This is a genomic window from Segatella cerevisiae, assembly GCF_024054555.1.
GTDB classification, from domain to species: domain Bacteria; phylum Bacteroidota; class Bacteroidia; order Bacteroidales; family Bacteroidaceae; genus Prevotella; species Prevotella cerevisiae.
Genome location: NZ_JAMXLY010000006.1, coordinates 1 through 57,671, shown reverse-complemented (window position 1 = coordinate 57,671; position 57,671 = coordinate 1). Strand labels below are relative to the sequence as shown.

Genomic DNA, 57,671 nt, shown 5'->3' with positions numbered 1-57,671 from the left:
ACCTTGCATTTCTTCCAGCACGATTTTCGATACCTTGTCTTTTTCATCAGGATACACCGAGAAATTGAGTTCATCGTGGACCTGCAGGATCATCTTGGACCTGATGCCTTCCTTCCGGAATCGTTGCCAGATACGGACCATTGCTACTTTGATGATATCTGCTTCACTGCCCTGGATAGGGGCATTGATGGCATTGCGTTCGGCAAAGCCCCGTACAGTTCCGTTGTGGCTTTTGATGTCCGGCAGGTATCTGCGCCGGTGGAAGAGGGTCTCGACATAGCCGTTTTCTCGGGCTATTTCCTTGGCTTTCTCCATATAGACCTTCACTTTCGGGAACGTCTTGAAGTAATCTTTGATGAGATCACGTGCCTCGCCATTGGGAATGTCCATCCGTTGGGCAAGTCCAAATGCGGTGATGCCGTAGATGATCCCGAAGTTGGCTTGTTTTGCCTTTTTTCTTTCCTGCGGCGTGACATCTTTCATCTCCTTGTGCCAGATCTTGGCTGCTGTTGCCGCATGGATATCCAAGCCTTCTTTGAAGGCATTGATCATATTCTCATCTCCTGAAAGATGGGCCATGATCCGTAATTCGATCTGACTGTAATCTGAGGAGAAGAACAGACAGCCGGGTTCGGGAATGAAGCATTTTCGGATCTCTTTCCCATCATCATTCCTGACGGGGATATTCTGCAAGTTTGGATCGCTGGAACTGAGTCGTCCCGTAGCAGTTATGGTTTGATTGAAGGACGTATGGATGTGTCCGGTCCGGGGATTGATCAGTTTGGGAAGGGTGTCAATGTAGGTGTTGAGCAGTTTCTTCAGTCCTCTGTATTTGAGGATTTCCTCGACAATCGGATTCTTCGACCTCAACTGTTCAAGGACATCTTCGCTCGTAACAAACTGGCCCGTTTTGGTTTTCTTCGGTTTGTCAATGATGCTCATCTTGTTGAATAGGATTTCTCCTACTTGCTTTGGGGAAGAAATGTTGAAAACTTCACCTGCCAATTCGTAGATGTGCTTTTCTATCTCTTTCATCCGATTGGTGAAGTTGTCCGACGTTTCCTTGAGGGCCTTTGTATCCAGACGCACACCGGTCATTTCCATATCTGCAAGTACCGGGACCAGTGGCATCTCAATATTCCAAAACAGATTCTCCAGTTCCAACTCTTTCAATTTTGGTTCCAGGACATTCTTCAGTTTCAAAGTGACGTCTGCATCTTCGGCTGCGTATTCATAAACATCTTCCGGAGCCAAGTCCCTCATGTTTTTCTGATTTTTGCCTTTGGGGCCTATCAACTCCTCAATGTGTACCGTTTGGTAGTTCAGGTATACTTCGGCCATATAATCCATGTTGTGCCGGAGTTCGGGTTGAATGAGATAATGGGCGATCATCGTGTCGAACATTTTGCCTTTGATCTCAACGCCGTAATTTTTGAGGACCTCATAATCGTATTTGATATTCTGTCCGACTTTCAAAATCTGAGGGTCTTCGTAAAGCGGTTTGAAGATATTGACAATTTCCTGTGCCTTTTTCTGATCTGCAGGAACCGGTATGTAATAAGCTTCATTTTCTTTGATGGAAAAACTCAAACCTACCAATTCTGCATCTATCGGGTGAGTAGAAGTGGTCTCCGTGTCTAGACTGAGAATATCTTTTGTCCTGAAAAAGTCACAAAGTTTATTCATTTCAACTTGATTATCAATAAGTTGATAATCATGTGGTATGCTTTTTAAACTCTTATAATTCGTTTCTACAGGTTGTTCTGCATCATTGCTTGCATCTTCTGCAAAGAGATCGAGTTGCCTGTTTGTGCTTTTTGAGTTATTTTCAACTTTTTTTAGACTCTTGCTTTTTAATGAATTAAATTCAAGTTCAGTGAAGATTTCCTGAAGTTTTGTTTCGTCAGGAGATTCCACTTTCATATCTTCGAGTTTGATGTTGACGGGGACATCCGTTCTGATCGTTGCCAAGTATTTTGACATCTTGATGTCGTCGACGGCACTTTCAACCTTCTCTTTTATTTTCCCTTTGAGTTGATCTGTGTGAGCGAGCAGTCCTTCGACACTGCCAAACTGATTGATAAGTTTGACGGCAGTCTTTTCACCGACACCCGGACATCCCGGGAAGTTGTCAGCTGAGTCACCCATAAGTGCAAGCAGATCGATGACCTGTTTGGTGGAGGTGATCCCATATTTGGTTTCTATCTCTTTTTCGCCCATCTTGTCATATCCACCACCATGTCGGGGTCTGAACATAAATACGTTGGAAGTGACGATCTGGCCGTAGTCCTTGTCAGGCGTGAGCATATAGGTCTCGATATTCATCTTGGCCGTGTGAGTGGCGACAGTGCCGATGACGTCATCAGCTTCAAACCCCTCTTCTTGCAAGATAGGAATGTGATAGGCTTCCAGGATTTCCTTAATGATAGGGACTGAGCGCTTGATATCTTCAGGGGTAGCCTCGCGTTGTGCCTTATAGGCCGGGAAGGCATCATTCCTGAAGGTCTTTCCATGATCGAATGCAACGGCGATATATTCAGGTTTCTCTTTGTTGAGTACTTCATTCAGAGTGTTGCAAAATCCCAGTATGGCAGATGTATTTAGTCCTTTAGAATTGATTCTTGGATTTTTGAGGAAGGCATAATAGGATCGGTATATGAGTGCGTACGCGTCTAAAAGAAACAGTTTCTCCATATTATTTTTTATTTAATGGCGTAAATTTACGAAAAAATTACTGTAAATGCGATAAAATCACTATTTTTGTAGCACATTTAGTTTTTCATGGATTATCTATCTATCATCAGACAACCAATTCAGAAAGAGTTAGATGACTTTGTTGAGTTGTTCAATAAGGCCCTTTCACATAGTTACGGTCTGCTTTCTCAAGTTTTAGACCATATCCGTCAACGTGAGGGAAAGCGGATGAGACCGATATTGATTCTCTTGATAGCAAGAAATTTTGGTAGAATTAATGATGTCACGTTGAATGCGGCTGTCGGTCTCGAACTGCTGCATACAGCCTCTTTGGTCCATGATGACGTGGTGGATGAGAGTTCTGAAAGGAGAGGGCAGGCTTCGGTTAATGCCGTATACGACAACAAGGTTGCTGTGCTTGTTGGGGATTATATTCTTTCAACAGCCCTGCTGCATGTTTCCTATACCCATTCAGAAGTCATCGTCCGTTATCTTTCTGAGTTGGGACAAACACTCTCAAACGGGGAGATTCTCCAACTCACCAATATCCAAAATGAGGAGATTTCGGAAGAGGTTTATTATCAGGTCATCAAGCAGAAGACAGCTGCTCTTTTTGCTGCTTGTGCAGCAGTGGGAGCTGAATCGGTCCATGCTACGAGTGAGCAGGTCAATGCTACTCGTGAGTTCGGGCAGAACTTGGGGATTATTTTCCAAATCCGTGATGATATTTTTGACTATTTTGATTCCAAGGAAATCGGAAAACCTACAGGAAATGATTTGGCTGAAGGCAAATTAACTTTACCTGTGATTTATGCTTTGAATACTACTCATGATGTGCAGATGATGGCATTGGCTAGCAAGGTCAAGGCGCGTACCATCCAACCTGAGGAAATCGCAAAGTTGGTCTCTTTTACCAAGTCTAATGGTGGCATTGAGTATGCTGAAAATCGTATGTGGAAGTTTCATGCTTCTTGTATCCAATTCTTGGATAAGTATGTTACGGATGAGAGTACCAAGCATTCTTTGAAGGCGTATTTGGATTTTATTATCAAGAGAGACAATTAAGTTACTCTGAAAGGATAACTTCAGTGGGATAGGGTGTTTTACGTCAATCAACGGGTTATACTTTTAACGTATTTCTTTCTATTTCCGATTCTTGAAGACTTTTTAAATAAAAAATCCGGAGTACATTACTCCGGATTCTCCGTTTTATTCTTTGGTCCAGTCTCTCGGCATGATTCGGTAGTTTCAAAACCTTTGAAACTGTTATAAAAGATTCCTCTTGCGGTTATCTAGAAATATTTGATTTCTTTGCCCAGAATTTCCCCAAGAAGAAGGTTTGCCAAGCTACTGGTTCCCAGTCGGAGCCACTCATTCGTCAGCCATTTCTTCCCTAAAACCTCTTTGACTATCGTGTAATAGATAAGTGCATCTTTTACTGTTTTCATGCCCCCTGCAGGTTTCAAACCGATTTGTATGCCGGTCGTATCATAGTATTCTTTAATGGCTTGGCACATGATGTAAACGCTCTCAGGTGTTGCACCGACTTTCTCTTTTCCGGTAGAGGTCTTGATATAATTTGCACCGGCATACATGGCTAATATGGCTGCTTTCTTGATGTTACTGTAACTGCCGAGATCACCTGTCTCGAGGATGACTTTCATGGGGATATCCTTGCATACCTCTTTCAGTTCGCAGATATCATCACACATGCCTTCATAGTCACCGCTGAGGAATTTTCCTACCGGCATGACAATGTCTACATTGGTTGCACCATCGGCAATAGCCAGTGAGGTCTCTGCTATCTTCACTTCCATCCTGGCTTGTGAGGAGGGAAAATTGCCGCAGACATTCGTGATCTCAACTCCGTCTATTTCAAGACTTTTAGCCACGAGTTCGGTAAATATGGGATAGACACAGATAGCTGCGACGTGAGGGAGTTCGGGATAATCAGCATAGAACTTGTTGATTTTCTCAGTCATGGCAAGGATTCCCTCTTCTGTATCCGTTGTATGCAGTGAGGTTAGTTCGACACTTCCAAAGAGGAATTTCTTAACCTCCGGTGTGTCATTTTCCTCGAGCTTTTCTGTGATTATCCTTTTTACTTCCCTGTCTACTTCCTCTTTATTGAGGTTGGTATTATATTTCTCGAGAGCCTGATCATACTTACTCTTTTCAGGTTCTTTTTTCTTGTTCTTTTCCTCTTCATTCAGTTTCCGAGGGTCAATCGTTGGTTCAATTTTACTTCTATATGACATGATATTCTTGTTTATGTTACGATTTTAGAATGAGACTTTCTCGATTTATTGTCTTGGTTTTTCTTTAAGTTTCGGGTTATTGAGGTGTCTTGTCCGATCTCTTTCAGTCTTTTTCTCAAAACTTTTCTTGAGTTCGTCTGTCAAGTCAATGCCGGTTTGGTTGGCCAGACAAAGCAGAACCCACAGTACATCAGCCATCTCCTCGCCCAGATTTGCTTTTTCTCCTGGTTTGAAACTTTGATCGCCGTATTTACGGGCAATTACCCTTGCCAGTTCTCCGACTTCCTCCGTCAAACAAACCATGTTCGTGAGTTCGCTGAAATATCTTACTCCATATTGTTTGATCCACTGGTCTACAGCGTCTTGTGCCTCTTTTATAGTCATTGTTTATTTCCTTCTATTTACCTTTTTTATTTATCTTTTGTTCAGTTTTTTCTATTCTTTCTGATGGGTGTCCATCATGATGGTCACTGGACCGTCGTTGATCAATTCCACTTCCATATCGGCCCCAAATTCTCCCGTACCGACAGGTTTTCCCAATGCAATAGAGAGTTGTTCGCAAAAGGTTTCATATAGAGGTATGGATATCTCATGTTTGGCTGCCCTAAGCCAACTTGGGCGGTTCCCTTTCTTATAACTTGCGAAGAGGGTGAATTGACTGATGACAAGGATTCTTCCGTCAACTTCTTTTATAGAACGGTTCATCACCCCGTTTTCATCATCGAATATTCTCAAACCGATGATTTTCCTAACGAGCCAGTCGACATCTTTCGAACTGTCGTTACTTTCGATACCAACTAAAATCATATAACCTCTTCCTATGCTCGATTTCGTCTTTCCCTCAATCGAGACAGAGGCCTTTGTGACTCTTTGTATGATGATTCTCATGTTACAAATGTACGAATATTATTTAGATCTTCCGATGCTCTTTTCTAAATTATTTAAGGAAACTAACGGTTCTTTTGGATGCGTCTTGCTTCGAATCATCCTCCTATTCCTCGTTGTTTCCCTTCGCCTCCTTTAGTTCAGTACGATGGAAATAATTGTAAAGAACTTTTGCCTTACTTTCTCCTAACACTTTCGTAAGTGCTTGAATATCTGCTGATTTAATCATCCTGACGCTCTTGAATTCTTTATATAGTGCGATCTTACTCTTCTCACCAATGCCCTTGATATCATCAAGTTCACTGTGGAGTGCGTGTTTTGAGCGTTTATCCCTATGGAAGGTGATGGCAAACCGGTGTACTTCATCTTGGATTTGTGTCAATATTTTAAAAAGTTCACCTTTTATATCCAGTCCGACAGTTTGTGGCGGATTGCCGAAAAGGAGTTCGTTGGTTCTATGCCGGTCGTCTTTTGCCAAACCGGCGATAGGAATTTCCAAATGTAATTCGCCCTCTACAACTTCCCTGACTACATCCATTTGACCTTTTCCACCATCTGTGATGATCAGATTGGGGAGTGGCTGCTTCTCTCGAATCATTCTGGAATAACGTCTTCTGACGACTTCCTGCATGGATGCATAGTCATCCGGCCCTACCACTGTCTTGATATTATATTTCCGATAGTCTTTTCGGGATGGTCTCATCCCTTTATAGACGATGCAGCCTGCAACGGCATCTGTTCCTGAAATATTCGAGTTGTCGAAACATTCTATTGTATAAGGCAGTTTTGGTAATTTAAGTTTGTCTTGCAACTCTTTCATCAATCTTGTATGCTTTTGTTCCGGGTTAAGTTTTTCAGCTTGTTTTAACCTGTCGAAGCAGTATTCTTTTCCATTCATTTCGGAAAGTTCCAGCAGGTGTTTTTTATCACCCCTTTGAGGGATGAAAAAGACGGCATCTTTGATATTCCAATCCATTTGAAAAGGTACAATGATCTCTTTGGCATGACTATTGAACCGGTCTCTGATTTCAGGAATTGCCTCGTTCAAAAGTTCTTCATCACTTTCATCTAGTTTGCGCTTATACTCATAAGTAAAACTCTGATTGATTGCCCCGTTTTTGACATGGATGTAATTGACATAGGCGTTTTTATTGTTTTCGTCATCTGTAATGGAAAAGACATCTACGTCTGTTATGGTATGACTGACGACTTCACTCTTTGATACAAAGTCCTGGAGTAGTAGGTAACGCTCTTTCAACCTTTCAGCTTCCTCGAATTTCAATTTCTTGGAATTGAGCAACATCAGGCGGTAGAGTAGAGAACTAACGTCTCGTGTATTCCCTTTCAGAATTTCTTCTGCCTGCTTCATGTTCTCCTTGTATTCTTTGTTGCTGATTTTGTTGATGCACGGGGCATAGCAATTGTGTATGTGGTATTCCAGACAGGGTTTGTATCTATGCTCTCTGACTCCCTCTTCTGTGATGGTCAAGTGGCAGGTTCTGGGTTTATACAATTTATGGATAAGTGTCAAGACATTATACATACTCGATACGTGCGGATAGGGGCCGTAATACGTTCCATAACTTTTTTTGATTCGTCGGGTTTTGAAAATTCGGGGGAAATACTCATTGGTTACGAGAATACTGGGATAGGTCTTCCCGTCTTTCAACAATACATTGTATTTTGGATTGTATTTCTTGATCAGGGAATTTTCCAAAAGGAGAGCATCTTCTTCCGTGTTGACGACAGTATATGAGATATCCTGAATTTTGCTGACCAATACCTTTGTCTTATATCGGTCAACTTCCTTGTGAAAATAAGACGAAACTCTTTGTTTCAAATGTTTAGCCTTCCCAACATAAATGATTTTATGCTGGTCGTCATAAAACTGATAGCTACCTGGTTTCTCAGGCATATTCAGTACAATATTCTTTAGGTATGCTAAACGTTTCTCGTTTTCTTCTCTTGTCACTCTGTATCTCCTTTATTTACAGTTAGTTTAGCGGTTGTTGTTTCACGTGAAACTTCACCCTGCCTATCTCTTCTTCTCTTGAAGCTGCCCTTCTCTGCTCATTGGGTTTATGTTTGGGTACTGTTTCCTAAATAGTCCTTACCAATGTCCTTTAGTGCCATCAACTTTCATTAGTCCACCATAGTAGTATATAGATGCCTTGATATTCTCGATTGAGTTCTGTCATCTCTTTCTCCTTATCTGTTTCCAGTCTATCATCTGATAAGATTAAAAAGTGAGGGGCGTCAGGAAACAGATTTACTTCAATATGTAAATTGACCCTTTTGAGTTTAAAGTTTGAGTAGGGAAGTGATTTCTACTTCATTATCGAATTTCTCCCTCCCATTCAATCCCTCGCTCATGAGTTCAATGATGAAATTACAATATATTTTCTTCGGATGGAATTTCTTGACGAGTTTATAAGCTGCTTGCATTGTCCCGCCTGTTGCGAGTAAATCATCGTGTAATAGAACGACGTCATCCGGTGTAATAGCGTCTTTATGTATTTCTATAGTGTCTATACCATATTCTTTAGCATAACTCTGCTGTACGGTCGGACAAGGTAATTTCCCCGGTTTTCTACAAAGCACAACGCCTGCACCGATTCTGATAGCAAGAGCTGAAGCCATGATAAACCCCCGACTTTCTATACCAGCAATTTTTGTTATCCCTTTGTCGCAGTAGAGCTCGTACATTTCATCGTTGATTTCCTTAAGACATTTCGGGTCTTTGAGTAGGGTGGTAATATCTCTGAAATTAACACCCTTTATTGGCCAATCTGGTACTGTGCGCAGGTGGTCAATCAACATTTTACTATTCATGTTTTTATATTTAATGTTATAAACTGATTTCTTTTTTAAAGTCAATTCACTGACTTATTAACTTTATCTTGCCTATCTTCTATCCCTTTTCTTTATAAAAACTTTAACTGTCTTAACTCAATACTTCAACTCATTTACCATCGATTATTCTTTTGTTCATTCAGTTCTTTGCAACTCCTTATCACCTCATGTTTTTAGTCTTTCTTTAATACTTAAGTCTCACAATGACAGGATGTTATCAATTCGTTTGTTTCACGTGAAACCCTATCTGATGTGCGAAATCCATGTCTATGTTTATAGGTTATAATAGGAGGCTGGTCGTTCTGGAATAGGATGAATGCTCTATTCTCATAGGTGTCTTTTATCCTTAGATATCTTATCTCCCCATGAGGATGAGAAGTACGTTGATGTCGCTAGGTGAAACTCCGGGGATTCTACTCGCTTGCGCCAAAGTCTCGGGATCGATCTTTGTCAATTTTTGTCTTCCCTCAGTTGATATTTCCTTTAAGTCGTTATATTTGAAATGCCCGCGGATCTTGATGTCTTCCAAGCGATGCATCTTGTCTGCTATTATTTTCTCACGCTCAATATATCCCTTGTATTTCATCTTGATTTCGGCTGCTTCTGCGATTTCCTCTTTACGGTTAACAGGCGATTCGAGAACTTCCTTTAAGCCCGGAACTACTTCTGAGAGGTTCTTCAATGTCAGTTGAGGTCGAACAATCAAGTCGATTAATTTGCAACCGGCACGAAGTGGAGTGGAACCTGCTGATTCCAGGAAGGAATTCATTTCCTTTGGTTTTATGGGTGTCTCTTCGCAGAAGTTGATGAGTTTAGCTATAGCCTCTTTCTTTTGTATCCACCAGTCATACCGGTCCCGTTTGACAATGCCGAGTTGATAACCCATTTTGGTCAATCTTGCATCAGCGTCATCCTGACGAAGCAGAATGCGGTATTCTGCCCGAGATGTGAACATTCGGTAAGGTTCATCGACACCTTTGGTTGTCAGATCATCGATGAGAACGCCGATATAACTCTCGTCTCTTTTCATCACAAAAGGCTTACCGTTACTACAATGGATTGCCGCATTAATGCCTGCGACGATTCCCTGTCCTCCGGCTTCCTCGTAACCAGTTGTACCGTTGACCTGGCCGGCAAGGAACAACCCCTTGATGACTTTCGATTCCAAAGAATGAGAGAGTTGGGTAGGGTCGAAGTAATCGTATTCAATGGCATATCCGGGACGATACATTTTAGCATCCCTGAGAGCGGGGATATGATGAACAGCCTCTAATTGGATTTCCATCGGCATACTTGAGGAGAAACCATTGAGATACATTTCATTTGTGTCCGTACCTTCCGGTTCCAAAAACAGAGGATGCTGCTCCTTGTCGGGAAAGGTGACCAGTTTAGTTTCTATTGAAGGACAATATCGGGGACCTTTACTCTTGATCTGGCCGTCGAAAAGGGGGGAGTCTTTCAGACCACTCTTGAGAATGTCATGGACAGTCTTGTTGGTATAAGTGGTCCAACAAGGCAATTGCTTGAGAACGCGATGTGGTCCCAAATATGAAAATTGGTGGAATCCTGTATCGCCTTCCTGTTCTGTCATCTCATCAAAATGAACGCTGCGCTTATCGATACGTGGGGGAGTACCAGTCTTCATCCGGTCGGAATGAATGCCCCATCTGGAAATGCTTTCTGAAAAATGATGCACGGCAGGTTCTGCGATTCTGCCGCCTTCTACCATGTGCCGTCCGATATGCATGAGACCGTTCAGGAAAGTCCCTGCAGTGACGACGATACTTTTGGCATGAAATTCCACACCCCATATCGTCCTGATGCCTACCGCTTCTCCTTTCTCGACGATCAGCGTATCAGCCTGGTCCTGCCAGATGTCGAGATTCGGGGTCTCATCAAGTACGTGCCGCCATTCCCAAATGAACTTGCCCCTGTCACATTGGGCGCGGGGACTCCACACTGCAGGTCCCTTTCCTATATTAAGCATTCTGAACTGGATAGCGGTGCGGTCTGTGACTTTACCCATTTGTCCGCCTAATGCATCAATTTCACGTACGATCTGCCCTTTTGCGATTCCGCCGACAGCAGGATTACAACTCATTTGGGCGATTTTGTTCATGTCCATTGTTATCAAGCACGTCTTGGCTCCCATGTTGGCCGAAGCAGTGGCAGCTTCACATCCGGCATGTCCTCCTCCGATAACAATAACATCATAATTGAAATTCATCTCGTATCTCCTTTTTCCGCAAAAGTAAGAAATTAAATCGAAATTTTATAGGAATTGCTTTGCCTAATCATCAAAAAATGGTAAATTTGCACCAAGAGTGGCTTGGCATATACCTTATTATAGGTATGAGAAATTCTTTAGAACAAATTTTGATTCAGGTACGCTTGGAGTGGAAGGATAAGGAAAAAAGCCATAAGTTTTTTATGGGAATACTTAGACAATGAAATATTTCAAACAGTTAAATAATTAAATTACAATCATTTATGTGGTTAATCAATTCACCTATTGGTAGAAAGGTGGTCATGTCTGTAACCGGCATCTGCCTTATTCTATTTCTGACATTCCACGTATGTATGAACACTGTAGCCTTTTTCTCTGGAACTGGTTACAACGAGGTTTGTGCATTCTTGGGATCTAATTGGTATGCCATTATTGGTACTATCATCTTGGCAGCATTGGCTTGCTTCCACATTGTCTATGCTTTTATCCTAACTATTCAGAACCGCCGTGCTCGTGGAAGTGAACGTTATGCCGTCACTTCACGCCGCCCTGAAGTCAGTTGGGCTTCCCAGAACATGCTGGTGCTCGGAATCATTATCTTTTGTGGTCTTTTCCTCCATTTGTTCAATTTTTGGGCTCACATGATGCTTGCCGACATTATCGGCACTCCTTCTTCTATCGCTAGTCCTACGGATGGCTTTGGATGGATCAAGTACACCTTCGCCCATCCTCTGTTCGTCGTTATTTACCTTATCTGGTTTGTGGCTATCTGGTTCCACCTCTCTCATGGCTTTTGGAGTTCTTTGCAAACCTTAGGTTGGAGTGGTAAGATCTGGTTGAAACGCTGGGAAGTCATCGGCATTATTTATGTGACAATATTGATGCTTATTTTTGCATTTCTTGTCTTGGCCTTTGCTTTTGGATTTGCACCCAGTCTTCGTTAATTCCTGATTCATATTATTATTTTTAAGAATATCAGATTATGTCAGATATAAAGATTGATTCTAAGATTCCTGAAGGCCCTTTGGCTGAAAAATGGACCAATTACAAAGCTCATCAGAAACTGGTTAATCCGGCTAACAAGCGTAAGTTGGATATTATCGTTGTGGGTACCGGACTGGCAGGCGCATCTGCTGCCGCCTCTTTAGGTGAACAGGGCTTTCATGTCATCAATTTCTGCATACAGGATTCTCCTCGTCGTGCGCACTCTATTGCAGCACAAGGAGGTATCAATGCTGCAAAGAATTACCAGAATGATGCAGACTCTGTCTATCGTTTGTTCTACGATACGATCAAAGGCGGAGATTATCGTTCTCGTGAAGCTAATGTTTACAGATTGGCTGAAGTCAGTGCAGATATCATTGACCAATGTGTCGCAGAAGGTGTTCCTTTCGCACGTGAATATGGTGGACTGTTGGCTAACCGCTCTTTCGGTGGCGTTCAGGTCAGCCGTACTTTCTATGCCAAGGGTCAGACAGGCCAGCAGTTGCTGTTGGGCGCTTATTCTGCCTTGATGAAGGAAGTTCATAATGGAACAGTAGAACTCCACACACGTACGGAAATGGAAGACGTGGTGATCATAGACGGCCGTGCAAGGGGTATCATCGCCAAAAATTTGGTTACAGGTAAACTCGAGCGTTATGCTGCTCATGCTGTCTGTATTGCTACAGGCGGATACGGCAATACCTATTTCTTGTCTACCAATGCAATGGGCTGCAACTGTACCGCAGCTATGCAATGCTACCGCAAGGGAGCTTGGTTCGCCAACCCTTGTTTCGTCCAGATCCATCCGACCTGTATTCCTGTACATGGAAACAAACAGTCAAAGTTGACTTTAATGTCCGAGTCTCTACGTAATGATGGTCGTATCTGGGTTCCTAAAAAACTTGAAGATGCCAAGAAACTCCAGAGTGGTGAGATCCAAGGTAAGGATATTCCTGAAGAGGACCGTGACTACTATTTGGAGCGTCGGTATCCTGCCTTCGGCAATTTGGTTCCACGAGATGTCGCTTCACGTGCTGCTAAAGAGCGTACAGATAAAGGCTATGGCGTCAATGCTACAGGACTGGCCGTTTTCTTGGATTTCAAGGAGGCTATCGGTCGGTTAGGCAAGGATGTCGTCACTCAACGTTATGGCAACTTGTTCGATATGTACAAGCGTATTGTCAATGTAGATCCATATAAAAATCCGATGATGATCTATCCTGCCATTCACTATACGATGGGTGGTCTGTGGGTAGATTATGAATTGCAGACCTCTATCAAAGGCTTGTTTGCTCTAGGAGAGTGCAACTTCTCTGATCATGGTGCAAACCGTTTAGGTGCTTCTGCCTTGATGCAGGGATTGAGCGATGGTTATTTCGTCATTCCTTACACAATGCAGAACTATCTGAGTGACCAGATCTCAGTTCCTCGTTTTAAGACAGATGCACCGGAATTCGATGAAGCTGAAAAGAATGTTCAGGAAGAGATCGATCGAATCTATAATATCAAAGGTGATGAAAGTGTTGACTTCATCCACAGGAAACTCTACAATATCATGTGGAATTATGTCGGAATGGCTCGTAATGAGGCAGGACTGAAAAAGGCCCTTGCCATGTTGAAAGACGTTCGTAAAGAATTCTATGCACATGTTCGTGTTCCTGGATCTAAAGAAGGTCTGAATGTTGAACTTGACAAGGCTATCCACCTTCGTGACTTCATTACAATGGGTGAATTGATTGCTTATGATGCTTTGAACCGAAACGAAAGTTGTGGTGGCCACTTCCGCGAAGAGTCCCAGACTGAAGAAGGTGAGGCTAAGCGTGATGATGAACACTATATGTATGTAGCTTGCTGGAAATACGAGGGTTCGGATGATGTCGCTCCTACGCTTCTTAAGGAACCGCTCGATTACAAGTATATCAAGGTTCAGGTTCGTAACTATAAGAAGTAATCCTTCATACAGGATTGTTGATGTATCAATTAAATCAGATTTAAAATGGATAAGAATATAAATTTCACACTGAAGGTCTGGCGTCAGAACGGACCTCAGGCAGAAGGTCATTTTGATACCTTCCAGATGAAGGATATCCCTACTGATACCTCTTTCCTCGAGATGCTGGATATCTTAAACGAACAGCTCATAGAGGCCAATAAGGAACCGTTCGTATTCGACCACGATTGTAGGGAAGGTATTTGCGGTATGTGTTCATTGTATATTAACGGGCATCCACATGGACCAGCACAAGGGGGCACGACATGCCAACTCTATATGCGCAGTTTCAATGATGGAGATACTATCACTGTGGAGCCTTGGCGCTCTGCTGCTTTTCCTGTCATCAAAGATTGTATGGTAAACCGGTCAGCATTTGATGAGATCATGGCAGCAGGCGGTTATATTACGGTTCGTACAGGTGCCGCTCAGGATGCCAATGCCATTCCTATACCTAAAGACAAGGCCGATGAGGCAATGGACTGTGCATCTTGTATCGGTTGTGGCGCTTGTGTTGCCGCCTGCAAGAATGGTTCAGCAATGCTCTTCGTCAGTTCGAAGATCAGCCAGTTTGCCTTACTCCCTCAGGGACGTGTTGAAGCAGCTCGCCGTGCGAAGTCTATGGTTGCCAAAATGGAGGAATTAGGCTTTGGTAACTGCACCAATACACGTGCCTGTGAAGCTGAATGTCCGAAGAATGAAACTGTAGCTAACATTGCCCGTCTGAACCGGGAATTCATCAAAGCTAAATTGAATGATTAAATTCCTTTGAGGATTTGTATATCTTACCCCCGCGAAGACTGAATAGCTCTTCGTGGGGGTATTTACTATATAGTAATATGAAAAAGTGGGGATTCTTATTGGTTATGGCTTTCAGTCTGATAGGATGTTGCCATGCCCAGAAAAAGACAGATCAGCAACTTACACCTCGGGTCGCTAAAGAGCCGTCTGTCAAAAAGTCCGTTTCGACTATCCGACTGTCGTCATCTGCCGGTCACTCTGCTCTCAGTAAAACTGCACAGGCATTGGCACGTCGCGGATACGTAAACGTGAAAGACGAGGATCCGACAATATTTGTATCCTTGATGTACTCACGGCCCGATAATTTTTGTGGAGTCGTACTCTATGGCGATTTGAGAGAAGCTTATCTTCATCCTGTAGCTGCCAAAGCGATCAGACGTGCACAAAGGTATTTGAAGTCCATCAGACCAGATTTGAGTTTGATCATTTTCGACGCTGCCCGTCCGATGTCCATTCAACAGAAAATGTGGGATAAAGTGAAAAACACCTCTAAATATTACTATGTAAGTAATCCTGCACATGGGGGAGGAATGCATAATTATGGCTTGGCTGTAGATGTGTCCTTATGTAATTTGAAGGGAGATACGATCAGTATGGGGACAAAGGTTGATTATATGGGCTCAGCGGCTCATATAGACAAGGAAGCATCTCTGGTCAGTCATCACAGGATTACCCGTCAGGAAGAAGCCAACAGACTGCTTCTGCGAAAAGTCATGCGATATGCAGGATGGCGGGCATTACCGACAGAATGGTGGCATTTCAATTGGTGCTCCAGGGCAACGGCAAGAAAATATTATAAAGCTATTCCTTAGAACCTTACTCGGCACTTTCCTTCTATTTGACAGTTTGTATTTTGCACACAGGAATCTAAAATGCGCATAAACAACGATTTGTGAGTATAAAACTCACTAATATTTCCCAAAAAAATCCCTGTGCTTTGTTCATTTCCTTTTATTTTCTTAACTTTGTAAGTTTAAAGCAATATTTATATTAATTATATGTCAGCAATAGAAATCAGAAGGGTCGAAACAAAAAGAGATCTTAAGCATTTTATAGATTTTCATTATGACCTGTATAAAGGGAATCCATATGATGTTCCAAATCTATTCAGTGACGAATTCAATACGCTGGATAAAAAACACAATGCCACTTTCGAATTTTGTGATGCCGAATATTTTTTGGCTTATAGAGACGGGAAAATCGTAGGACGCATTGCAGCAATAATCAATCATAAAGCTAATAAAAAATGGAATCGTAGATCTGTTCGTTTCGGATGGCTGGATTTTATAGATGACAAAGAGGTTTTACGTTTATTATTGAAAGCCGTTGAGGATTATGGGAAAACCAAGGGTATGACGGAAATCGTAGGTCCTTTAGGCTTTACCGATATGGACCCTGAAGGGATGCTTACCTGGGGATTTGACAAACTCGGGACGATGCCCACACTCTATAACTATCCTTATTATCCCAAATACATGGAACAGATGGAAGGCTTTGCCAAGGATAATGATTATGTGGAATATTATTTGAAGGTCCCCGAAAAAATCCCCGACAAGTATACGAAAATTGCTAGAGTCGTAGAGGAACGCTATCACCTCCGCATCAAGAAACTGACCAAGGATGATGTCATGAAAAGGGGATATGGACGAAAGATCTTTGAACTGATCAATGAAACTTACTCTGACCTTTACGGTTATTCCGAATTGAGCGATGCTCAGATTAATCAATTGATTAAAGAATACCTGCCTTTCATAGACCTTAATTTAGTCACTTTAATTGAAGATACGAGCGCAAATAATAAACTTGCCGGGATTGGCATCACGATGCCGTCTCTTTCCAAAGCCATGCAGAAATGCCATCGTGGGCGTTTACTTCCTTTTGGATGGTGGTATGTGCTCCGCGCTATTAAATGGCATAAGACAGAAGGTGTAGACCTTCTTCTCTTAGGATTTCTGCCCGAGTACCGCAAGAAAGGCGCTAACTCATTGCTCTTTGCAGATCTGATCCCCAGGTATCAGGCTTATGGCTTCAAATGGGGTGAAAGTCAGGTGGAAATGGAACATAATGAAGGCGTCCAGAGTCAATGGGAACCTTTGAATCCGATTAATCACAAGCGCCGCCGGTGCTTTAAGAAAATCATTGTTCCGAATCAGACTCAGGAAAAGCAAACGGTATCTGAATAGGATTGATTTTATGGAGCGGATCCTAATATTTCCACCCGTCAGGCGTTAATGTATAGGAGGGTAAAGAAATCCCAGAATGACATTGTTTGAGGGGAAATAAGAATTAGAATATTGTAGTTGTTTGATTGCATTTTTGTTGGTTTACATTTTTTGTATTGAAAAGTAAGAAATATAAGAGATAGAAAGAGGTTACATGTCAGAAGATAATTATCATGATATAGATCATCAACCGGAGAATACGCCGGCATATACAGATGCTAATATCCGCCATTTGAATGATATGGAACATGTCCGTACACGCCCCGGTATGTATATCGGTCGCTTGGGGGATGGTTCTTTGCCTGAAGATGGGATTTACGTTCTGCTTAAAGAGGTCATGGACAATTCCATAGACGAGTTTAAGATGAATGCGGGCGACTGTATCGAAGTGAATATTCAGGATAATTTGAGAGTATCTGTCCGCGATTACGGCCGTGGAATTCCTCAAGGAAAATTGGAAGAAGCTGTGGCTAAATTGAATACCGGTGGTAAGTATGATACCCGTGCATTCAAAAAAAGCGTGGGTTTGAACGGAGTCGGCATTAAGGCGGTCAATGCCTTGAGTTCCAAATTTATCGTCCGGAGTTTCCGTGAAGGAAAAGTCCGTGAACTGGTCTTTGAAAGAGGCGTCAAGAAAAGTGACAAGACAGAGCCTACTGCTGAAGAAACGGGGACTTATATCTTTTTTGAACCGGACAATACGATGTTCAAGAATTATTCTTTTCACGATGAAATCGTGGAAATCATGCTCCGCAATTATACTTATCTGAATTCAGGCCTTAGCATCATGTATAATGAACGTCGCATCCACAGCCGTAATGGACTGGAGGATCTGTTGACGGACAATATGACAGTAGATGGACTGTATCCGATTATCCATATCAAAGGGGAAGACATCGAAATAGCCTTTACGCATACGAATCAGTATGGCGAGGAATATTACAGTTTTGTAAACGGTCAGCATACGACTCAGGGCGGTACCCATCAGAGTGCTTTCAAGGAGCACATCGCAAAGACAATCAAGGAATTTTTCAATAAGAACTATGACTATACGGATATCCGTAACGGCATTGTAGCTGCAATAGCCATTAATGTCGAGGAACCCGTATTTGAAAGTCAGACGAAGATCAAGTTGGGCAGTACTCAGATGTCTCCGGGCGGAGAATCCATCAATAAGTATGTAGGTGATTTCATCAAGCAACATGTGGACAATTACCTGCATATCCATCAGGATGTGGCCGAAATCCTGGAGAACAAGATCAAAGAGAGCGAGCATGAGCGCAAGTCAATGGCGGGAATTACCAAACTTGCGCGTGAGCGTGCCAAGAAAGCGAGTCTCCACAACCGGAAATTGAGAGATTGCCGTGTTCACTATAGTGATCAAAAGAATCCCAGAAAAGAGGAGAGTTGCATCTTCATCACAGAGGGGGATTCTGCCAGCGGGAGCATTACGAAAAGCCGTGATGTGAATACACAGGCTGTATTTTCCCTTCGTGGAAAACCATTGAACTGCTTCGGACTGACAAAGAAGGTCGTCTATGAGAATGAGGAATTCAACTTGCTTCAGGCAGCTTTGAATATAGAAGACGGTCTGGACAATCTCAGGTACAATAAAGTGATTGTGGCTACCGATGCAGATGTCGACGGGATGCACATCCGCTTGCTGATGATTACCTTCTTTCTTCAGTTCTATCCGGAATTGATCAAGAAGGGCCATGTCTATGTCCTTCAGACACCACTTTTCCGGGTACGTAACCGGAAGATGAAGATAAAGAACAAGGCAGTCATTAAGGATTATGAAGCGAAATACGGCAAGAAGAGTGATTTCCTTACGGACTATTGCTACACTGATGAAGAGCGTCGTAAAGCTATCGCAGAACTTGGACCTGAACCCGAGATAACGCGGTTTAAAGGTTTGGGAGAGATCTCTCCTGATGAATTCGCCCATTTTATCGGTCCGGACATGAGATTGGAGCAAGTGACACTGCATAAGAATGACCAGGTGCAGAAACTCCTGGCTTATTATATGGGGAAAAATACGATGGAAAGGCAGAACTTTATCATTGACAATCTGGTGATAGAGGAAGACCTTCCTGAAGACGAAGCTGTGGAACTCAGTGAGCAGTTGGCTAAAGCCGGCATGTAACCAGTATTGGACTTATCTTGGATCTGAAAGAATAACCTGTTTCTTGGATAGGTGTTAAGAGTAATAAATATAATATACAATCATGTTTGATAAAAAGAAAGTAGTTGTTTTGGCTACATTCCTCAGTTGTGCGATAACTTTGTCTGCGCAATTCCGGATTCATTTGGAACAAGGTTCTCCGTTATCGAAACTGAGTGCGGCAGAGTTGGCCATAGATAATCTCTATGTCGATTCTGTGGATGAAAATAAACTGGTGGAAGATGCTATCGTCGGCATGCTGGATAAGTTAGACCCTCATTCTGCTTATTCTACTCCATCAGAGACAAAAGAATTGAATGAACCTTTGAATGGTGATTTCGATGGCATCGGGGTGCAGTTTAATATGATGAATGATACGTTGGTTGTCATTCAGCCTGTAGTCAACGGACCTTCAGAAAAGGTAGGGATTGTTGCCGGTGATCGTATTATTGCTGTGAATGATACGGCTATTGCCGGTGTAAAGATGGCCCGTGACAAGATCATGAAGCGTCTGCGCGGTCCTAAAGGGACTAAAGTCAATTTGACGGTAGTACGTCGCGGAGCCCCTCAAAAACTCCATTTTACCGTTACTCGGGATCGGATTCCTTTGAAGACCGTCGATGCTTCTTATATGATACGCCCCGGAATAGGATATATCCGTTTGGAGAGTTTCGGTATCAACAGTCCTGAAGAGATCTCACAGTCCATTGATTCCTTACAGAAGAAAGGGATGAAGAACTTGATCTTTGACCTTCAGGAAAATGGTGGCGGCTATCTGCAGTCAGCAGTAGAGATTGCACAGCAGTTCCTGCCTGATCACGACCTGATCGTGTATACCCAGGGACGCCGTTCTCCGAGACAGGAGTTCAGGTCAAATGGCAAAGGAAAAATGCTGAAAGGGAAAATCGTTGTGCTTGTCGATGAACTCTCCGCATCAGCTGCAGAGATCGTTACGGGAGCCTTACAGGATCAAGATCGTGCTATTGTCGTAGGTCGCAGGTCTTTTGGAAAAGGCTTGGTGCAAAGACCTATACCTTTCCCTGACGGCAGTATGATCCGACTCACGGTTGCTCATTACTATACGCCTAGTGGCCGTTGCATTCAGAAACCGTATAAGAACGGGGACATGAAAGACTACGAGATGGACCTTGACCAACGTTACAAGCACGGCGAATTTACCAACCGTGACAGTATACACTTCGATCCGTCCCAGAAGTACTATACGCTTCGCAAGCATCGTCTTGTCTATGGCGGTGGCGGTATTATGCCAGATTATTTTGTACCGTTGGATACGCTTCAATATACCACGTTCCATCGGAAACTCCTTGCTGGAAACTCGATCTATACCCAGACGCTTTCCTATATCGATAATCACCGTAAAGAACTGAAGAGGAAATTCCCGATTTTTGAGGACTTCCGCAAGAACTTCGTCATTCCTCAGGATTTAATCGATAGTATTGTAGCAGACGGCGCCAAACAGAAAATAAAGCCTAAGAACGCCGATGAACTGCAAAAGACTGTTCCGACATTGTCCGCTCAAGTAAAGGCGCTCATCGCGCGTGATCTGTGGGATATGAACGAGTATTTCGAGATCACTAACGAAAGCAACCATACCGTCCAAAAAGCATTGCAACTTTTGTCAGGAAAGGATTAAAATAGCGTGATCTCAACGGATTCTTCTCAGAAATAGGTCGGCTGACGAGCGGAGATTTTCTGCTCTTAATATTGCCTTTTGAGAAGACTGGCGTGAAAAGACGGAAGACTACGTGTCATTCGTGACATCTTTGAAGAGTCATGGTCTTATCAGTTTTCGGTATACGTGCCGAGACCATTGAGTAAAAATGATTCTAGTTTTTCATACGATAAGGAATCCCGTTTCATTTCAACTGAATTGAAGCGGGATTCCTTTTTATTTCCTTATTAAAGTCTTCTTTATTGAGCCCTTTGTTTCATCCCTTTTGCAGGACTCTGTAATACGAGTGATACGGTCTAAAGCATTTCCAAGGCGGCATTCTCATTTGCTTCCATAATCTCCCGCTCTCCAGGTCCCTTGTCATTGATTCCGCAGAGGTGTAAGATACCATGGATAATGACGCGGTGCAACTCGTTATCATAGCTCTTATGGAATTTTTCGGCATTAGACTTGACCGTGTCTAAGGAGATGAGGATATCTCCATTGAGGACATCATCTTCGTCATCGTCGAAGGTGATGATGTCCGTGTAGTAGTCATGACCCAGATATTGTTTGTTCGCCTCCAACATCTTCTCGTCGTTCACGAACATATAGCCGATTTCACCGATTTTGCGTCCATGAGCTGCAGCTACTCTCTTTATCCAGGCCGTTGTATCTCTCTTTCTTAATTTTGGCATTTTCACACCATCTGCTTGATAGCTTATCATATTGTTTTTCTTTTAATATTCTTCCGGAAAAAATAGTTTTTCATCATTTATCATCCTTCTTCTTTGGCAGGAATTCATGGGCATCATGTCCGAAATACCACAGTTCGCGGACCAGTGTAGAACTCACGCTTCCGAGTTCGGGATCAGAGAAGAGCAAGAGCGTCTCTATTCCGCCAAGTTGTTTGTTGATATCAGCTTGTTCCCGCTCGTACTCGAAATCACGTATGTTGCGAACACCACGGACTATATAACTGGCTTGTTCGCGCTTTGCCAAGTCAATGGTAAGGTCTCCATAGGAGACGACCTTGACTTTAGGCTCATTTTCATAAAGACCTTGTATGTTCCTGACCCTTTCATCTATTTCTTCCTGAGTATGTTTGCGGTTACTGACGGCCACCGCTATCACAACCCGGTCAAAGAGCGGCAATATGCGGCTCACAATGTTTTGATGCCCTGTTGTAAAAGGATCAAAGGTCCCGGTATATAATCCTGTTTTCTTCGTTTTTCTCATGTGAAAAATTCCTCTAAAACACTTTGTCTGGTGTTATACAGACCTCTTCTGACATTAAAAAAAGCTTTGTTCAAAAGGATTGCCATCCTTTCTGTAGTCCCTGCCCAAATGTTCATAGGCAAGTAGCGTTGCCACTCTTCCTCGGGGAGTACGCTTGATGAAACCATCCATGATAAGATAAGGCTCATAGACGTCTTCTATCGTCCCTGAGTCTTCTCCTATTGCCGTGGCGATGGTTGATACGCCCACCGGACCTCCACGAAACTTGTCTATGATGGTCGTGAGAATCTTATTGTCGATTTCATCGAGTCCGTATTTGTCAATATTCAATGCCTTGAGGGCTATTCGTGCGATTTCACCGGTAATGGTACCATTACCTTTTACTTGTGCAAAGTCACGGATACGCCGCAGCAAACTGTTAGCTATACGAGGCGTGCCCCGTGACCGGCGGCTGATTTCTTCTGCTGCATCATCCTCTATCTTTACTTTCAGAAGATTTGCAGAACGCAAGATAATCTTTTTCAGTGTCGTCGGTTGATAATATTCCAAGTGGAGGTTGATGCCGAAACGTGCGCGTAATGGCGCAGACAACAATCCGCTTCTTGTCGTGGCCCCTATCAGGGTGAAAGGATTCAGATCTATCTGTATGCTTCGCGCCGAAGGACCTTTGTCGATCATGATATCGATGCGGTAATCCTCCATGGCAGAATATAAATATTCTTCGACTACAGGCGAAAGGCGATGGATCTCATCAATGAAAAGGACGTCTTTAGGCTCCAGAGATGTCAGAATACCTGCCAAGTCACCGGGCTTGTCCAATACAGGCCCACTGGTTACCTTGAAGCCTACACCGAGTTCATTGGCTATGATATTGCTTAGTGTCGTCTTTCCCAATCCCGGGGGGCCATGAAGTAAGGTATGATCCAAAGGCTCTCCACGAAATTTCGCAGCTTCGACAAAGATTCTGAGGTTTTCCACGACCTTCTCTTCTCCGCTGAAATCGTCGAATTTCAGGGGTCGTAGGGCTTTTTCAAACTCTTTTTCTGCGGAAGATTCATTTTCTGAGTGGATGTTGAAATCTTCGTCCATGTTTTTGATTGATTTTCTATGTATGCAAAGATACGAAAAAGAATCGATACTCTATCTGCAGGTGCATTTTTTTGATATTATCCAAGGTTTGGTAGGGGTGGATGTATCGGAGATCTTACTAAAGAAGCACCCTTCAAGAGTGTACTTGATGAGAACCGTATTCCATAGGAGAAGAACCTTTAGTAATGGAGAATACCCTATAACGCGTGTCGAGTTCCAACAGCATTTGACAGTACATTGTCAGTTCTGTTTTTTATACTTTTATTGATGCATTAGAGGGTCGGATAGGTTCGTTTTAGACAGCAGATCATAAGGAGGTAAACGATTTCACAAATAATCTTTTAAAAAAGAGTTTAATTACTTTCATAAGAACAAAGATTCAGTTATCTTTGCAACCAAAACGAAACATTATGAAAGAAGCAGATAAGGGAAAAGAGGAAGAAAAGGCTAAAGATTTTGACGATTGGTTGTTTGAATATATTGAAAGTCATTTTTAGTATTATTCGGCATCTGGCCTTTAAAAGGGGAATTGTGATGAAGCACAGTTCCCCTTCTTTATGTTTTGGAGCGTGTAATCGTCGTCTGTGTCTTGATCGAGAAGAGTGTAATCAACCGTATTTGTTGAATAATGTTTAAATTTTAGCAAAGGACATTGAAATTTATCTTATCTTTGAAACTGATCAAATTATTAAAAGGTTGAAGTGATGAAAAGAATATTTTTTATTTTGGTTGCATTATTCGTTTGTATATACGGATTCGCACAGACCCCCAATGATATATTTACGGAATTCTGTCAGGCTAAGAAGGCAAGTTTTGTCAATGTCCCGGGGTATATGATTAAATTGACACATCTAAATACGGCAAAATATAGGGCCGATTCCTTGAAAGTCCTGAATTTGGGAAATTGCTCGAGAAGAGTGATCAAGCGCTTTTCCAAAATGACGGCTCACCTGAATGCCAGTGGTTATACACCCATAGCTGCCAAGAATGATAAGAAGTATTATAAATCACAAGTCTGGTTACGACAGAAAGACGGGGCTATTTCGAGCATTCTGCTTCTTAGGGTCGGGAAACACATTGGAGATTTAATCCAGATAGACGGGAATTTAGATCCTAATTCAGTCAGTAGTGTCATAGATGAAGATTATGACAGTTTGTGACCGTAGGAGATAGATCCTACAGTTATTCCTTCATTATTCAGTTGTCGGCGTATCTTTTCCATTCCTGTCTTTGAAGGGGATAGGCATGTCTATTTCCTTTACCCTCTTTTCAAAGTTTTCGCGGTCGCCTAATGCCCAATTTCTGTATTTGACTCTATAATGATATTCGTACTAATGATAGGATAAAAAGGTCTGCAATGAAGGGATCATTCAACCTTCATGGCGGTGATAATGGCAATGTCTATTCTATGAAGGGTGTCTCTTTGAAAGACGGTGACACTTATGTCATTACGGTAGACTTGACCGGTGGATGTGCCAACGGTGTAGTGACGGTCACTAAAAAGTAATATTTTAGAGTTCTGATCGTTACTTCTATAGTAAAATTTTAACTGAAATAAATGAAGGCAATAAAAAATTTGATCGTATTCTTTTTGTTTTGTGGGAGTTCTGCGTCCGCGCAGACTCCTGTCTATTTGGATCCGTCAACTCCCATAGAGCAAAGGGTAGAGGATGCTTTATCCCGGATGACCCTCCGTGAAAAGATCAGGATCATTCACGCTCAGAGTAAGTTTTCTTCTGCAGGTGTTCCAAGGTTAGGCATTCCTGATTTCTGGACAGATGATGGCCCTATGGGGGTGCGTCCGGATGTTCTTTGGGATGAGTGGGAGCAGGCTGGGCAGAGCAATGACTCTTGCGTCGCTTTTCCGGCTTTGACTTGTTTGGCTGCGACGTGGAACTCTGATCTCTCACGCCAATATGGCAAAAGCCTCGGAGAGGAAGCGCTGTATCGGGGTAAGGACATGATTCTGGGCCCCGGTGTCAATATTTACCGTACACCGTTGGGCGGTAGGAATTTCGAGTTTATGGGAGAAGACCCTTATTTGGCATCTTCCATGGATGTCCCTTATATCCAAGGAATGCAGTCCAATGGCGTTTCTGCCTGCGTCAAGCATTTTGCCCTGAATAATGATGAAGAAAATCGTTTCAACGTCAATGTGGTTGTCAGTGACAGAGCTTTGCATGAGATCTATCTACCTGCTTTTGAGGCTGCCGTCAAGAAGGGACATGCTTGGGCGATTATGGGTTCTTATAATCTGTATAAGGATGAGCACAACTGCCATAACGAATATCTGCTGAACAGAATCCTGAAACAAGACTGGCAGTTTGATGGTGTCGTGGTTAGTGACTGGGGTGGTGTCCATAATACTGAACAGGCTGTGAAAAATGGATTGGATATGGAATTCGGGACCTGGACGAATGGTTTGACGACAGGCACGAAGAATGCCTACGATAATTACTATTTGGCCGATCCTTATCTCAAAGGTATCTCTGACGGAACTTACACGATGAAAGAACTCAATGACAAAGTGCGTCGGGTGCTACGTCTGTTTTTCCGTACAACGATGGCTCCAGATCGCGGACATGGATTTTTGTGTTCGGAAGCGCATTATGCAACTGCCCGCAATGTCGGAGATGAAGGTATCGTGTTGCTCCAGAATAAAGGAGATGTGCTGCCTTTGAAAGTTCATAAGATCCGTAAAGTTCTGGTTGTCGGAGAGAATGCTATTAAGATGATGACTGTAGGTGGAGGCTCATCTTCTCTGAAGGTACAGAAGGAGATTTCACCGCTGTCTGGTCTGGAGAAAGCACTTCGTGAGTATAACCCTGATCTTTCGGTAGAATTTGAACGTGGATATGTGGGTGATACCACAGGTTCTTATAATGGCGTGACTACAGGTCAGAGTTTGGTGGATCACCGTAGTTCCGGCGAGTTGATCGCTGCTGCTGTGGCAAAGGCGAGGACTGCAGATGCCGTCATCTTGTTCGGCGGATTGAATAAGAGTGACCATCAGGACTGTGAGGGGCATGACCGACTGACCTATGACTTACCGTATGATCAGAATAAGTTGATCGAGGCTTTGTCGCGGGCAAACAAGAATTTTGTTTTTGTGAACATCTCAGGGAATGCGGTGGCGATGCCTTGGAAAACTCAAGTTCCAGCTATAGTCCAGGCGTGGTACTTGGGTTCTGAAGCCGGTGATGCCATCGCGGATGTTCTTACGGGAAAGGTGAACCCTTCAGGAAAACTGCCGTTTACGTGGCCTGCTTCTCTGCAAGATGTAGGCGCACATCGGTTGAATGCCTATCCCGGTGTTTGGCGCCCGGGACATCAGATTATCGATGAGACCTATAAGGAAGGAATTTACGTCGGTTATCGGTGGGTCGATCATGCAGGTACACATCCCCTGTTTGCTTTCGGGCATGGATTGAGTTATACTACTTTCAAACTCTCGGATCTGCGAGCTTCTGCCGGTTCAATGACAGCTGACGGAACCATAACCTTTACTGTCCGTGTGAAGAATACCGGCTCTCGCAGTGGTGCAGAGACCGTTCAACTCTATGTCCATGAAGATCAGTGCAGCGTAGACCGTCCTTATAAGGAACTGAAAGGTTTCCAAAAGGTCTTTCTGAAGGCCGGTGAAAGTAAGGATGTTAAGATCACGATTGACCGTTCTGCATTGAGTTTCTGGGATGAGTCATCGAATGGCTGGAAGGCCGAGAAAGGCAATTTCGAAGTTTTGGTAGGAGATGCTTCAGATCATCTGCCTTTGAAATTGTCATTCAAATTGATTTAGGCAAAAGCGAATACTATTAGAAATGGGAGAGGGGTAGTCGAGTGGCTACCCCTTTTTGTTGGCGGCTATCATTCCATCTGGGTATTTTTGTACTTGAAAAGATTCTTTTACAATCCCCCATCATTAAAAGTAGGTAGAAATACAGTGCAGAAACTATCTTTGCAACTCAGTTGCATCTCTATTTACTTATCTTTGCGTCAGAAATTAAAATTGCAATGATATGAATGAAGAAAAGAGAGGCAATCAACAACCTGTTTGCAAGGCTTGTGGGGGAGAGGAAGAAGAAAATGAGGGCAACCAGTGGAAAGTTTGGACTCCGCTGATCTTTTCTGCTGTCCTATTAATCCTGGGTATGTTTTTGAAGCATACACCTTGGATGCAGATTCAACTCGTACAAGTGATATGGTATGCCGTCGCTTTTTTACCTGTAGGATTTCCTGTCATCAAAGAAGCGGTCGTCAATGCCATGAAAGGGGATTTCTCCAGCGAATTTATGCTCATGAGTATTGCTGCCGTCGGCGCGTTTATCATCGGCGAATATCCTGAAGCCGTTGCTGTAATGTTGCTTTATTCTATCGGTGACTCGTTGCAGGATCGAGCAGTGGACAAGGCGAAAGACAACATTAAGAGTTTAGTGGCTTTTCGTCCTGATCATGCACGGGTCATAAGGGAAGACGAAAGCGTAGAGATTGCCCCTGAACAAGTCGAGGTAGGAGATATTATAGAAGTAAGACCCGGTGAACGGGTGCCCCTGGATGGACTTTTACTGGGTGATGAGGCTGCCTTCAATACAGCTGCCTTGACAGGAGAATCAGTTCCTCGTCAGATTTCTGTGGGAAAGGAAGTCCTCGCAGGTATGATATCATCTTATACTGTGGTAAGGCTCAAAGTGGTCCGGCCGGCGGAAGAGTCAGCCATCAGCAGGGTCCTGAAATTAGTAGAGGATGCGACAGAGCGGAAAGCCCCTACAGAACTCTTCATTCATAAATTTGCCCATGTCTATACTCCGGCAGTGATGCTCCTGGCTCTTCTGACCATTCTTCTACCCTGGATAGTCAGTTGGATATCCCCCTCTTTTCAATATGTCTTCAGTGACTGGTTCCGTCGAGCCCTGATCTTCCTGGTCATCAGTTGTCCTTGTGCATTGGTCATCAGTATTCCTCTGGGTTATTTCGCAGGTATTGGCGCTGCATCAAAGCGAGGCATTCTTTTCAAAGGGAGCAATTATATCGATGCTGTTACCAAGGTGGATACAGTAGTCTTTGACAAGACTGGTACAATCACGACCGGACAATTTGAAGTTCAGAGGAGTGAAGGGCTTCAACCTGAAGATCTGGATCAGATAGCCGCGATGGAGAAAATCAGCAGTCACCCGATAGCGCAAGCCATCTTAAGGTATCATCCGGTCAAGACAACATTGGATGCTGAGAATTTGGCAGGATTTGGCTTGGAATATCAGAATTGGCTTGTGGGGAACACAAAACTTCTGGATCAATACCATATTGCCTATCCTGAGAATTTGAAATCAGTTCCTGAGACAATTGTCGTCGTTGCCAAAGACAAGGCCTACAAAGGTTATCTCCTTCTGGCAGATACACTGAAAGAAGATGCTGCTGAGGCCGTGTCAAGGCTGCGCTCAGCCGGTATAAATAACATCGAAATATTCTCAGGAGACAAGCAAGCACTGGTCACTAAAGTTGCAAAGCAGTTGAAGATGACCAATGGCTATGGAGACTTGCTCCCTGAAGGTAAGGTGGAACATATCAGCACGCTGCAAGATGAAGGGAAAAAGGTGGCTTTCGTCGGGGATGGCATAAATGACGCACCGGTAATCGCCCTGAGTGATGTCGGCTTTGCTATGGGGGCTCTAGGCAGCGATATGGCGATAGAGACCGCGGATATAGTCATTCAGGATGATCAACCGTCTAAGGTCGCTGAGGCTATTCATATTGGCAATCGGACGCATCGCATCGTCTATGAGAACATCGTCCTTGCCATAGGCATAAAAGTACTTGTGATGATACTCGGTCTGTTCGGCGTGGCCAATCTTTGGGAAGCAGTCTTCGCTGATTCAGGTGTCGCTTTGTTAGCTGTCTTGAATTCTACCCGTATCTTCTTTAGCGGAAGGAGCAAGTCTTCTGCGCAGGTCGTCAATATGGCCGTGGAGGGGGCGCATCAGGAGAATGCTAAAAACAGTGACCGGGATATTCACGAAGAGAATGTAAATGCCCGATAGAACGGGCAGTATCTTTCAATAAAATAAGGCTGTAACATTCGAGAAAGACAGAGGATTGATAGTTTCTCGAAAGAGAAAGCCGACTTTCGAGAAACAAGACGCTGACTTTCGAGAAACTATGAAGCCGGTTTTTCGAAGGTTACAAGTTTCTTTTTTACTTGCTTTTTCACTGGTCATAACTGAGGTCGTGATTCGATCTGAAATCAGTAGATATTCGTTCTCTTCAGGAGTGAGATAAGCGGACTCTTTCCTCTGAGTCATGCGGAACAACTAGATACAGTAGGTTAAGTCGTACTGATTTTATAGACAAGTGTCCGCACTTATTCACTTTTCTGTTTTAGGGTAAAGGTATGCGGATTTCTTTTGGACTAAGACAAACTGATGCAAAGGTTGTTTCCGTATCTGGAACAACCTCTCTTTTTATGGATATAGTATCCTGATTGAATTTTCTGAATGCTGACCTCCACAACAGTAAAGTCATACCAATTTGAATTTTCCTTTCAGATTTTATACTTCTTCTCTTTTACTTTCATTCTGTTGCTCGAGCGAGATTTCTTTCAGTTGAGCCCTGCACTTTTCGAGCAGTGCCAGTAAGTCCTCCATCTTGTCCGTCCTCAACATCGCTATTCGAGTTTGGCGGAAATCAGGAATACCTTTGAATATCGGACTTGCTGCCAAGTGGCGACGGGTATGTAAGATACCCCTATACTCATCAATGCGGCTCACGTTGATCCGAAGTTGTTCCTCAAGAATATCTATTTTATCATCCAGAGTCAAAGTTTGATGTGAACCTCCGTCTAGATAGTCCCGGATTTCTTTGAAGATCCAGGGATGTCCGAAGGTGGCACGACCGATCATCACCCCGTCTACTCCATAATTGTCAAAGGCTTCTTTCGCTTTCTCAGGACTGTTGATGTCCCCGTTTCCGATAATGGGGATATGAATACGGGGATTGTCCTTGACAGCTTTGATCAAACTCCAGTCGGCATTTCCCGTATACATCTGGCCACGTGTGCGGCCGTGTATCGTCAGTGCCTGAATGCCACAGTCCTGCAATTCTTCAGCCAGTTCAGTGATGATGAGATGATCCTGGTCCCAGCCTAGGCGTGTCTTGGCAGTAACGGGTGTGTGGACAGCTTTGACCACTTCTCTAGTGATTTCCAGCATGAGCGGTATGTTCTTCAGTAATCCCGCTCCTGCGCCTTTGCCTGCAACTTTCTTGACAGGACAACCGAAATTGAGGTCAATGACATCAGGATGGACTTGCTCCACTATTTGTGCGGCTTCAACCATAGAAGCGACGTCTTTTCCGTAGATCTGGATACCTACAGGGCGTTCGTCGTCATCGATCTGCATCTTCTTCAAGGTCGGTTTGATAGAACGCACAAGAGCATCGGCAGAAATAAATTCCGTATAGACCATAGCTGCGCCATAGCGCTTGCAGAGTTTCCTGAAGCCAATATCTGTCACGTCTTCCATGGGTGCGAGGAAGAGTGGTCGAGAACCTAATTCTATATTTCCTATTTTCATAATTAATTGCAAAATTAATCATTTTCATGTGGAAGCAACAAGAATATTCTCACATAAATGAATTCGGATTTGTTTTTTTATAGGGTTTTGGCTAACTTTGTCGGTAAAATATTGTTAAGACAAAATGGAGAATACAGAAAAAGAGAAGATGGAATTGCCTGATAACGCCTTCAGGGAATTAAAGGCCGGGGAGGAATATAAACCTGTTATGAGACCGGATAAGGTTTATCCCGAAGTTAATACATGGTCAGTTATATGGGGTATCCTGATGGCTGTCTTGTTTTCTGCTGCCGCTGCCTATCTGGGATTGAAAGTCGGCCAGGTTTTTGAAGCAGCAATCCCTATTGCGATTATTGCTGTCGGTGTATCCACAGCAGCAAAGCGGAAGAATTCTTTGGGTGAAAACGTGATTATCCAGAGTATCGGCGCATGTTCCGGTGCTGTAGTGGCAGGTGCGATCTTCACACTGCCGGCTATCTATATCTTACAGGCGAAATACCCGACGATGACGACATCTTTTCTTAAAGTATTCATGGCTTCTGCTTTAGGAGGAATACTTGGTATCTTGTTTTTGATACCGTTCCGGAAATATTTTGTCAGTGACATGCACGGAAAATATCCCTTTCCTGAAGCTACGGCAACATCTCAGGTTCTGATCAGCGGTGCAAAAGGTGGCGGTCAAGCCAAACTCTTATTGCAGGCTGGCATTATCGGAGGACTTTACGACTTTATTGTATCTACTTTCGGGTGGTGGAATGAAAATTTCACCAGTCGTGTCATCGGGTTGGGACAGACCATAGCAGATAAAGCCAAATTAGTCTTTAAGGTGAATACCGGTGCAGCAGTCCTCGGATTAGGTTATATCGTAGGTTTACGCTATGCCCTGTTTATCTGTCTGGGTTCTGTGGCAGTCTGGTGGTTGATCGTACCGGGTATGGGATTGATATTCCATCATACAGTTTTGAATATGTGGGACCCTTCAATCACTACGATGGTAGGTGCGATGAGCCCTGAGGAGATTTTCAAGAATTATGGCCGGAGCATTGGCATTGGAGGCATTGCCATGGCCGGTATCCTGGGGATCATCAAGAGTTGGGAAATCATCAAGGGTGCAATATCTCTTGCAGGAAAGGAACTGAAAGGGAAAAGCAATGATGGTCTAAAACTCAAACGCACGCAACGGGATATTGCCTTTAAGATCATTTTGATCGGTACTATTCTAACCCTTCTGGTGATTTTCGGATTTTTCTTGTTCGGAGTGATGCATGGCAATTTCCTATTTGCCGTGGTAGGTATCCTACTTGTAGCTATTATAGCTTTCTTGTTCACGACCGTTGCTGCCAATGCAATTGCGATAGTGGGCAGTAATCCTGTGTCCGGCATGACTTTGATGACTTTGATCCTGGCTTCAGTAGTTATGGTAGCAGTAGGCTTGAAAGGTCCTGCAGGGATGTTGGCAGCCCTTCTGATGGGAGGAGTCGTATGCACCGCCTTGTCAATGGCAGGGAGTTTTATCACCGACCTTAAGATCGGTTATTGGATGGGCACGACACCTAAGAAACAAGAGACATGGAAATTCTTAGGCACTTTGGTCAGTGCAGCCACTGTCGGTGGAGTGATGATGCTCTTGAATCAAACTTACGGATTTACGAGTGGTAAATTGGCGGCACCTCAGGCCAATGCGATGGCAGCCGTGATAGATCCGTTGATGAATGGCGTGGGAGCTCCATGGCTTCTCTATGCGATAGGGGCAGTCATAGCCATCGTGTTGGACCGTTGTCATATCTCCGCATTAGCCTTTGCTTTAGGAATGTTCATACCCTTGGAATTGAATATCCCTTTACTGGTAGGGGGCGGTTTGAACTGGTATATCACATCCCGTTCAAAGGATTCTGCAGTCAATAAAGCTCGGGGAGAAAGAGGTACCCTTCTTGCCAGCGGTTTTATTGCCGGCGGTGCATTGATGGGAGTAGTCAGTGCCCTGCTTACTTTCTTCGGGATGAAATGGTCTGTAGCAGATACTTGGTGGTTGAACCCACTGTCAGAGTTAGCTTCATTGGTCGCTTATATCCTGCTGATCATCTATTTTGTCAAAGCTACAAAGAAAAGCGCAAAATAACAGAATACAGTTTCATGTTTTCTTGTAAAAAACTGGAGTATCGGGGAAACTTCAGCTGAATATTTAAGGAAGTATTTTGTATTTCCTTAAAAGTTATTGGAGCTTAAAAACTATTTAGACGATTTCTTTAAACATATTAAAGAAATTTGAAAAAAATAAGTACTTTTGTAATTCTATTATAGGAAAACATAGACTGATGGAACATGAATGGATAAAACCGATTTTTTAATATTAAGTCGTATCAGACAAGGTGACGAAAAAGCATTTGAACAACTTTATCACAAGTATTATGAATTGCTATGTCGTTTTGCTGCCCAACTGCTTCACAATTCAGAAATTGCAGAAGAGGTAGTTGATGATGTGCTCTTTCATATTTGGGATACTCGTGATACATTAGAGATCCTATCTCTCCGTTCATACCTGATTCGTGCAGTTCGCAATAATAGCTTAAAGGCTATTAGTTCTTCTGCCTATCAGTCTGCCATGAAATCTGTAAGCTTAAGCTCGGAGTTTCTTCAATTTAATGATTATCTTTTTGATGAGGATCATCCTATAGGCTGGATTATCGAGAAAGAAATGGAAAAACAGTTGATGGATGCGATCAATGACTTACCGGATGAGTGTAAGAAGGTTTTTCAAATGAGCCGTTTTGAAGGTAAAAAATATGCGGAGATTGCCGATTGTTTGGGAATTTCGGTTAATACGGTCAAATACCATATCAAAAATGCGATTAAACAACTGGCAAAGGGCATTACTCCATATATTATTTTAATATTATTTCTTCTTAATCATACTAAGAGGTAAGTTTTTTGATAATTATTTTCAATAAATAAAAAAAAGTAACACTTTCACTACCCTAGTCCTTGTTAAATGTATCTCTAATATAGAACCCATGATTATATGAAGAACATAGATCAGAATATAGAAGATATTGCAAATGCTTTTGTAAAGGGAAGTATTACAAAAGAAGAACTTTCGCAACTGGAGTCGTGGGCTCATCAGAGCGAAGCCAATAGATGCTATGTTCGTGATCTTTTTGAAATATTTTTTTCACAAACGGTACTTAATGATCGAACAAATTATAATATAGAGTTAGCAATAAAACGCTTTTATAAACATATATCAAAATCTCAATCCGATAGAAAAATACGTCCTGTTGTTCTTGTTTCTGCATCTTGGAAAAGAATAATTTATATTGCAGCTATTATATTATTAATTTTCCTTCCAATTTTTACCTATTATTTAGCCCATAATAAAGTTAATAGGCAATTTGCAGAAGTTGTCATGGAAGCCCCTGATGGATCCCAACTGAATCTTACCCTTCCCGATGGGACTAAAGTGCGGCTTAATTCCGGTTCCCGGCTGAGTTATTCACAAGGTTATGGTATTGTAGATCGAAAATTGACTCTTACCGGTGAAGGTTATTTCAAGGTATGTCATAGTGTTAAACTTCCTTTTATTATCAAGACAAGGGGACTTATTCTTAAGGATTTAGGTACAGAATTCAATGTCCGGAACTATAGAGATGACGAACAAGCTTGTGTGAGTTTGTTTCATGGAAGTGTGGAAATTTATAATGAAATTCATCCATCGAAACCTATTCGCATGGCTCCCGGAGAATGTCTGACCTTAAATAAGCTTACCGGAAAAGTCTTGAAGATGAAAAATGATGTCGATGAGGGTTCTGCTCAGGCTATGAATGACCTGAATTTCATCAATATGCGTATCGATGATATTGCAAGGCAACTCAGTCGTAGTTATGGCATTAATATTGGAGTGGCTGATAGCGTTAGAGATCATCGTTTCTACGGATTCTTCAATCGGAAAGAGGATACCTTAAATAAGATTTTGGAAGTGATGTCTAGTACCGACTTAATCAAATATAAGCGTATGAAAGATAAATATGTTATATATTGACCCATAACCATTAAAAAGACAAGTGCCTATGAAGAAAATCAGTTAAATCACGTTGAAAGAGAAATAAAAAGGAGGATACTCCAATATCCTCCTAAGAATCAAAATCCAAATTAGCTTCATATTCTTCTAATAAGAATTCTAATGTTGCAAAGATATGAAATTAATTCATATCAATTATCAGAACCAACTTTAGAACTACTCATAATTAACATTTTATATAGATTTTCGATACAAAATATCGAATCTAATATCTAATTAAACACAAATTAATATTTTATGAAAAAATTACCACGAAAGCATATATTGGCTTTATGTCTGGCATGTTGTTTCAGCATAGGAACTTTCGCCCAGCAAGTGTCTTTTAGTGTCAAGAACGTAACTGTCAAAACGGCTGTTATTAAATTCAAGAGAGCCACTGGTTATTCTTTTGTATTTGGATCTAATAAGGTGGATACCAATAAGAAAATCAGTGTCAATGCTAATAATCGACCATTAAAAGAAGTTGTCAATCAGATTTTGGCAGGCCAGAATCTAGACTATGAGATTAATGGTAATTTTATTATTGTGAAAGAAAGGCAGCAGATAGAACAGAGGATGGAAAGTCCTCAGAGATCTTATTTTAATAGCTCTCAAATTATTAAAGCTACAGGTAGAATAGTTGATGTGAATGGTGAACCTATTATTGGAGCATCTGTTATTCAAAAAGGAACAAGTAATGGTGTGGCCACAGATATTGATGGACACTATACTTTGAGAGTCCCTTCCGGAAGTACTTTGGAAATATCTTATGTCGGATTTCAAAAGAGTATGATCATAGCAGGTGTGGGTAAGAATACAATCATGCATGAGGATTCAAAAGATTTGAATGAGGTAGTAGTTGTAGGATATGGTACTATGCGTAAATCCGATCTTACGGGATCAATCTCTCAAACGAAGGGGGATGATATCTTGAAAGGACAGAATTTCAATGCGCTTGAAGGGTTGAAAGGTAAAGCGGCTGGTGTTAATATCTATAATAATACAGGACAACCTGGAGGAGAAATGCGTGTTATTATTCGTGGTATTTCTACAATTAATGCATCCACAAATCCTCTATATGTGGTTGATGGCGTAGTAATGTCAGATTTTCAATATCTTAACCCTAACGATATTGAGTCCATAGAAGTACTGAAGGATGCCTCAGCAGAGGCAATTTACGGTGCCCGTGGCGCAAACGGCGTCATATTGGTGACGACCAAACGGGGTATAGAGGGACAGGGGGCTCGTATTTCTTATGAGGGCTCAATTTCGATTAGTTCGATGGCAAGAAAAATGAAGGTCATGAATTCCTCGGAATGGATGTCTGCTTTCAAGCAAGGTTTGGAGAATGCAAATGCTTGGCAAGGGAAGAATTTTGATACAGATTTGTCGAAAATATTTACAGATTCTCGTTTGTTCAAATCAGATGGAACCCCAATATATAATACGGACTGGCAGGATGAGGCTTCCCGTACATCAGTTTCTCAGAATCATCAGTTGAATATCCAGCGTGGAGGAAAAGATTATTCTATGGGTGCATTCCTGAATTATACTGATCAGGAAGGTATTCTTCTCAACTCTTATTACAAACGTTTGAACGCAAAGTTTGCTTATGATGATAAACCGACCAAATGGCTGTCAACTTCCATTAATTTGTTGGTAAACCATACCTGGGGTAATCGTACTTCAGATAACCCTTACGGCCAGGGGGCTCTGCGTACCATGATAGAGCAATTGCCTTTCCTTCCTGTAATGATTGATGGACATTATGCACAAACGAGTGATGTGACGACGACGGCAATTCTTAATGACAAGAATAACCCGAACAGTGGCTATCAAAGTTTCAGTCCTGAAGGTGTTGGAAATCCTGTAGAATTGCTGAAGAGAATTCAATCAGATACTTATCATACTCAGGTTTTCGGAAATGCTGCGTTTATCTTTCACTTAATGAAAAATCTGGATTTGAAGACCCAATATGGTGTTGACTATCATATTGATCGTTATAAGGGCTATACCCCATTTACTCCACGTCCATTGATTAATCAAAACTCTGAAGGTTCTGCAAGTGCAAATAGTTCTAATGCTTTTTACTGGCAGGAGGAGACGTATTTGACTTATATTAATACTTTTGGGAAAAACCACATTAATGTAATGGGCGGGATGTCCTGGTCAGAGCGAAAGTATGATTATTTTAGTGCTTCAGACAGTAAATATATAGATGATTATGATGGCTTTTATAATTTAGGTTCTGGTACTAACCGTCCTAGTGTTGGCAGTGACTACGATAAGTGGGCTATGAATTCTTACTTTTTCCGTCTTGCCTATAATTATGATGACACTTATCTGGCTACTGTAACCGGCCGTTATGATGGCTCTTCTAAATTCGGTAAAGATAATAAATATGCGTTCTTCCCTTCATTAGGTTTGGGATGGGTGGTTTCTAATGAACCTTTCCTGAAAAATGTAAAACCAATAAGTCGTTTAAAACTCCATTCTTCAATAGGATTGACTGGTAATTCTGAGATTGGTACTTATGCTTCTCTTGCACGGATAAGTCAGTCTAATACTATTATTGGTGATAATCTGCAAGTAGTGTCCTATCTGGATAACCTTCCTAATGATAAATTAAAATGGGAGAAGACATTACAATGGGATCTTGGTTTTGAACTTGGATTGCTAAAAGACAGATTGAATTTTGATATTTCTTATTACTATAAATATACTTCTGACCTGTTACTTAATCGACCAGTCCCAGAGTCTACTGGATTCTCTTCTATCATGGATAATATTGGAGCAGTATCCAACCATGGTTTTGATATTTTGATTACGGCGTATCCAATAGACAGCAAAGACTTCCAATGGCAATCAACGCTTAATCTGGGATTTAATAAAAACAAGGTGGAAAAACTTGATGAGGGTGCGTCCGTGGATCCTCTTTCGGGCAAACGTCAGATCACAACGGACGGTTTTGTAGGTTATGATATGCTTATCCGCGAAGGCGAACCATTGTCTTCCTTCTATGGTTATAAAAGAGCAGGGATCTATGATGGAGTTCCTTCTCACTGGGATGCTAAGACTATGAATATCCCGTCTATAATAGGAGAAAAGGTGACCTATAAGGATCCCCAGGTGATAGGAAATGGACTCCCTGACTGGATGGGGTCATTTGTAAATACCTTTAACTATAAGGGCTTTGACTTTACTGCTGATTTTCAGTTCTCCCTTGGAGCTGATATTATGCAGGAATTTTATCATTCTACGGTGTCCCGTTTCCTGACTAATGGCCTTACCCGTTTGTATAAAGATGCCTGGAACCCTGCAACGAATCCTAATGGGAAAGAACAGGCTATACGTCTGGCCAATTTTGGACAAGGTGCAAATAATCAGGCCGATGATGACTGGGTATGCAGTGGTGATTACCTGCGCTGCAATCTGATACAAATCGGATATACTTTTAATAATAGTGCAATAAGCAGGATGGGGATTCATGCTTTGCGCGTTTATGCAAATTTAAATAATTTGTTTATTATTACTTCTAAGGACTATTTGGGCTATGATCCTGATAACTCTACTCGTCTAGGAGATAATAACTGGGGCACAAACCGCCAGTTTTTCTCTTATCCGCGTGCGCGGACATTTACTTTGGGTGTTGGTGTAACGTTTTAGAGATTTGCATAACTAATTAACCTGTTAATTCATAAGAATATGAAAAAGTCTAAATATATATTAGCTCTCGGTTTGCTTTCGTTAATTGCCGTGGTTTCTTCATGCAATGGTTTTTTGGATGAAAATCCTAAAGATGAGAAGGTAGCTGATAAATTCTGGAAGACAGAAGCGGATGCTGAATCCGGAGTTAATGCTTTATATTATGGTGGTGTGCCCTATTTGAATAATACAGACGTTGATGGCGGCTGGACTCCTAAAGCAACGATGTGGGGAGGTGTCATCTCGGGGCTCTATGTAGATAAGCGTAAAGATAGATCTTTGACAACTGCTTCAGAAGGTTGTACGTTTACTCTTGAAGCGTTTGCGAATGGAACGGAAAGTCCCTCCTTTAAACTTTGGCATGAGTTTTATAAGGGTATATCACGTGCTAATTTTGTGTTGGCTAATATTCCCCGTATGACGAGTGTCCTCAGCCAGTCTACGATTGCTAATGATGTGGCTCAGGCTAAGTTCTTCCGTGCTTATAATTATTATTATCTGGTCAAAGAATTTGGAGATGTCCCTTATATAGATAAGCCATTTACGTCAATAAGTGGAATGTCTACCCCTCGTGTACCTGCCAAGGAAGTTTATGACAGTATAGTGAAGGATCTTACGAGTATAGTCAGTGGAGATGAACTTCCTAATGTCTCTTTTTATAAAAATGGATGCAGGGTGACTAAAGCCATGGCACAAACTCTTTTAGCTCAGGTATATTTGCAAAGAGCCGGCTATCCCTTAAATGGTGGCACCACCGATTATGCAAAAGCTGCTGCTATGGCGCAGCAGGTAATTGATGGTGGATCGGCCCATTTAGAGCAAGCTGGTGGAAGCAGTGATGATCTGAAATCGGCATTCAACGTGATTAAGACAACAAAGTCTTCTGATGAGATTATTTATGCAAAGGAATACAATTATACGGATTTAGGCGTAGGTAATTCTTATGCTTGTCGTTCAATTGGTACAGATGCGTTTCAGTGGAAAGACGCTAATGGTTCGTCTGTGTTCCATCCTGCAGGAGATGTGCTTTATAATGCCTATCTTCCTTGTGACATGATTATCAATAGTTATGCTTCAAATGATATTCGCGGTCATGAAAAACAATTCTTTTTCAGGTATTATACTGATAATACAAGTCTTACCCATACGTTAAATAATGTGGGCAACTGGTTATGGTTTGATGAGTCTGCACTTAAAAATGGGCATGACGGTGATCTGAATGTTCCGATGATGCGCTACTCTGAGGTCCTGTTGATTGCAGCAGAAGGCTATGCGCGTACAGGCAATGAAGTTGAAGCTCGTCTTTATCTCAATCAGGTTCGCAAGCGGGCTGGTTTATCAGATGATAATGCTTCCGGAGATGATCTTATCCAGGATATTCTTACAGAGCGCTTACACGAGATGCCCCTTGAATTTAGAATTTGGGATGATATTCGCCGTACTCATCTCTATCCTGAGTCAAGTTCTATCTCCGGTAAGTTGAATTGGGTGCCGATTACTACTGCCATTATTCAGAACAAGCCGGAGGGCTTTACAAAGCCGGGAGCTATTCCTGAATTTGCCTTGTTAATGCCTGTTCCGATGACGGAAATGCAGAGAAATCCTTCTTTGACTCAGAATCCAGGCTGGAAATGATCATAGATCACTTGTCCTGTAAAATGATGGAATGCGTGGAGCATTGGCTGAACTCATTTTTATGGGTCAATATCTTGGCTATTCATTGGCAGGACAAGGATGTTCCATCCTGATAGAAAAATAAAAAGTTTATGAAAATTATAAATTTATTATCTATGAAGAAAAAGATGAGATTAATTCTTTTAACTTATTGTCTTTTAGTCTTTACGACAGGCTATGCCAGACAACAGTCTGCGGTTGTACCGTCATCGGATGATGTCCAGTATGTAGATCCTTACATCGGCTCGGGAGGCCACGGCCATGTATTCGTTGGTGCGAGCGTACCCTACGGAATGGTCCAATTGGGGCCAAGCAATATATATAAAGGATGGGACTGGTGCTCCGGCTACCATTATTCCGACAACATCCTGATCGGCTTTTCCCATACCCACCTGAGCGGGACAGGCTGCAGTGACCTGGGCGACATCCTGCTTATGCCGATGAATGAGATCCATACCCGGCGGGGAGAACAGGATGATATCAGTAACGGCTATGCCTCCACCTATTCCCATAAGAATGAGGTGGTCAGTCCCTATTACTATTCAGTGCTTCTGGACAAGTACCAGATCCGTGCAGAGCTGACCGCGACGGCGCGCGTAGGTTTTCACCGTTATACCTATCCCGCTGGGAAGCCCTCCTATGTACTGATAGACCTTCATGAAGGTACCAGCGACGTTGCCTACAGCTGCTATGCCCGTAAGGTAGACGACTATACCATAGAAGGCTACCGCTATGACCATGGCTGGAGCCCCGACCGTAAGGTCTATTTTGTCCTGAAGAGCAATACGAAGATACAGAAATCCACGCTCTTCGATGACAATACCCCGACAGACCGCCTCCAGCTGAAGGCGAAGTCTGTGAAGTGCATCCTCGATTTCGGCCGGTCAAGCCAGGTCCTCCTGAAAGTCGCCCTGTCATCGGTCAGCATTGACAATGCCAGGGAGAACATGCAGGCCGAGCTGTCCGGTTGGAACTTCGGGCAGACAGAGGATGCCGCCAGAGCAGAGTGGAATGCCCGGTTGGGCAGGGTGAAGGCTCAGGCCCTCAATGCCCGTGGCCGCCGTATCTTCTATACGTCCCTTTATCATACCATGATCGATCCCTCCTTATATTGTGATGTCAACGGCCAGTACCGTGGTATGGATGACATGATCTATACGGATCCGTCGAAGTCGAACTATACAACTTTGTCCCTGTGGGACACCTACCGCGCGTGGAATCCCCTGATGACGGTGGTGCAACCGGAAATGGTCCCCCATCTGGTCAACTCGATGCTTTCCATTTACCGCCAGCAGGACAAGCTTCCGATCTGGCCGTTATGGAACGGAGAGACCAACTGCATGCCGGGCTACAGCTCTGTACCCGTAATCGCAGATGCCTATCTGAAAGGCTTTACAGGCTTCAATGCAGAGGATGCCTTTGAGGCGATGAAGGCAACGGCAACCAATCAGGATCAGGACGGAGTACCCTATGTGATGAAAGACGGCTTTATTCCGGCCGACAAGGTAGGGGAGTCCGTATCGAAGGCGATGGAATATGCCGTGGATGACTGGGGTATTGCAGCGATGGCCCTCAGGATGGGAAAGACAGCCGATGCAGGTGTCTTTGCAAAACGGGCCGGTTATTATAAGAACTACTTCAATTCTTCAATAGATTTTATGTGTCCCAGACTCTCAGACGGTTCCTGGAAGACTCCATATCATCCGGCAACGGCTGGAGTCCGGGACTTTACGGAAGGTAACGGCTGGCAGTACACGTTCTTTGCTCCTCAGGATCCCTACGGATTGATTAAATTGTTCGGAGGTGACAAGCCATTTACCAAAAAACTGAACCAGTTGTTCTCTAATCATGACAGTATGGGCCCGAAAGCCCAGAGCGATATCACCGGTCTGATCGGCCAGTATGCCCATGGGAATGAGCCGAGCCATCATATTGCTTACCTTTATGCATACGCCGGTGAGCAGTGGAAGACGGCCGAGAAGGTGCGTTATGTGATGGATAATTTCTATACGGACCAGCCGGACGGAGTCATCGGTAATGAAGACTGCGGGCAGATGTCAGCATGGTATGTCCTTTCAGCCATGGGACTCTATCAGGTGAATCCCTGTGACGGGGTGTTTGTATTCGGCAGTCCCGTGCTGAACAGGGCAGAGGTGAAGGTCCGCGGCGGCAGGATATTTACGATGGAGGCCGTGGGAAACAGTGCTGAGAACAAATACATCGAAAAGGCCTACCTGAACGGCAAGCCATACAGTAAGACCTACATCACCTATGATGATATCATCAAGGGCAGTACCCTGAAGTTTGTCATGGGAAAGAAGCCGAACAAGAATTTCGGCAAGAGCCGTAGTTCCCGTCCGATAGTACTGAACAAGATTGGAAATAATTAACTATTTTAATCTATTATATATTCACAAAGTATAGATATTATTTTTCTTGCTGTTTGTTGATGTTACAGTCACAATGTGCAGTAACTTACAGCGAGAATTTATAAATCAAGAAGACGACCTTCACGGAAATAGCAGTTTATGACACTGTCAGGTCATCTCTCTGTTATAGTAACCTTAAACTAAAATTAGAAGAATCATCAGATGAGTGATAACGCTATTATTTGAAGTTCGTTATTGTTCCTAAACAAACCTAAATAAAAAGACGATGAAAAGAAAATATCATTTTGTGTGCTTATTACGAGCATTTATGGTTGCTGTCTGCATGTTATTTGCAACAACAATCTTTGCACAAGGTATTACAGTTAAAGGTACAGTTACGGATGCTTCGGGCGAACCCGTAATCGGTGCAACTGTAAAGCAACAGGGATCAACTAATGGGGTAGTTACCAATGTTGATGGTAATTATTCTATCGATGTTCCGTCTGCTGCAAAGCTGGAGATCTCTTATGTCGGTTTTAAGACACAGGTTGTTCCAGTTCGTGGAAGAGCAAGTGTACCTGTAAAGATGCAGGAAGAGTCTACTGCTATTGATGAAGTTGTCGTAACGGCCTTAGGTATTAAGCGTCAGGCTCGTTCCCTTGGTTATTCTACGACAAAGGTAGATGGTGATGAATTTACTATGGCTCGTGACCCGAATATCGGTAATGCACTTTCCGGTAAGGTCGCTGGTGTCAGTGTAGCAGGTAATGCTACTGGAAGTATGGGATCTTCTCGTGTTGTCATTCGTGGCAATTCCTCTATTTCCGGTAATAATCAACCTCTTTATGTTATCGATGGTGTACCCTTTGATAATTCCAATCAGGGATCGGCCGGTCAATGGGGCGGCTCTGATATGGGAGATGGTTTAAGTAATATTAATGCTGATGATATCGAAAGTATACAGGTTCTGAAAGGCGCAGCCGCTTCTGCACTTTATGGTTTCCGTGGTGGTAACGGTGCCATCTTGATTACTACAAAGAGTGGTCATAAGGGACAGCCTGTCAGCGTAGATGTGAATGAGAACCTTACTTTCAATAACATCTACGATTATCGGGATTGGCAGAAAGAGTTTGGACTTGGATTGGAAGGACAGAAACCAACTTCTATAAATGCTGCAAAAGCTGGAGAAAGTAACAGTTGGGGTGGTTATCTGGATGGTAGTGATGCTACAAACTTCTTGGGGAATACCTATAAATATTCTTATATTAACAACTGGAAGAATTTCTATAATACAGGTGTAACTACCAATACCTCTGTAGCTGTTTCTGGTTCTGACAAGGACATCACTTATCGTCTTGGCGTTTACTATAATAAGGAAAAGAGTATCCTTCCAGGTGCAGGTACTCATCAGTTAGGTTTTAATACAAATACCACTTATAAGATCTTTAAGAATCTTTCGGCTATTGTAACAGCTAACTATACAGAGGATAAGTCCAATGGACGTTCAAACCTTTCTGATGGTAATGGTAATACAAATGCATCATTACTATATAGAGGTAATTCTTTTGATGTCCGTTGGTTGAAAGGTACTTCTGCCGGCTGGGGTACAAATGCTGACGGTAGTGAAATGATTGGTGGTACTAACGTTTATTTCAATAACCCTTATTGGCTTCAGTATCGCAAAACTAATGACATGGACCGTAATCGTCTTACCGGATCATTAACAATGAAATGGGATATCACTTCCTGGTTGTATTTACAGGGAGCAGTTCAACGAGATGGTTACAATATTGAGTTCAGGCAGGTTCAGCCTAAAGGGGCAGCAGCTGATCCATCAGGTTGGTTGACTGAATATGAAAAGAATTTCCATGAAACCAACTACAACTTCCTTTTGAATTTCAATAAGGAGTTCGGAGATTGGAGTGTCGGTGCTTCTTTTGGTGGAAATAAGATGTATAATGAAACGAAGTATTTTTATACTTCCAATGGAGGACGTCCTTTCACTATTGACGGACTCTGGTCTGTAAATAATATTACAGCTTCCGGACAGAAACCCTATAAATCTTTTGTCCGCTATCGTGTCAATTCCCTATATGGAACATTCGATCTTGGTTGGAAAAATCAAGTATTCTTGAATGTTACCGGACGTAATGACTGGTTCTCTACTTTGTCACCTGACAATAACAGTTACTTCTATCCATCAGCTACTTTATCCTGGGTATTTACAGACAGTTTCCGCAAGGCATTGCCAAATTGGTTTGATTTCGGTAAACTTCGTTTAGGTTATGCTTTTGCATCTAACGGTACGAGTGCTTATCAGACGTTGATGTATTACAAGTTGAATTCTTTCACAGTTAATGGTGTACAGACAGCTACTCAGAATAACGATAATGCTTATCCTAATGCTGATTTGAAACCTGTTCATATCTCTGAGTTTGAAGTAGGTATGAATCTCTCTTTCTTCCAGAGCAGATTGAATTTCGATATGGATTATTACTATAAGAAGACAACTGATGATATCCTGCCAGTATCTACTTCTTCAGCTTCCGGTTATGGTTCAGCCTATATGAATATCGGAGAGATCAGAAATAGTGGTTTTGAATTCATGGTTGATGGTTATCCTATCCGTAATAATAATTTCTCATGGAATTCTACTTTCAATATTGCAAACAATAGCAGCAAGGTACTGAATGTTGGCTCTGACACTAAACGCATCTCCGTATCAGGCGGTACTTCACGTAATGGTAATGTGACCGTTTATCAGGTAGTTGGTATGCCGTATGCAGAAATCATCGGTAATACTTATAAAAGGAATTCAAATGGTGAGTTACTACTGAAGAATGGACTTCCTCAGGCAGGCGACCAGAAAGTTCTCGGTAATGCTGTCTATAAGTGGACTGGCGGTTGGCGTAATACCCTTTCTTACAAGGGATTTAACCTTAGTATGTTACTTGACTTTAAGTTTGGTGCTAAACTCTTCTCTGGTACCAACTATGAACTTTACTACTATGGTATGCACAAGAATACGCTTACAGGAAGAACTGCAAGCAACCCTGCTGGATCCATTACTGCTGCCGGTATAGATGAAGCTACAGGTAAGGCCAATACAGTAACGGTAACTTCGCAGGATTACTATCGTGCGGTTTGTGATGCTAACATCGCTGAAGAATTTGTTTACAGTGCTGATTTTATCAAATTACGCGAACTTTCTTTCGGTTATACATTCCCGAAGAGCATGTTGTCTCATCTTGGTTTTGTCAAGGGACTTTCCCTTTCTCTCGTAGGCCGTAATCTTTGGACGATCCTTAAGCATACTCCTAATATTGATCCAGAATCTGCTATCAATAATTCCAATGCACAAGGTCTGGAATTGAACGGTTATCCAACAACACGCAGTGTAGGTTTTAACCTTAATATTAAGTTCTGACGATTAAAAAAACAAATAAAATGAAAACATATAAATATTTAGCTTTAGCTTCAGTTCTCGCGTTGGGTTTGGCTGGTTGCAGTGACTTTGGCGACACAAACGTAAATCCAGAGAGTATTAATGAAGATAATGTCCCTTATGCAATGGTATTCTCCAATGCACAACATCAAGCCTTAGGTTCTGACTGGGATATGTGGCGCACAGGCTGTATCTATTGTGAGCAATTTACGCAACAGTTGGTTTCTCTCGACTGGTGGCCATATTATACCCGTTATGAGTGGAGTAATGATTATTCCAAATCTTACTGGGATACCTTTGACGGTGATCGTGGCGCCATGCGTGATGTGACTACCTGTTATGATAAGTGGGCTGATAATGCTGATATGAAAATTGACTATAATATAGCCCGGGTAATGCGTGTCTATGCATTCAGCAAGATGACAGACCTTTATGGTGATATTCCTTATAGTCAGGCAGGGCGCCCTGCTAAATACCCGTATCCGGTATATGATTCCCAGGAAAGTATCTATAAGAGCATGTTGGCAGAACTGGATTCCGCTCAGGCCAATTTGGGCAGCGGAACGGCAAAGATGGGCAATCAGGATCTTTATTATAATGGAGATGCTGCTTCGTGGAAGAAGTTTGCCAATTCTTTAATGTTGCGTCTGGCTATGCGCCTGGTAAAGGTAGATCAAGCTACTGCAAAGGAATATGCAGTCAAGGCTCTTGCCAATGGCTTGATGACATCTAATAGTGACAACTGCAAATTAGCTCATAGTGGTGGTACGACATCTAATGACTCTTCAGAACCTTTTGCTAAGATTCATGCCCATGAAGATAGAGAGTTCTATCTGACTGATGCCTTTGTTAATATGTTAAAGGGGACCAATGATCCTCGTATCTCTTTGATTGGTACCATCGCTCCTTCTAAAGACGGTAAGCAGTATACTGATATCCAGAGTAATACTGGTGGCGTATGGACATCACATGATTATGGTGATATGACTTTCGCTTCTCAGAAAGGTTTACCTTCAGGTGGTTATAACATTGTAGAAAACAGTCAGTATTTTGTGGGAAAGGTAGACAAAGCTTTTAATGACTCTGCTTATCTGGCCAACTATGGCAGATACTACTCTTCTCCAAACCGCTGTACTTATGCAGATCCGACGGGTACTACATTTATTGTAACTTACGCCCAGACAGAATTCTTGTTGGCTGAGGCTGTCTATAGAGGATATATTTCCGGTAGTGCCAAGGCTTATTATGATGCTGGTGTCAAAGCAGCTTTTGAGCAGTATAGCCAATTTCCTAATGCTTCATCTGCTATTTCCGTTGCCTTTCCTAATGGGGCAGATGCAGCAGCAGCTGCTTATCTGGCTGCTAATCCTTTTGATGATAGTAAAGCGTTGGAGCAGATCAACACTCAGTACTATATAAACAGTTTCGGTGATCCTTATGAGGTGTTCTCCAACTGGCGCCGTTCTGGCTATCCTGTTCTGGCTCCTGCTCCTATGGCAAAATTGGATGGTGAATGTGCAACAGCTAGTGACGGTTATAGTATTCCTCGCCGCTTCCGTTATCCGACATCAGAATCACAGGTTAACGCAACCAACTATAATGCAGCTGTAGGTCGTATGACTAATGGTGATACTTTCTATTCTCGTGTATGGTGGGATGCAGAATAAGTAGAATCATCTAACATAAAAATAAGAGAATCAGGCATTTTTCTGGACTCTCTTATTTTTTTGTAGGAAGTATCTGTTATCTCAATATTATTTTATCTTTACATCGTAAAACTTAGATTGATCCTATTTAATTGCTTAATGAAAAAATTAAATCTATTTCTGTTAATTGTCTGTCTGTTATCAACTGCATCTTTGCCGATTCCTGCTCAGCAAAAGCAGAAACTCGTGGTGGCTTATGTCAGTTCTTGGCCTGATCTTCGTTTACCGGATCCAACGCTCATGACTAATATTAATTATGCTTTTGGTCATGTAAATAAAACCTTTGATGGTTGCGATATTCAGAATGAACCCTTCTTAAGACAAGTTGTAGCTTTAAAGGAGAAGAATCCTAAATTGAAGATCCAACTTTCAGTGGGCGGTTGGACGAGTGGTAATTTTTCTGAAATGGCTGCTAACCCTAAGTATCGTATGTCTTTTGCCAAGGATTGTGGTCGTATTGTAAAAGAATATGGCTTGGATGGTATCGATATCGACTGGGAATATCCGACAAGTAGCGAGTCCGGTATTTCCAGTTCTCCGGAAGATACCAAGAACTTTACACTTTTGATGCGTGATCTCAGAAAGGTTCTGGGTTCTAAGAAGTTGCTCACAGCGGCTACCATTGCTTATGCCAAGTATATAGACTTTCGCTCTTGCATCAAGTATATGGACTTCATCAATATCATGGCTTATGATGTAGCTGATTCCCCACAGCATCATACCACATTGTTCCGTTCTCCTCTTTCTGGAAAGATTACGGTCAGTGAAGCTGTGCAGGCTCATATTGCTGCAGGTGTTCCTAAGAATAAACTTTGTCTGGGTATGCCCCTCTATGGAAGAGGTGACCATAGCAATACCATCCTTGATAAGTTTATGAGGACAGGCTATACCGGTGGTCTTTATGAAGAGCGTTGGGATAGTATTGGCGAGGTTCCTTACCTTGTCGACTGGTCCGGTCAATTGGTATGGGGAGCAGAAAATCCACGCTCTATCGCAGCTAAGTGTCAGTATATATTGGATCAGGATCTGTTGGGGGGCATGTATTGGGAAACAACTGAAGATAATGCTCAGTTGGATCTGATGAGTACGGTCTATCTCTCTCTGATGAAGAATATGAAAGGTTCTGTACCTTTGAAGCATGTCTTGCTGATGACTGATGGTAATGAAAACAATGATGTCCGGTACATCACCTCACTTGGAAAGGAATTTGGATTTGATGTTACTGAATATCACGCCGGGGATACTTATGTCAACGGTAACTTTGATCATTATCATCTGTTGTGTAACCTCAGTCTGGAACCGGAATCTCTGAGTGATGATGCTAAGGCTGATCTCCAGAATTATGTAGATGATGCCCGTGGCAGTTATATGGCTGTCAATGCGGATACCACAAAGACATGGAAATGGTATAATGATTTCTATCGTCATAATGAGAAAAAACATGCCCGCTCTGTTATCTACAAGAAGAATGCAGGACTGGGCTATATGCCTCGTCTGAGTTCTTATGATCAGACAAAGGAGAAGGCCATCAAGTGGCTCCTTCATGAATAAGCATTATAAAAACATATCATGAGAGTGTGTCAAAAGTGAAGTGACACACCCTTCTCTTACTGATAATGACTATTTTGATTATTATCAGACGAAGGATACTTGGAGTGAGATCAGCATGCCAAGCATTTATGGACAGGATAAAAGTTAAAGAAATAATCTTATCAGGGGATATATTAAGAAGTGTACGATGGTTTATATCGTATATCCTTTTTAATATTATCTTTGGGATATATCTTCATAAAAGCCTAAGATATGAGAAAGTTAAAGTTTTATTTTTTGTTAGGTAATGTTTTTCTGGCTTTGTTGAATGCGTTACCCGTTAGCGCTGCGAAGAAAGAATCCCAGCCTGCTTATGAATGGAGGGGATTAATGATAGATGTCTCAAGACATTTCATGCCTTATGAGTCTCTGAAAAAGCAGATCAATTATTTGTCTAAATATGGTATTAATGTCTTGCATTTACATCTTACGGATAACGGAGGTTGGCGACTTCAGATCCATGCTTACCCACGATTGACGGAATTGGCCGCATGGCGGCCTGAGTCAAACTGGGATAAATGGCATGAAAACGGGAAACGAGACTATACCCGTGAAGATGCGCCTCATGTCTATGGAGGATATTATACCCAAGAACAGATGAAAGATCTGGTGAAATACGCAGCAGGTAAGGGTATTACGATTGTTCCGGAGATAGAAATGCCTGGTCATTCTGACGAGGTCCTTGCTGCCTATCCGGAGCTGAAATGTGTTGATGACAGTACTGGAAGTTTGATTAACTCTCCAGATCTTTGTCCGGGTAATGAACATACTTATATATTCCTTACCAATGTTCTCAAAGAAGTGATGGATATTTTTCCATCCAAATATATCCATGTGGGCGGAGATGAAGCAGAGATGAAAGCTTGGAGTCATTGCGCTCTTTGTAAGAAGAAAATGAACGATCTCCATCTTATAAAGGTATCTGGTCTACAAACATATCTCATTGACCGTATCGATTCTTTTCTTAATGCGAATGGACGAAGTCTTATTGGGTGGGATGAACTTTGTGACCTTGACCCAATTCCTTCGTGCATTAAGGGAAATCCTAAGACTATAGAAGTATGGCGGAATTCAGATTATGCCAAGTTGGCTATTCGTCAGGGATTCAATGTGATTCAAGCTCCCACATCCAATTGCTACATCAACCATTCACCTGATGCGCCGGAATTAAGGAAAAGTGGACCTGTGGATTATCTGTCATTAAAGAAAATGTATTCTTTTAATCCAAAAGCTAATCTTACAAAGGAGGAACAAAAACATGTGAAAGGCCTGGAAGCGTGTCTTTGGTCAGAGTATGTAGAAACTCCGGAGAGAGCAGAATTTATGATCTACCCTCGTATATTGGCAATAGGGGAGATTGGTTTGAAAGGTGATATGCGCCCTTCTTATGCCAAATTTCATGATTATGCCCTTGCAGAGACATCGTGGTTGCGTACTTCTGGTGTTAATGCCTTTGATCTGAGCAAGGAGCAAGGAGAACGTAAGGAGAGTTTGACTTCTATAAAGCATAAGGCACTTAATGCTAAGGTTACTTATAATGCGCCATGGAATGACCATTATCCTTCCTCAGGTGCTACTACACTTACAGACGGAAAACTGGGAGGCTGGAGTCATGTCGCAAGTAATTGGCAAGGATTTATCGGTGATAAAGGTTATTGTATGGATGTAACCGTTGACTTAGGTAAGATGAAAACCTTTACTTCTGTTCAAATGGAGTTTATACAGAATGCAGCCCCGGACATATATATACCTCGTCATCTGATTATTTCTATATCTTCTGACAATAAGAACTTTACAGAAATATACAGCAGTACTCAGCAACATATTACCAAGCATTACCTCGACTTTGTGACTTTAGGATATAAAGGAGCAATGCAAAGTGCCCGTTATATTCGTGTACAAGCCGACAATCCTGCTAATGGGTGGGTATTTACAGATGAGATAGTCGTGAAATAATAGGGCAATTTTTAGTTGTGGGAAGCTTTAAAATCAGGTAGGAATAATCCTAATAAACTTGAAATAGGAAAAATAGATATACAAAGAGAAACTTTGATAGTCGTTTTTTGAGATATAATATGTTCCTTTGCATATACGAAATGAATACTGGGTCAATACGTTAATCTGATAAGTATATTCCATAGGATTACAAAACCATATTAAATATAGAATTATGAAACTAAAATCAATTATTGCTTTATCATTGCTGGCGTCTTTTAGTTACATGCCTGTACATGCGCAGAGAGCAGCTGATGACTCTATAGCATGGAAGTCACGTATGCAATGGTTTCAAAAAGCCAAGTTGGGAATCTTCATCCATTGGGGGATCTATGCTGTGAAAGGTATTTCGGAGAGTTGGTCGTTCTATAATGGCCAGATTTCTTATAAAGATTATATGGACCAGGCTAAAGGTTTTACGGCCAGCAAATGGAATCCCAAAGACTGGGTAGATCTGATTCGGGAAAGTGGTGCCCAATATACCGTGCTTACTACCAAGCATCATGATGGTATGGCTTTGTGGAATACCAAGGCAGGAAAACTGAGTACGGTGAAATGTACATCGGCCAGGCGCGATTTGATTACGCCTTTCGTTAGTGAAGTCCGTCGCCAGGGTTTGAAAGTAGGGTTGTATTTTTCACTTCTTGATTGGTCAAATAAAGACTATCCAAACTTTACCCGTACACAGAAACGCTATGATAATAATCAGGATCTTAAGCGATGGCAGAAGTTTGTTGATTTCGATTTTGCCCAACTTCGAGAACTGAATACCCAGTACCATCCTGATTTGTGGTGGTTTGATGGTGATTGGGAACAAACAGCAGAGAAATGGCATGCTCCCGAGATGATCAAATTACTTCGTCAGACGAATCCAGACTGTATTGTAAACAGTCGTATTCAGGGTTATGGAGATTATGCTACACCAGAAGTAGGCATACCGGTATTCAAACCTAAAGATCCATATTGGGAATTGTGTATGACTATCAATGATTCCTGGGGATATCAGCCAAAGGATACTCTTTTCAAGACCCCGTATGAGTTGTTGCGTGTGTTCTGTGATTGCCTGAGTAATGGTGGAAATCTGCTGCTCGACATTGGCCCGCGGGAAGATGGAACTATTCCACAGCCGGAAGTTGATGTGCTGAAGGAATTTGGGCGTTGGATCAATAAGCATCGTGAGGCTGTTTATTCTACTCGGGCAGGCGTATATTCTGAAGCATTCCAGGGTTATACTACACTTAATGAGAAGGGGGATATCCTGTATCTTTATATTCCATACGAACCACATGGAGAGGTAGAAGTAAATGGTGTCATGAATAAGATTAAGAATGTTCGCGTTGTAGGAAGCAACCGTCAACTGAAGTTTAATGTTTACAATGCTGCTGACTGGCGTGATGTACCTGGCAATTTGTATATCCAGGTTCCTGATTCTGTACTTGATCCGGAGATCACAGTTTTGGCTGTACAATTGGATGGTCCTGTCCGTATGTATCATGAGAAGAACCAGTCTGATTTATAAATACTCTTCAAAAAATGATAAAGAAAATTATATGTGGCTTGACAGCTCTTTTTTTTACGTCACCTGTTTTTGCACAAGGTGATGTTTATCAAAAATCCAAAGCCTACCAGTGGCCTGCAGATCCATTGGTAGTCCAGAAATTAAAAAAATGGCAGGATCAGAAGTTTGGTGTCCTGATGCACTGGGGACTCTATGCCGTTCCCGGTATTGTTGAATCCTGGTCTATCTGTGATGAGGATTGGATATCCCGGGACACCACAAGAACATACCAGCAGTATAAAGATTGGTACTGGGGATTGTGTGAGAAGTTCAATCCTGTGAAGTTCAATCCGGCTCAGTGGGCTTCTGTCTTTAAGGATGCCGGTATGAAATATATGATTTTCACAACCAAGCATCATGATGGTTTCTGCATGTTTGATTCTAAGTATACCGATTTTAATATTGCCAGGCATGCTTTCAAGGATAATCCTAAGCGCGATGTTTTGAAATATGTACTTCAGGCCTTCCGTGACGAGGGATTCATGACAGGAGAATATTTCTCCAAGCCAGACTGGCATTCTCAGGATTATTGGTGGGATGTATACCCGACGAAGAATGGTCGTAATGTGAATTACGATATTAAGAAATGGCCTTGGCGTTGGGATGCTTTCAAGAAGTATACCTACAACCAGATGGAAGAGATCCTGAGCCGGTATGGAAATGTGGATATTCTCTGGTTAGACGGCGGATGGGTTTGCAAGGAAAATAATCAGGATATAGATATGCCTGAGATTGCTGCCATGGCACGTCATTATCAACCGGGATTGATTATAGTTGATCGTACCGTTCATGGTCCTTATGAAAACTATCAGACTCCTGAAAGGACTATCCCTGAAACCCAGCTTGATTTCCCGTGGGAAAGTTGTATTCCCTTGTCAAATGACTGGGGATGGGTACCACGTCCCAAATGGAAGACTCCTGCTACAGTCATCAATACCCTTATAGAGATTGTGGCTAAGGGTGGAAACCTCGTTCTTGGTGTAGGTCCTACTCCTGAAGGCTTGATACAGCCGGAAGTAGTTCTGCGTCTGAAGGTTATCGGTGAATGGCTCCGTACCAACGGCAAAGCTATTTATGGTACAACGATCACAAAGCATTACAATGACGGAAATGTATGGTTTACAGCCAATAAGGACGGTAAACATCTTTATGCGATTTATGTATTGAAGGACGGGGAGCAAGTCCCTCAGACCATTAGTTGGACTGTTAATGTACCGAGGAGTGTTCGTCTCCTGAGTACAGGCAAGACCCTTAAGATGTTCAAGTCAAATGGAACGGTTACCGTTACCCTCCCCGCAAATATGAAGGAAGAATCTTTTGCTTTACAATTAGATATGTAATATGAGGAAAATAATTTTTAGTTTATTGCTGTTAGGCGTCAGCCTCTCTATAAATGCCCGGCATTTCATCACCAATACATCTTATCGACAGAAAGTAGATTCTGCTTTCAATGCTAAGATGAAACTCATTGGTATCAGCTTTTATGATGTGAAGGAACTGAATGCTACGCAGGAGGAGCAGGAAGCCCTGAAGTTTCTCTATGCTTATATGCCTGTAGCCGATGCTACCGACTATCCCACGGCTTATCACTTGAATAATGTACGTCTGGCCTTGCAGGCTCATAAGGAGATGCCGTGGGGAAAGACAGTTCCGGAACTTTTGTTCCGGCATTTTGTCGTCCCTATGCGTGTCAATAATGAACCGCTTGACAATTCCCGTGCGATATTCTTTAAGGAACTTAAAGATCGTATCAAAGGAATGTCAATGAAAGATGCCATACTCGAGGTAAACCACTGGTGTCATGAACATGTAACTTACGAACCTTCTGATGCTCGTACGTCTTCTCCTTTACAGTCTGTTCTTACAAGTAGAGGACGTTGCGGTGAGGAAAGCACATTTACAGTGGCTGCTCTTCGTTCCGTGGGCATTCCGGCCCGTCAGGTTTATACTCCTCGCTGGGCACATACGGATGACAATCATGCCTGGGTAGAAGCCTGGGCTGATGGTAAGTGGTATTTTATGGGTGCATGTGAGCCGGAACCTGTTCTGAACCTGGGATGGTTTAATGCTCCTGCATCTCGTGCTATGCTGATGCATACGCAGGTTTTTGGTGATTATCAGGGCCCTGAGGAAGTAATGCTCCGTACCGGAAACTTTACAGAGATCAATTTGATTGACAATTATGGTAGTTCTGCGAGAACAGACTTCAAGGTTGTTGATGAATCAGGTAAACCTGTATACGACGCTCGTGTAGATTTCAAGATTTATAATTATGCGGAATTCTATACAGCAGCATCCAAGTATACAGATAAGAATGGTGTGACCTTTCTTTCTGCCGGCAAGGGTGATATGCTGGTATGGGCATCCAAGAATGGTAAATTCGGTTACGCGAAAGCTTCTTTTGGAAAGGATAAACAGATTACCATTACCTTAAAATATGATGCCAACACGATATTGACCGGTCAGGAATTGAATATTGTACCTCCTCCAGAGAAAGCAAATATCCCTACAGTAACTCCACAGCAGCGTGCAGAGAATGACCGTCGTTTTGCTTACGAAGATTCTGTACGTAATGCTTATGTCAGGACTTTCCCTACAGAGGAGACGTTGAAAGGTTATAAATATCCTGCAGCAATACCTTATATCGTTAAGTCTCGTGGCAACTGGAGGACCATTGAAGCTTTCGTGGAGAAGAATTCTGATCGCCTTGATCGTTCCATCAGTCTCCTGAGTACCTTGAGCGACAAGGACCTTCGCGATATGCCAATGGCTATTCTCGATGATAACATGAATGCCGGCAGTGATCAACTTTGCCCTCGTGTAGAAGACGAACTCATCATTGCTCCCTTCAAACAGTTCTTTGAGAAGGCTTTCGATAAGAAGGATACCGGACGATTCCGGAAAGATCCTTCTCTGCTTATAGAATGGATTTGTACGAATATCAAACTGAATCCGGATACGCGTGCGATGAAAATTCCTCAGACACCTGTGGGAGTCTGGAAAGCAAGACTGACAGACAGCCGCAGTCGTGATATCTTCTTTGTTGATGTAGCCCGTAGCCTGAATATAGAGGCCAGGAAGGATGTCGTTACAGGAAAGGTGCAGTATAAAAAGGATGGACAATGGATAGATGTCGATTTTGATTCTGCCAAGCAGCAATCCGCAAAGACAGGTACTCTTGTTCTTAACTATACTCCGACAGCTTACCTGGATAATCCTAAATACTACAGCTATTTTACAATCAGTAAGATTGTGGGCGGTAAGACCCAATTACTGAACTTCGATGAAGGACAAGTGGATATGGGTGGTGGTACTTCCTGGGCAGGTACTTTCAAGAATGGTACACCTTTAGATAAGGGTACTTATCTGTTGGTTTCTGGTCAGAGACTTGCTGATGGCAGTGTTCTTGCCCGCAATACAATCTTCCACATTCTTCCGGATGTGACTACTCATGTAGATTTGGTTATCCGTGAGACTACTGATGGTATTAAAGTAATTGGTAGTTTCAATAGCGAGTCTACTTTCCAGAAAGATGGCAAGGATGTAAGTGTCCTGAGTCAGACAGGACGTGGCTATTATGTCCTGGGTGTTATTGGAGTAGGTAATGAACCTACAAACCATGCACTCCATGATATTGCCAAAATGAAGGACAGACTTGATAAGTGGGGTCGTCCATTGGTACTTCTCTTTGAAAGTGAGGCAGATGCACGGAAATTCCAGAAGAATGAGTTTGGAAATCTTCCTGAGAAGACGATATTTGGTATCGACAAGGACGGAAGCATCCGAAAACAGATTGCAGCCCAAATGAAACTACAGAATACAACCCAGCTTCCTATGTTTATCATTGCTGATACATTTGACCGTGTCGTATTCATTTCTCAGGGATATACTATAGGTCTGGGAGAGCAACTCGTCAAAGTAGCTGATAAACTATAGATAAGAAATAGATTGTGGATTTCCTGATTTAATATATAGGTAACCTTTAAAAAAAATAACATAAAACCAGGGTGATACCAATTCCGAGAAAACAGACCTCGATGGTGAACCTTCGGAACGATAATGGAGTAAAGGATATTTATATTTTATAAATAAACGTCTAATTGGCAGGATTAAATACGCGCTAAATTAACCCTGCCAATGGATTTGTGATACTTACAAAAGCCCTATTAAACTTTTTTAATAATTTATATTTCAAATTTTTGCTTATTTTTAATAAAAAAGTCCTACATTTGTTGCGAAAGTTTAAAATCAGAATAACATTTAATTTAATATCTAAGATCTGAAGTAGATGAAACAAGCGGAAAGTTTTATTCGAGGCTACCGGAGGATAACTCTGGCAGTATGTTATACTCTAATTAGACAACATTTAATTTTAATTTAAATTAGTCGAATAAATGCAAATGTAATAATTCAGTGAATCCTAAATTATATTTATATGAAACGTACATGATCGTCTTTCGCCAAAGGGAATGAAAAGGGATTTTTTGTATCTTTGCCACAGTATAAACCCTTTAATCCTTTAGATATGTCGAATCAGAAGCAAGAAGTCTCCTTTTCAGAAGTGGTATCGCGCGGCTGTGGTCTTGATGTCCACAAGAAGGAGATAGTGGCAACAGTCAGCGGAACTGACATCAAAAAAGAGACCCGTACGTTCCAGTCGACAACGAGATCTTTGACACAGTTGAAAGAATGGCTATTGGAACTTGGCGTTACTCATGTAGCAATGGAAAGTACCGGCGTATACTGGAAGCCAGTAATGAACATTCTGGAACCTGGCGGCTTTACATTAATGGTCGTCAATGCCCGTCACATCAAGTACGTTCCGGGGCACAAGACCGACAAGAAAGACTCGGCATGGATCTGCAAGCTCCTTCGTGCAGGCTTGCTCAAAGGCAGTTTTATTCCATGCCGCGATCAGCGTGACTTGCGCGACCT

37 protein-coding genes (1 of these 37 running past the window's edge) are annotated in these 57,671 nt (G+C 42.3%); 26 read left to right on the top strand and 11 right to left on the bottom strand.

Going from position 1 to position 57,671, the window contains the following annotated elements:
• Positions 1 to 2,694, bottom strand: partial view of a DNA polymerase I gene (polA, locus tag NG821_RS02735; RefSeq protein ID WP_252760133.1) — the 5' portion only. 69 nt of this gene lie to the left of the window's left edge; 2,694 of the gene's 2,763 nt are visible here — the first part of the coding sequence; it begins with the start codon at positions 2,692 to 2,694; its stop codon lies beyond the left edge, outside the window.
• An 87-nt stretch (positions 2,695 to 2,781) separates the two neighbouring features.
• Here polA and NG821_RS02730 point away from each other — a divergent pair, with 87 nt between their 5' ends.
• Positions 2,782 to 3,759 carry a polyprenyl synthetase family protein gene (locus tag NG821_RS02730; protein ID WP_252760132.1) on the top strand — a complete coding sequence of 326 codons (978 nt, stop codon included), beginning with the start codon at positions 2,782 to 2,784 and terminating at the stop codon, positions 3,757 to 3,759.
• A 227-nt stretch (positions 3,760 to 3,986) separates the two neighbouring features.
• On the opposite strand, the gene deoC is transcribed toward NG821_RS02730, so the two are convergent.
• From deoC to mnmG, 6 genes are all read right to left on the bottom strand, one after another.
• Positions 3,987 to 4,952: a deoxyribose-phosphate aldolase gene (gene deoC / locus NG821_RS02725; protein ID WP_252760131.1), complete on the bottom strand. Its 966-nt coding sequence runs from the start codon at positions 4,950 to 4,952 to the stop codon at positions 3,987 to 3,989.
• A gap of 45 nt (positions 4,953 to 4,997) precedes the next feature.
• A complete protein-coding gene (locus tag NG821_RS02720; RefSeq protein WP_252760130.1) occupies positions 4,998 to 5,336 on the bottom strand; it encodes a nucleotide pyrophosphohydrolase in 339 nt (112 codons plus the stop codon).
• Between the two features lie 51 nt (positions 5,337 to 5,387).
• Positions 5,388 to 5,840 (bottom strand): D-aminoacyl-tRNA deacylase, encoded by a 453-nt coding sequence (gene dtd / locus NG821_RS02715; RefSeq protein ID WP_252760129.1) that lies wholly within the window; start codon positions 5,838 to 5,840, stop codon positions 5,388 to 5,390.
• 103 nt (positions 5,841 to 5,943) lie between these two features.
• Positions 5,944 to 7,809, bottom strand: coding sequence for an excinuclease ABC subunit UvrC (gene uvrC, locus NG821_RS02710; protein ID WP_252760128.1), 1,866 nt, complete (start codon positions 7,807 to 7,809; stop codon positions 5,944 to 5,946).
• Positions 7,810 to 8,138: 329 nt separating this feature from the next.
• Complete coding sequence (locus NG821_RS02705) at positions 8,139 to 8,669, bottom strand: adenine phosphoribosyltransferase (RefSeq protein WP_252760127.1); 531 nt, start codon at positions 8,667 to 8,669, stop codon at positions 8,139 to 8,141.
• 376 nt (positions 8,670 to 9,045) lie between these two features.
• On the bottom strand, positions 9,046 to 10,917 hold the full coding sequence (gene mnmG / locus NG821_RS02700; RefSeq protein ID WP_252760126.1) for a tRNA uridine-5-carboxymethylaminomethyl(34) synthesis enzyme MnmG: 1,872 nt from the start codon (positions 10,915 to 10,917) through the stop codon (positions 9,046 to 9,048).
• Positions 10,918 to 11,180: 263 nt separating this feature from the next.
• On the opposite strand from mnmG, the gene NG821_RS02695 reads away from it, so the two are divergent.
• The 7 genes from NG821_RS02695 to NG821_RS02665 all read left to right on the top strand — a co-directional run bounded on the left by NG821_RS02695 (position 11,181) and on the right by NG821_RS02665 (position 20,732).
• A complete protein-coding gene (locus tag NG821_RS02695; protein ID WP_252760125.1) occupies positions 11,181 to 11,861 on the top strand; it encodes a succinate dehydrogenase cytochrome b subunit in 681 nt (226 codons plus the stop codon).
• Positions 11,862 to 11,899: 38 nt separating this feature from the next.
• Complete coding sequence (locus tag NG821_RS02690; RefSeq protein WP_252760124.1) at positions 11,900 to 13,852, top strand: fumarate reductase/succinate dehydrogenase flavoprotein subunit; 1,953 nt, start codon at positions 11,900 to 11,902, stop codon at positions 13,850 to 13,852.
• 45 nt (positions 13,853 to 13,897) lie between these two features.
• Positions 13,898 to 14,653 carry a succinate dehydrogenase/fumarate reductase iron-sulfur subunit gene (locus NG821_RS02685; RefSeq protein ID WP_252760123.1) on the top strand — a complete coding sequence of 252 codons (756 nt, stop codon included), beginning with the start codon at positions 13,898 to 13,900 and terminating at the stop codon, positions 14,651 to 14,653.
• A 77-nt stretch (positions 14,654 to 14,730) separates the two neighbouring features.
• A complete protein-coding gene (locus NG821_RS02680; protein WP_252760122.1) occupies positions 14,731 to 15,504 on the top strand; it encodes a M15 family metallopeptidase in 774 nt (257 codons plus the stop codon).
• 186 nt (positions 15,505 to 15,690) lie between these two features.
• The gene (locus tag NG821_RS02675; protein WP_252760121.1) at positions 15,691 to 16,875 is read left to right on the top strand and encodes an N-acetyltransferase; all 1,185 of its coding nucleotides are present in this window, start codon (positions 15,691 to 15,693) and stop codon (positions 16,873 to 16,875) included.
• Positions 16,876 to 17,068: 193 nt separating this feature from the next.
• A complete protein-coding gene (locus tag NG821_RS02670; RefSeq protein ID WP_252760120.1) occupies positions 17,069 to 19,060 on the top strand; it encodes a DNA topoisomerase IV subunit B in 1,992 nt (663 codons plus the stop codon).
• 82 nt (positions 19,061 to 19,142) lie between these two features.
• Positions 19,143 to 20,732, top strand: coding sequence for a S41 family peptidase (locus tag NG821_RS02665; protein WP_252760119.1), 1,590 nt, complete (start codon positions 19,143 to 19,145; stop codon positions 20,730 to 20,732).
• A gap of 335 nt (positions 20,733 to 21,067) precedes the next feature.
• On the opposite strand, the gene ybeY is transcribed toward NG821_RS02665, so the two are convergent.
• Genes ybeY through ruvB form a run of 3 tightly spaced genes read right to left on the bottom strand, consistent with a single transcriptional unit; the run spans position 21,068 to position 23,078 of the window.
• Positions 21,068 to 21,478, bottom strand: coding sequence for an rRNA maturation RNase YbeY (gene ybeY / locus NG821_RS02660; protein WP_252760118.1), 411 nt, complete (start codon positions 21,476 to 21,478; stop codon positions 21,068 to 21,070).
• Between the two features lie 43 nt (positions 21,479 to 21,521).
• Positions 21,522 to 21,989, bottom strand: a complete 468-nt coding sequence (coaD, locus tag NG821_RS02655; protein WP_252760117.1) for a pantetheine-phosphate adenylyltransferase — start codon at positions 21,987 to 21,989, stop codon at positions 21,522 to 21,524.
• A 54-nt stretch (positions 21,990 to 22,043) separates the two neighbouring features.
• Positions 22,044 to 23,078, bottom strand: coding sequence for a Holliday junction branch migration DNA helicase RuvB (gene ruvB / locus NG821_RS02650; protein ID WP_252760116.1), 1,035 nt, complete (start codon positions 23,076 to 23,078; stop codon positions 22,044 to 22,046).
• Between the two features lie 704 nt (positions 23,079 to 23,782).
• Here ruvB and NG821_RS02645 point away from each other — a divergent pair.
• The 4 genes from NG821_RS02645 to NG821_RS02630 all read left to right on the top strand — a co-directional run bounded on the left by NG821_RS02645 (position 23,783) and on the right by NG821_RS02630 (position 29,110).
• The gene (locus NG821_RS02645; protein WP_252760115.1) at positions 23,783 to 24,238 is read left to right on the top strand and encodes a DUF4252 domain-containing protein; all 456 of its coding nucleotides are present in this window, start codon (positions 23,783 to 23,785) and stop codon (positions 24,236 to 24,238) included.
• Between the two features lie 197 nt (positions 24,239 to 24,435).
• A complete protein-coding gene (locus tag NG821_RS02640; RefSeq protein ID WP_252760114.1) occupies positions 24,436 to 24,585 on the top strand; it encodes a DUF5121 domain-containing protein in 150 nt (49 codons plus the stop codon).
• Positions 24,586 to 24,636: 51 nt separating this feature from the next.
• The gene (locus NG821_RS02635) at positions 24,637 to 26,874 is read left to right on the top strand and encodes a glycoside hydrolase family 3 C-terminal domain-containing protein (protein ID WP_252760113.1); all 2,238 of its coding nucleotides are present in this window, start codon (positions 24,637 to 24,639) and stop codon (positions 26,872 to 26,874) included.
• Between the two features lie 220 nt (positions 26,875 to 27,094).
• On the top strand, positions 27,095 to 29,110 hold the full coding sequence (locus tag NG821_RS02630) for a heavy metal translocating P-type ATPase (RefSeq protein WP_252760112.1): 2,016 nt from the start codon (positions 27,095 to 27,097) through the stop codon (positions 29,108 to 29,110).
• Between the two features lie 507 nt (positions 29,111 to 29,617).
• Here NG821_RS02630 and dusB read toward each other — a convergent pair.
• On the bottom strand, positions 29,618 to 30,640 hold the full coding sequence (dusB, locus tag NG821_RS02625; protein WP_252760111.1) for a tRNA dihydrouridine synthase DusB: 1,023 nt from the start codon (positions 30,638 to 30,640) through the stop codon (positions 29,618 to 29,620).
• Between the two features lie 124 nt (positions 30,641 to 30,764).
• Here dusB and NG821_RS02620 point away from each other — a divergent pair, with 124 nt between their 5' ends.
• The 14 genes from NG821_RS02620 to NG821_RS02555 all read left to right on the top strand — a co-directional run.
• On the top strand, positions 30,765 to 32,759 hold the full coding sequence (locus tag NG821_RS02620) for an OPT family oligopeptide transporter (RefSeq protein WP_252760110.1): 1,995 nt from the start codon (positions 30,765 to 30,767) through the stop codon (positions 32,757 to 32,759).
• A gap of 207 nt (positions 32,760 to 32,966) precedes the next feature.
• On the top strand, positions 32,967 to 33,563 hold the full coding sequence (locus NG821_RS02615; protein ID WP_252760109.1) for an RNA polymerase sigma-70 factor: 597 nt from the start codon (positions 32,967 to 32,969) through the stop codon (positions 33,561 to 33,563).
• A 96-nt stretch (positions 33,564 to 33,659) separates the two neighbouring features.
• A complete protein-coding gene (locus NG821_RS02610; RefSeq protein WP_252760108.1) occupies positions 33,660 to 34,676 on the top strand; it encodes a FecR family protein in 1,017 nt (338 codons plus the stop codon).
• 276 nt (positions 34,677 to 34,952) lie between these two features.
• Positions 34,953 to 38,360: a TonB-dependent receptor gene (locus NG821_RS02605; RefSeq protein ID WP_252760107.1), complete on the top strand. Its 3,408-nt coding sequence runs from the start codon at positions 34,953 to 34,955 to the stop codon at positions 38,358 to 38,360.
• Positions 38,361 to 38,399: 39 nt separating this feature from the next.
• Positions 38,400 to 40,034 carry a RagB/SusD family nutrient uptake outer membrane protein gene (locus NG821_RS02600; RefSeq protein WP_252760106.1) on the top strand — a complete coding sequence of 545 codons (1,635 nt, stop codon included), beginning with the start codon at positions 38,400 to 38,402 and terminating at the stop codon, positions 40,032 to 40,034.
• Positions 40,035 to 40,189: 155 nt separating this feature from the next.
• On the top strand, positions 40,190 to 42,463 hold the full coding sequence (locus tag NG821_RS02595) for a GH92 family glycosyl hydrolase (RefSeq protein ID WP_252760105.1): 2,274 nt from the start codon (positions 40,190 to 40,192) through the stop codon (positions 42,461 to 42,463).
• A 265-nt stretch (positions 42,464 to 42,728) separates the two neighbouring features.
• Complete coding sequence (locus tag NG821_RS02590; protein ID WP_252760104.1) at positions 42,729 to 45,869, top strand: SusC/RagA family TonB-linked outer membrane protein; 3,141 nt, start codon at positions 42,729 to 42,731, stop codon at positions 45,867 to 45,869.
• A 20-nt stretch (positions 45,870 to 45,889) separates the two neighbouring features.
• Entirely contained in the window at positions 45,890 to 47,554 is a 1,665-nt protein-coding gene (locus tag NG821_RS02585) for a SusD/RagB family nutrient-binding outer membrane lipoprotein (RefSeq protein WP_252760103.1), read from the top strand.
• 138 nt (positions 47,555 to 47,692) lie between these two features.
• The gene (locus NG821_RS02580) at positions 47,693 to 49,144 is read left to right on the top strand and encodes a glycoside hydrolase family 18 protein (protein WP_252760102.1); all 1,452 of its coding nucleotides are present in this window, start codon (positions 47,693 to 47,695) and stop codon (positions 49,142 to 49,144) included.
• Positions 49,145 to 49,396: 252 nt separating this feature from the next.
• On the top strand, positions 49,397 to 51,139 hold the full coding sequence (locus tag NG821_RS02575) for a glycoside hydrolase family 20 protein (RefSeq protein ID WP_252760101.1): 1,743 nt from the start codon (positions 49,397 to 49,399) through the stop codon (positions 51,137 to 51,139).
• Positions 51,140 to 51,353: 214 nt separating this feature from the next.
• Positions 51,354 to 52,697, top strand: coding sequence for an alpha-L-fucosidase (locus NG821_RS02570; protein WP_252760100.1), 1,344 nt, complete (start codon positions 51,354 to 51,356; stop codon positions 52,695 to 52,697).
• Positions 52,698 to 52,711: 14 nt separating this feature from the next.
• Positions 52,712 to 54,076: an alpha-L-fucosidase gene (locus NG821_RS02565; RefSeq protein WP_252760099.1), complete on the top strand. Its 1,365-nt coding sequence runs from the start codon at positions 52,712 to 52,714 to the stop codon at positions 54,074 to 54,076.
• A gap of 1 nt (position 54,077) precedes the next feature.
• Entirely contained in the window at positions 54,078 to 56,672 is a 2,595-nt protein-coding gene (locus NG821_RS02560; RefSeq protein ID WP_252760098.1) for a transglutaminase-like domain-containing protein, read from the top strand.
• 589 nt (positions 56,673 to 57,261) lie between these two features.
• Positions 57,262 to 57,671 (top strand): IS110 family transposase (locus NG821_RS02555; RefSeq protein WP_252760097.1); only part of this gene is annotated, 410 nt, incomplete at its 3' end.

Excerpts from the sequence above, each read along its gene's own strand:
- NG821_RS02730 (WP_252760132.1), top strand. The coding sequence starts at position 2,782 with ATGGATTATCTATCTATCATCAGACAACCAATTCAGAAAGAGTTAGAT.
- deoC (WP_252760131.1), bottom strand. The coding sequence starts at position 4,952 with ATGTCATATAGAAGTAAAATTGAACCAACGATTGACCCTCGGAAACTG.
- NG821_RS02720 (WP_252760130.1), bottom strand. The coding sequence starts at position 5,336 with ATGACTATAAAAGAGGCACAAGACGCTGTAGACCAGTGGATCAAACAA.
- dtd (WP_252760129.1), bottom strand. The coding sequence starts at position 5,840 with ATGAGAATCATCATACAAAGAGTCACAAAGGCCTCTGTCTCGATTGAG.
- NG821_RS02705 (WP_252760127.1), bottom strand. The coding sequence starts at position 8,669 with ATGAATAGTAAAATGTTGATTGACCACCTGCGCACAGTACCAGATTGG.
- mnmG (WP_252760126.1), bottom strand. The coding sequence starts at position 10,917 with ATGAATTTCAATTATGATGTTATTGTTATCGGAGGAGGACATGCCGGA.
- NG821_RS02695 (WP_252760125.1), top strand. The coding sequence starts at position 11,181 with ATGTGGTTAATCAATTCACCTATTGGTAGAAAGGTGGTCATGTCTGTA.
- NG821_RS02690 (WP_252760124.1), top strand. The coding sequence starts at position 11,900 with ATGTCAGATATAAAGATTGATTCTAAGATTCCTGAAGGCCCTTTGGCT.
- NG821_RS02685 (WP_252760123.1), top strand. The coding sequence starts at position 13,898 with ATGGATAAGAATATAAATTTCACACTGAAGGTCTGGCGTCAGAACGGA.
- NG821_RS02680 (WP_252760122.1), top strand. The coding sequence starts at position 14,731 with ATGAAAAAGTGGGGATTCTTATTGGTTATGGCTTTCAGTCTGATAGGA.
- NG821_RS02675 (WP_252760121.1), top strand. The coding sequence starts at position 15,691 with ATGTCAGCAATAGAAATCAGAAGGGTCGAAACAAAAAGAGATCTTAAG.
- NG821_RS02670 (WP_252760120.1), top strand. The coding sequence starts at position 17,069 with ATGTCAGAAGATAATTATCATGATATAGATCATCAACCGGAGAATACG.
- NG821_RS02665 (WP_252760119.1), top strand. The coding sequence starts at position 19,143 with ATGTTTGATAAAAAGAAAGTAGTTGTTTTGGCTACATTCCTCAGTTGT.
- ybeY (WP_252760118.1), bottom strand. The coding sequence starts at position 21,478 with ATGATAAGCTATCAAGCAGATGGTGTGAAAATGCCAAAATTAAGAAAG.
- coaD (WP_252760117.1), bottom strand. The coding sequence starts at position 21,989 with ATGAGAAAAACGAAGAAAACAGGATTATATACCGGGACCTTTGATCCT.
- ruvB (WP_252760116.1), bottom strand. The coding sequence starts at position 23,078 with ATGGACGAAGATTTCAACATCCACTCAGAAAATGAATCTTCCGCAGAA.
- NG821_RS02645 (WP_252760115.1), top strand. The coding sequence starts at position 23,783 with ATGAAAAGAATATTTTTTATTTTGGTTGCATTATTCGTTTGTATATAC.
- NG821_RS02640 (WP_252760114.1), top strand. The coding sequence starts at position 24,436 with ATGAAGGGATCATTCAACCTTCATGGCGGTGATAATGGCAATGTCTAT.
- NG821_RS02635 (WP_252760113.1), top strand. The coding sequence starts at position 24,637 with ATGAAGGCAATAAAAAATTTGATCGTATTCTTTTTGTTTTGTGGGAGT.
- NG821_RS02630 (WP_252760112.1), top strand. The coding sequence starts at position 27,095 with ATGAATGAAGAAAAGAGAGGCAATCAACAACCTGTTTGCAAGGCTTGT.
- dusB (WP_252760111.1), bottom strand. The coding sequence starts at position 30,640 with ATGAAAATAGGAAATATAGAATTAGGTTCTCGACCACTCTTCCTCGCA.
- NG821_RS02620 (WP_252760110.1), top strand. The coding sequence starts at position 30,765 with ATGGAGAATACAGAAAAAGAGAAGATGGAATTGCCTGATAACGCCTTC.
- NG821_RS02615 (WP_252760109.1), top strand. The coding sequence starts at position 32,967 with ATGGATAAAACCGATTTTTTAATATTAAGTCGTATCAGACAAGGTGAC.
- NG821_RS02610 (WP_252760108.1), top strand. The coding sequence starts at position 33,660 with ATGAAGAACATAGATCAGAATATAGAAGATATTGCAAATGCTTTTGTA.
- NG821_RS02605 (WP_252760107.1), top strand. The coding sequence starts at position 34,953 with ATGAAAAAATTACCACGAAAGCATATATTGGCTTTATGTCTGGCATGT.
- NG821_RS02600 (WP_252760106.1), top strand. The coding sequence starts at position 38,400 with ATGAAAAAGTCTAAATATATATTAGCTCTCGGTTTGCTTTCGTTAATT.
- NG821_RS02595 (WP_252760105.1), top strand. The coding sequence starts at position 40,190 with ATGAAGAAAAAGATGAGATTAATTCTTTTAACTTATTGTCTTTTAGTC.
- NG821_RS02590 (WP_252760104.1), top strand. The coding sequence starts at position 42,729 with ATGAAAAGAAAATATCATTTTGTGTGCTTATTACGAGCATTTATGGTT.
- NG821_RS02585 (WP_252760103.1), top strand. The coding sequence starts at position 45,890 with ATGAAAACATATAAATATTTAGCTTTAGCTTCAGTTCTCGCGTTGGGT.
- NG821_RS02580 (WP_252760102.1), top strand. The coding sequence starts at position 47,693 with ATGAAAAAATTAAATCTATTTCTGTTAATTGTCTGTCTGTTATCAACT.
- NG821_RS02575 (WP_252760101.1), top strand. The coding sequence starts at position 49,397 with ATGAGAAAGTTAAAGTTTTATTTTTTGTTAGGTAATGTTTTTCTGGCT.
- NG821_RS02570 (WP_252760100.1), top strand. The coding sequence starts at position 51,354 with ATGAAACTAAAATCAATTATTGCTTTATCATTGCTGGCGTCTTTTAGT.
- NG821_RS02565 (WP_252760099.1), top strand. The coding sequence starts at position 52,712 with ATGATAAAGAAAATTATATGTGGCTTGACAGCTCTTTTTTTTACGTCA.
- NG821_RS02560 (WP_252760098.1), top strand. The coding sequence starts at position 54,078 with ATGAGGAAAATAATTTTTAGTTTATTGCTGTTAGGCGTCAGCCTCTCT.